40 protein-coding genes and 2 tRNA genes are annotated in these 50,124 nt (G+C 47.7%); 9 read left to right on the top strand and 33 right to left on the bottom strand.

Going from position 1 to position 50,124, the window contains the following annotated elements; all coding sequences use genetic code 11:
- From ACN0TT_RS04800 to recA, 6 genes are all read right to left on the bottom strand, one after another.
- Positions 1-77 (bottom strand) — tRNA-Arg (locus ACN0TT_RS04800).
- Between the two features lie 22 nt (positions 78-99).
- Positions 100-191: transfer RNA gene (locus ACN0TT_RS04795), tRNA-Ser, on the bottom strand.
- A gap of 205 nt (positions 192-396) precedes the next feature.
- The gene (gene csrA / locus ACN0TT_RS04790) at positions 397-594 is read right to left on the bottom strand and encodes a carbon storage regulator CsrA (protein WP_238894701.1); all 198 of its coding nucleotides are present in this window, start codon (positions 592-594) and stop codon (positions 397-399) included.
- A 399-nt stretch (positions 595-993) separates the two neighbouring features.
- The gene (gene alaS / locus ACN0TT_RS04785) at positions 994-3,615 is read right to left on the bottom strand and encodes an alanine--tRNA ligase (protein WP_417761009.1); all 2,622 of its coding nucleotides are present in this window, start codon (positions 3,613-3,615) and stop codon (positions 994-996) included.
- A 148-nt stretch (positions 3,616-3,763) separates the two neighbouring features.
- The gene (locus tag ACN0TT_RS04780) at positions 3,764-4,243 is read right to left on the bottom strand and encodes a regulatory protein RecX (protein WP_417761160.1); all 480 of its coding nucleotides are present in this window, start codon (positions 4,241-4,243) and stop codon (positions 3,764-3,766) included.
- Positions 4,240-5,307, bottom strand: a complete 1,068-nt coding sequence (gene recA / locus ACN0TT_RS04775; RefSeq protein ID WP_417761008.1) for a recombinase RecA — start codon at positions 5,305-5,307, stop codon at positions 4,240-4,242. The genes ACN0TT_RS04780 and recA overlap by 4 nt, the downstream gene beginning before the upstream one ends.
- A 288-nt stretch (positions 5,308-5,595) precedes the next feature.
- On the opposite strand from recA, the gene mutS reads away from it, so the two are divergent.
- Positions 5,596-8,190, top strand: coding sequence for a DNA mismatch repair protein MutS (gene mutS, locus ACN0TT_RS04770; protein ID WP_417761007.1), 2,595 nt, complete (start codon positions 5,596-5,598; stop codon positions 8,188-8,190).
- 63 nt (positions 8,191-8,253) lie between these two features.
- Here the strand turns inward: mutS and rpoS are convergent, their stop codons facing one another.
- From rpoS to rlmD, 13 genes are all read right to left on the bottom strand, one after another.
- Positions 8,254-9,204 (bottom strand): RNA polymerase sigma factor RpoS, encoded by a 951-nt coding sequence (gene rpoS / locus ACN0TT_RS04765; RefSeq protein WP_417761006.1) that lies wholly within the window; start codon positions 9,202-9,204, stop codon positions 8,254-8,256.
- A gap of 73 nt (positions 9,205-9,277) precedes the next feature.
- Complete coding sequence (locus ACN0TT_RS04760; protein ID WP_417761005.1) at positions 9,278-10,144, bottom strand: peptidoglycan DD-metalloendopeptidase family protein; 867 nt, start codon at positions 10,142-10,144, stop codon at positions 9,278-9,280.
- 94 nt (positions 10,145-10,238) lie between these two features.
- Positions 10,239-10,877 carry a protein-L-isoaspartate(D-aspartate) O-methyltransferase gene (locus tag ACN0TT_RS04755; protein WP_417761004.1) on the bottom strand — a complete coding sequence of 213 codons (639 nt, stop codon included), beginning with the start codon at positions 10,875-10,877 and terminating at the stop codon, positions 10,239-10,241.
- Positions 10,874-11,620 (bottom strand): 5'/3'-nucleotidase SurE, encoded by a 747-nt coding sequence (gene surE, locus ACN0TT_RS04750; RefSeq protein ID WP_417761003.1) that lies wholly within the window; start codon positions 11,618-11,620, stop codon positions 10,874-10,876. Before surE ends, ACN0TT_RS04755 begins: the two co-directional genes overlap by 4 nt.
- On the bottom strand, positions 11,617-12,690 hold the full coding sequence (gene truD / locus ACN0TT_RS04745) for a tRNA pseudouridine(13) synthase TruD (protein ID WP_417761002.1): 1,074 nt from the start codon (positions 12,688-12,690) through the stop codon (positions 11,617-11,619). The genes surE and truD overlap by 4 nt, the downstream gene beginning before the upstream one ends.
- Positions 12,691-13,173 carry a 2-C-methyl-D-erythritol 2,4-cyclodiphosphate synthase gene (gene ispF, locus ACN0TT_RS04740; protein ID WP_417761001.1) on the bottom strand — a complete coding sequence of 161 codons (483 nt, stop codon included), beginning with the start codon at positions 13,171-13,173 and terminating at the stop codon, positions 12,691-12,693. It lies immediately after the preceding gene.
- Positions 13,174-13,176: 3 nt separating this feature from the next.
- Positions 13,177-13,893 (bottom strand): 2-C-methyl-D-erythritol 4-phosphate cytidylyltransferase, encoded by a 717-nt coding sequence (ispD, locus tag ACN0TT_RS04735; protein ID WP_417761000.1) that lies wholly within the window; start codon positions 13,891-13,893, stop codon positions 13,177-13,179.
- 46 nt (positions 13,894-13,939) lie between these two features.
- The gene (gene ftsB / locus ACN0TT_RS04730; RefSeq protein ID WP_417760999.1) at positions 13,940-14,236 is read right to left on the bottom strand and encodes a cell division protein FtsB; all 297 of its coding nucleotides are present in this window, start codon (positions 14,234-14,236) and stop codon (positions 13,940-13,942) included.
- A 93-nt stretch (positions 14,237-14,329) separates the two neighbouring features.
- The gene (eno, locus tag ACN0TT_RS04725; RefSeq protein ID WP_417760998.1) at positions 14,330-15,625 is read right to left on the bottom strand and encodes a phosphopyruvate hydratase; all 1,296 of its coding nucleotides are present in this window, start codon (positions 15,623-15,625) and stop codon (positions 14,330-14,332) included.
- Between the two features lie 187 nt (positions 15,626-15,812).
- Positions 15,813-17,450 (bottom strand): CTP synthase, encoded by a 1,638-nt coding sequence (locus ACN0TT_RS04720; RefSeq protein WP_417760997.1) that lies wholly within the window; start codon positions 17,448-17,450, stop codon positions 15,813-15,815.
- A 138-nt stretch (positions 17,451-17,588) separates the two neighbouring features.
- Positions 17,589-18,392: a nucleoside triphosphate pyrophosphohydrolase gene (gene mazG, locus ACN0TT_RS04715; protein WP_417760996.1), complete on the bottom strand. Its 804-nt coding sequence runs from the start codon at positions 18,390-18,392 to the stop codon at positions 17,589-17,591.
- Between the two features lie 15 nt (positions 18,393-18,407).
- Positions 18,408-20,621 (bottom strand): GTP diphosphokinase, encoded by a 2,214-nt coding sequence (gene relA / locus ACN0TT_RS04710; RefSeq protein WP_417760995.1) that lies wholly within the window; start codon positions 20,619-20,621, stop codon positions 18,408-18,410.
- Positions 20,622-20,751: 130 nt separating this feature from the next.
- Positions 20,752-22,086 (bottom strand): 23S rRNA (uracil(1939)-C(5))-methyltransferase RlmD, encoded by a 1,335-nt coding sequence (gene rlmD, locus ACN0TT_RS04705; RefSeq protein ID WP_417760994.1) that lies wholly within the window; start codon positions 22,084-22,086, stop codon positions 20,752-20,754.
- A gap of 98 nt (positions 22,087-22,184) precedes the next feature.
- Here rlmD and barA point away from each other — a divergent pair, with 98 nt between their 5' ends.
- Both barA and ACN0TT_RS04695 read left to right on the top strand, forming a co-directional pair.
- Entirely contained in the window at positions 22,185-24,956 is a 2,772-nt protein-coding gene (gene barA, locus ACN0TT_RS04700) for a two-component sensor histidine kinase BarA (RefSeq protein ID WP_417760993.1), read from the top strand.
- A gap of 3 nt (positions 24,957-24,959) precedes the next feature.
- A complete protein-coding gene (locus tag ACN0TT_RS04695) occupies positions 24,960-25,574 on the top strand; it encodes a YjaG family protein (RefSeq protein WP_417760992.1) in 615 nt (204 codons plus the stop codon).
- A gap of 211 nt (positions 25,575-25,785) precedes the next feature.
- Here ACN0TT_RS04695 and recN read toward each other — a convergent pair whose 3' ends face one another.
- Complete coding sequence (gene recN, locus ACN0TT_RS04690; RefSeq protein WP_417760991.1) at positions 25,786-27,447, bottom strand: DNA repair protein RecN; 1,662 nt, start codon at positions 27,445-27,447, stop codon at positions 25,786-25,788.
- 180 nt (positions 27,448-27,627) lie between these two features.
- Here recN and ACN0TT_RS04685 point away from each other — a divergent pair, with 180 nt between their 5' ends.
- Positions 27,628-28,518 carry a LysR family transcriptional regulator gene (locus ACN0TT_RS04685; protein ID WP_417760990.1) on the top strand — a complete coding sequence of 297 codons (891 nt, stop codon included), beginning with the start codon at positions 27,628-27,630 and terminating at the stop codon, positions 28,516-28,518.
- A 70-nt stretch (positions 28,519-28,588) separates the two neighbouring features.
- On the opposite strand, the gene ACN0TT_RS04680 is transcribed toward ACN0TT_RS04685, so the two are convergent.
- From ACN0TT_RS04680 to ACN0TT_RS04665, 4 genes are all read right to left on the bottom strand, one after another.
- Complete coding sequence (locus tag ACN0TT_RS04680) at positions 28,589-29,560, bottom strand: PstS family phosphate ABC transporter substrate-binding protein (protein WP_417760989.1); 972 nt, start codon at positions 29,558-29,560, stop codon at positions 28,589-28,591.
- A 106-nt stretch (positions 29,561-29,666) separates the two neighbouring features.
- Entirely contained in the window at positions 29,667-30,956 is a 1,290-nt protein-coding gene (phoR, locus tag ACN0TT_RS04675; protein WP_417760988.1) for a phosphate regulon sensor histidine kinase PhoR, read from the bottom strand.
- Between the two features lie 76 nt (positions 30,957-31,032).
- A complete protein-coding gene (gene phoB, locus ACN0TT_RS04670; RefSeq protein ID WP_417760987.1) occupies positions 31,033-31,722 on the bottom strand; it encodes a phosphate regulon transcriptional regulator PhoB in 690 nt (229 codons plus the stop codon).
- A 174-nt stretch (positions 31,723-31,896) separates the two neighbouring features.
- Complete coding sequence (locus tag ACN0TT_RS04665) at positions 31,897-32,826, bottom strand: porin (protein WP_417760986.1); 930 nt, start codon at positions 32,824-32,826, stop codon at positions 31,897-31,899.
- Positions 32,827-33,120: 294 nt separating this feature from the next.
- On the opposite strand from ACN0TT_RS04665, the gene rdgC reads away from it, so the two are divergent.
- On the top strand, positions 33,121-34,035 hold the full coding sequence (gene rdgC / locus ACN0TT_RS04660; RefSeq protein WP_417760985.1) for a recombination-associated protein RdgC: 915 nt from the start codon (positions 33,121-33,123) through the stop codon (positions 34,033-34,035).
- Positions 34,036-34,250: 215 nt separating this feature from the next.
- Here the strand turns inward: rdgC and tyrR are convergent, their stop codons facing one another.
- Positions 34,251-35,795, bottom strand: a complete 1,545-nt coding sequence (tyrR, locus tag ACN0TT_RS04655; RefSeq protein ID WP_417760984.1) for a transcriptional regulator TyrR — start codon at positions 35,793-35,795, stop codon at positions 34,251-34,253.
- Between the two features lie 379 nt (positions 35,796-36,174).
- On the opposite strand from tyrR, the gene galU reads away from it, so the two are divergent.
- The 4 genes from galU to ACN0TT_RS04635 all read left to right on the top strand — a co-directional run bounded on the left by galU (position 36,175) and on the right by ACN0TT_RS04635 (position 41,532).
- Entirely contained in the window at positions 36,175-37,080 is a 906-nt protein-coding gene (gene galU / locus ACN0TT_RS04650; protein WP_417760983.1) for a UTP--glucose-1-phosphate uridylyltransferase GalU, read from the top strand.
- Positions 37,081-37,333: 253 nt separating this feature from the next.
- Positions 37,334-37,744, top strand: coding sequence for a bactofilin family protein (locus ACN0TT_RS04645; RefSeq protein WP_417760982.1), 411 nt, complete (start codon positions 37,334-37,336; stop codon positions 37,742-37,744).
- A 173-nt stretch (positions 37,745-37,917) separates the two neighbouring features.
- Entirely contained in the window at positions 37,918-38,913 is a 996-nt protein-coding gene (locus ACN0TT_RS04640) for a LysR family transcriptional regulator (RefSeq protein ID WP_417760981.1), read from the top strand.
- A 246-nt stretch (positions 38,914-39,159) separates the two neighbouring features.
- Positions 39,160-41,532, top strand: coding sequence for an OmcA/MtrC family decaheme c-type cytochrome (locus tag ACN0TT_RS04635; protein WP_417760980.1), 2,373 nt, complete (start codon positions 39,160-39,162; stop codon positions 41,530-41,532).
- A gap of 259 nt (positions 41,533-41,791) precedes the next feature.
- Here the strand turns inward: ACN0TT_RS04635 and ACN0TT_RS04630 are convergent, their stop codons facing one another.
- Genes ACN0TT_RS04630 through mdcA form a run of 8 tightly spaced genes read right to left on the bottom strand, consistent with a single transcriptional unit; the run spans position 41,792 to position 49,848 of the window.
- On the bottom strand, positions 41,792-42,733 hold the full coding sequence (locus ACN0TT_RS04630; protein ID WP_417760979.1) for a LysR substrate-binding domain-containing protein: 942 nt from the start codon (positions 42,731-42,733) through the stop codon (positions 41,792-41,794).
- 38 nt (positions 42,734-42,771) lie between these two features.
- The gene (locus ACN0TT_RS04625; protein ID WP_417760978.1) at positions 42,772-43,695 is read right to left on the bottom strand and encodes an ACP S-malonyltransferase; all 924 of its coding nucleotides are present in this window, start codon (positions 43,693-43,695) and stop codon (positions 42,772-42,774) included.
- A gap of 9 nt (positions 43,696-43,704) precedes the next feature.
- Positions 43,705-44,334, bottom strand: a complete 630-nt coding sequence (locus tag ACN0TT_RS04620; RefSeq protein WP_417760977.1) for a malonate decarboxylase holo-ACP synthase — start codon at positions 44,332-44,334, stop codon at positions 43,705-43,707.
- Between the two features lie 16 nt (positions 44,335-44,350).
- The gene (locus ACN0TT_RS04615) at positions 44,351-45,304 is read right to left on the bottom strand and encodes an AEC family transporter (protein WP_417760976.1); all 954 of its coding nucleotides are present in this window, start codon (positions 45,302-45,304) and stop codon (positions 44,351-44,353) included.
- A 58-nt stretch (positions 45,305-45,362) separates the two neighbouring features.
- Positions 45,363-46,160, bottom strand: coding sequence for a biotin-independent malonate decarboxylase subunit gamma (gene mdcE / locus ACN0TT_RS04610; RefSeq protein WP_417760975.1), 798 nt, complete (start codon positions 46,158-46,160; stop codon positions 45,363-45,365).
- Positions 46,153-47,307 carry a biotin-independent malonate decarboxylase subunit beta gene (locus ACN0TT_RS04605; protein ID WP_417760974.1) on the bottom strand — a complete coding sequence of 385 codons (1,155 nt, stop codon included), beginning with the start codon at positions 47,305-47,307 and terminating at the stop codon, positions 46,153-46,155. Before ACN0TT_RS04605 ends, mdcE begins: the two co-directional genes overlap by 8 nt.
- 16 nt (positions 47,308-47,323) lie before the next feature.
- Positions 47,324-48,187: a triphosphoribosyl-dephospho-CoA synthase gene (locus tag ACN0TT_RS04600; RefSeq protein ID WP_417760973.1), complete on the bottom strand. Its 864-nt coding sequence runs from the start codon at positions 48,185-48,187 to the stop codon at positions 47,324-47,326.
- A 5-nt stretch (positions 48,188-48,192) separates the two neighbouring features.
- Complete coding sequence (mdcA, locus tag ACN0TT_RS04595; protein ID WP_417760972.1) at positions 48,193-49,848, bottom strand: malonate decarboxylase subunit alpha; 1,656 nt, start codon at positions 49,846-49,848, stop codon at positions 48,193-48,195.
- Positions 49,849-50,124 lie beyond the last annotated feature (276 nt).

The raw sequence follows: 50,124 nt of genomic DNA, 5'->3' as shown, positions 1-50,124 counted from the left end.
TGGTGCGCATGGAAGGAGTCGAACCTCCGACCGCCTGGTTCGTAGCCAGGTACTCTATCCAGCTGAGCTACATGCGCTCACAATACAACACTAAGAAAATGGCGGAGAAGGAGGGATTCGAACCCTCGATGGGAGATAAAGCCCATACTCCCTTAGCAGGGGAGCGCCTTCGGCCACTCGGCCACCTCTCCGTCGTTTCTTGGCGCACATATTACTGTTTGAAGAAAATAAGTCAAACGCTTTTTAGGAAAGGCAAAACAGTTTGAGGCGTTTTTAATCATATACCTTTCAAGTGGTTGTAATAGCGCTCAAATCGCTTGAATTACAGACAAAATTAAAGCGCCAGTCTTGCGATCTGGCGCTTATACAACATCACTCACAACGATCTATTTGATCTTAATAGTTACCTTCGTCCGAAGAGTTCCCATTTTTTTCTGATTGAATGCGTTGATAAATCTCTTCACGGTGTACAGATACTTCTTTTGGCGCGTTAACCCCAATACGTACCTGATTTCCCTTAACTCCTAACACTGTTACAGTGACTTCATCACCGATCATTAAGGTTTCGCCAACTCGACGAGTCAAAATCAGCATTAGTCTGCTCCTCTATGTTTCCGTATTCTGTATACGGCATTTGTCCGTAACCGCTGTTATTATAAAGTGAGCTTAGTACAAATTAATAGTGGTGAGTACTAAATCCCCAGTTTTTCGCTACTTTTATTGTAAAAGGTTGTGGAAATCGCCGCAAAGCCCCTTTTCAAGCAGTTTCAACCATTTTCAACAACTTGCCCCTGCACGCTAACATAAAAAATTCCATTTCCCAAATACCGCCGTCACAAATACAGTGACCACTAATGTATTAATCGCTCACATAACAATTTAGCGGAATGTTCACCACCAACGGTAGTACGGATAACATGCCAACCAACCGTCTCCTATAAAAAGCAAAAAGTCGGCAGATGCCGACTTTTATTAGCACTTGTAGCCGTTTAACTACAGCTTAGCTGCCAACCACTCACTGACAGAAGCTAATGCTGCTGGCAGCTGTTCAGGTTGCGAGCCACCGGCTTGAGCCATGTCTGGCCGACCACCGCCCTTACCGCCCACTTGTGCGGCAACCATTGCCACGAGTTCACCCGCCTTCACTTTACCAACGAGGTCTTTAGTAACACCGGCAATCAGGTTGACTTTATCTTCGCCAGCAATCCCCAGTACCACAATACCAGAGCCGAGCTTTTGCTTGATTTCATCTTGCAAGCCACGTAAAGCGCCCGCATCAACACCTTCAAGCTGCTTAATTAACACTTTGACGCCAGCAATGTCCTTCGCTTCAGACACTAAGTCAGCGCTTGCTGCTGCGGCCAACTTGTCTTTCAGCTGACGGATTTCTTTTTCTAACTGACGAGCATGCTCTAACTGTGCTTTAAGCTTAGTCACCACGCTGTGACTATCACTCTTCAACAGTGATGCAGCGTCATGCAGTTCTTGTTGTTGCTCTGCAATATAACCCATTGCAGCGGCACCGGTTACCGCTTCAATACGACGGATGCCGGCAGCGATACCGCCTTCGGACACAATTTTGAATACGCCGATATCACCAGTGCGAGTGACGTGTGTACCACCACAAAGTTCAATGGAGAAGTCACCCATGGTGACTACGCGAACTGTGGTATCGTATTTTTCACCAAACAGCGCCATCGCGCCCTTCTCTTTGGCTTGCTCAATATCCATCTCAGCGACTTGCAACTGATGATTACGACGGATTTGGGTATTAACGATCTCTTCTACCTGCTGCAACTCTTCTGGTTTAACCGCCTCGAAATGTGAAAAGTCGAAACGCAGACGTTCAGGTTGTACCAAAGAGCCCTTCTGAGCCACGTGTGTACCCAGCACCTGACGCAGAGCGGCATGGAGCAAGTGAGTCACGGAGTGGTTCAATTCAGTACGGTGACGTAATTTCTTGTTCACTAACGCTTCAACAGTTTGGCCCGCTTTCAAGCTGCCAGACTTCAGTACACCTTTATGACCAATAGCCGCAGCGTATTTTTGTGTGTCGACTACGTCGAATACACTGTCCGCTTGCTGCAATTCACCTTTGTCACCCACTTGACCACCAGACTCTGCATAGAACGGCGTTTTATCAAGTATCACTACCGCCTCTTGTCCTGGCAGCAAACCTTCAACTTCAGCACCATCAACATAAATGGCAACCACTTTACCTTGACCAGTAGTGGCTTGATAACCACAGAACTCAGAATCCGCATCGGTTTTCAAACCAGCGTTATAGTCTGCACCAAACTGCCCCGCGGCTTGAGCACGTTTGCGCTGTTCTTCCATGGCAGCGTCAAAACCGGCTTCATCGACAGTGATATCACGTTCACGACAGACGTCAGCGGTTAAGTCCACAGGGAAGCCGTAGGTGTCATAAAGTTTGAAAGCCGTTTCACCATCAAGCACGTTGCCATCAAGCTCCGCCAAAGCGTTATCCAGAATGCCCAGCCCCCGTTCCAGCGTACGAGCAAACTGTTCTTCTTCTGCTTTCAGCGCCTTTTCAACGACTGCCTGTAGTTGCTGCAACTCTTTAGCGGCATCGCCCATCACTTCGATCAGTGTTGGCACCATTTTATAGAAGTAGGTATCAGTAGCACCAAGTTTGTAACCATGACGTACTGCGCGACGAATAATACGACGCAACACATAGCCACGGCCTTCGTTAGATGGCATAACACCGTCTGCGATAAGGAATGCGCATGAACGAATATGGTCAGCAATCACACGCAGCGACTTAGCTTCTAAATCGTCAACCCCGATGATTTCAGCAGCCTTGGCAATCAAAGTCTTAAATACATCGATTTCGTAGTTAGAGTGAACGCCCTGCATAATGGCAGAGATACGCTCAATACCCATGCCAGTATCAACCGATGGTTTAGGCAATGGCAGCATTTCACCGTCCGCTTGACGGTTGAATTGCATAAATACGATGTTCCAAATTTCGATAAAACGGTCGCCATCTTCCTCAGGCGTACCAGGACGGCCGCCCCAGATATGTTCGCCGTGATCGTAGAAAATTTCAGAACACGGGCCACATGGGCCAGTCTCACCCATCTGCCAGAAGTTATCCGACGCATATGGTGCGCCTTTATTGTCACCAATACGGATAATGTCTTCTGCTGGAACGCCAATCTGCTTATTCCAGATCTCAAACGCTTCGTCATCGTTTTGATAAATGGTGACGCACAACTTTTCTTTCGGCAGTTGCAGCACTTCGGTCAAAAAGCCCCAAGCGAATTTAATAGCATCTTCTTTGAAGTAATCGCCAAAGCTGAAGTTACCCAGCATTTCAAAGAAAGTGTGGTGACGAGCAGTGTAACCAACATTATCCAAGTCGTTATGTTTACCACCAGCGCGCACACAGCGTTGGGCGGTAGTTGCACGGCTATAACTACGTTTATCGTTGCCGAGGAATACATCTTTGAATTGGTTCATCCCTGCATTGGTAAACAGCAGAGTTGGGTCATTCCCCGGGACTAAAGAACTACTATCAACAATCTGATGACCATGCTTGCTGAAATATTCCAGGAAGGCGCTTCTAACGGCGGCAGTGGTTTTGTACATGAAATCGTCCTGAATTGCGTTGGCACTAAATAATAATAAGGCTCAAGTATATGGCTTAAGCGCTAACTTATGGATTGCCCCGCATTATAAGCGTGCAGCGTAAGAATACCAATGGGAATAAAAATAGTGCGGGATAGAGAGGAAAACGCTAGTCAGCTAACAAGAAGTCACTAAGGTGATTGCTAAGGGCGTAGTTGGCTTGTTCAAAGTTAAAGCCCTGCCCCAAAAGATGGCGCAACATTTTAGCCTGTTGCTTTTGTTTAGCTTGAAAATCTTTGGTAGGTACTACGTTAGAAAACTTTCGCTGTAACCGCTGCTCAGCCATAGCGAACCAATCCACGTCAGCGTTATTGAGGACTTGTGCAGCAAGTTGCTTACTAATGCCCTTCAACTGCAGCGCTTGTTCTACTTTTGCAGGGCCATGCAACTTAGCTGTTTGAGAGCGCAGAATGGCTTCAGCCAAGCGTTGGTCATCAAGATAACCTAATGCCAATGCCCAACTTACAGCTTCATCAACAGCTACGTCATCAAAGCCTTTTTGTAGCAGTTGCTGCGCCAGTGCGGCGCAGCTTTTGTCGCAGCGAGCCAAAATGTTCACTGCAGCAGATTTGGCGGTTGGCTCGCTCAGAAAACTTCTCCAGTTTCGAGATCCACATTGCCTTCGTTATTGCCTTTGTCATCACTAGCTGGCATGCCACCTTTGTGGAGCAGCATTTCACGCAGTGCGGTATCAATCTCTTTGGCAATTTCAGGATTTTCTTGCAAGAACTTGCCAGCGTTGGCGCGGCCTTGACCAATTTTATCGCCTTTATAGCTGTACCAAGCACCAGCTTTCTCTACCAACTTATGTGCTACACCTAAATCAACCAGTTCACCCACACGGTTAATACCTTTACCGTAAAGGATTTGGAATTCAGCCTGTTTAAATGGTGCTGCAACTTTGTTTTTCACAACCTTCACGCGGGTTTCATTACCCACCACTTCATCGCCTTCTTTAATTGAGCCAGTACGACGAATATCAAGACGGACAGACGCGTAGAATTTCAGTGCGTTACCGCCAGTAGTGGTTTCTGGATTACCAAACATCACACCAATTTTCATACGAATTTGGTTAATGAAGATCAACAGAGTATTAGATTGCTTAAGGTTACCCGCTAACTTACGCATAGCTTGGCTCATCATACGAGCTGCTAGACCCATGTGAGAATCGCCGATTTCACCTTCAATTTCAGCTTTTGGCGTCAACGCAGCAACGGAGTCGACGATGATGACATCAACAGCACCACTACGCGTCAACGCATCACAGATTTCCAGCGCTTGTTCACCAGTATCGGGTTGTGAACACAGCAGGTTATCAATATCTACCCCGAGTTTACGGGCGTAGATAGGGTCAAGCGCGTGCTCAGCATCGATAAAGGCACAGACTTTACCCTCACGCTGTGCTGCAGCAATAACTTCCAATGTCAGTGTCGTTTTACCTGAAGATTCAGGACCATAGATTTCAACGATACGGCCCATTGGCAAACCACCAGCGCCCAACGCAACATCCAACGAAAGCGAACCAGTTGAGATGGTAGCAACATCCATGCTACGGTCTTCACCCAGCTTCATAATAGAGCCTTTACCGAATTGCTTTTCAATTTGGCCCAACACGGCGTTTAACGCTTTCTCTTTATTTGCATCGATCTTCATATCTGTCCCTCTGTGCTCGAAACCTGCATGGAGTGCTACTGACTCCCGATTGCGATGTACTTAATTGCAGCTAGTATACTGTACAATCATACAGTATCAAGTGCTGGATCAGATTATTTCTTCTACGGTTAACTAAAGTGGTTGAAATTTAGCAGCAAAAAATTCGCCGCACGTCGTTAAAGCATGAGTTAGAACTGGTAATATGACGCCCAAATTAAAGGAAGCTGCCAAGGTTCATTCGCACTTACCTTAGTACTTACGTTGCGCCAGATAGTAGACAAGGAAACTATGAGTATTCACAACCAAACGCCGGATTTAGAGGATTTGGAAAAACATACGCCGATGATGCGCCAATACCTGCAGATGAAAGCAGAGCACAGCGATATGCTGCTGTTTTACCGTATGGGCGACTTCTACGAGCTGTTTTACAGTGATGCAAAACGAGCATCCGAGTTATTAGGCATTTCACTTACTGCACGCGGTAAAAGTGGCGGTGATCCAATCCCTATGGCGGGTATTCCGTATCATGCGGTCGACAACTATTTGGCTAAATTGGTACAGCAAGGCGAATCAGTAGCCATCTGCGAGCAGATTGGTGATCCTGCCTTAGCAAAAGGGCCGGTAGAACGCAAAGTGGTGCGGATTGTTACCCCAGGGACGCTGACCGATGAAGCGCTACTGCAAGAGCGACGAGATAACCTGCTAGCGGCAGTTTATGAAGGTAAAAAAGGCTTTGGTTTTGCTACCTTAGATGTGGCGTCTGGCCGCTTTATTATTGCAGAACTCGCTACTCTCGAAGCGCTTGAAGCCGAGTTACAACGTACTCGTCCGGCTGAACTGCTGTATAGCGAAGACTTCACACATAAGTACTTGGTCAATGATGTCAAAGGTGCTCGTCGCCGCCCAGAGTGGGAATTTGATTTAGACACCGCCCTGCGACAACTATTAGAACAGTTTGGCACTAAGGATTTGCGTGGTTTTGGTGTTGATAACGCCCGCTTATCACTGCAAGCTGCTGGCTGCCTGATCCAATATGTGAAGGACACCCAGCGCACCGCCCTGCCCCATATTAATAGCATCACCCAATTTAGCCCGAGTGATACCGTGGTGCTAGATGCAGCCACACGCCGCAACCTTGAACTCACCGTTAACTTAGGTGGCGGGTTAGAAAACACGCTTGCTTCAGTGCTGGATAAAACCGCTACAGCAATGGGCAGCCGTATGCTGCAACGCTGGATTCATCAACCTCTGCGCCACCAGCACCAAGTGACGTTACGTCATGAAGCGGTAACCGAGTTACTGACGAGTGGCCAATTTGAAGTGCTACACGAGCTGTTAAAATCTATCGGCGATGTGGAGCGTATTATCGCGCGGTTAGCTATTCGTAATGCCCGTCCTCGTGACTTAGCCCGCTTACGCGATGCGTTGGCAACCTTACCTAATGTACGTGACACGATTGCCGACAGCGCTAGCGAGCACCTCAACGATTTATATGCCGCGCTGAACGAATTTCCTAGCGAACTTGAGCTGCTGCAAAATGCCATTGTGGATAATCCGCCAGTGCTGATCCGCGATGGTGGCGTGATCCGTGAAGGCTACCACTCGGAGCTCGATGAGTGGCGCGGCCTCAGCCAAGGGGCGACCGACTATTTGCAACGTCTCGAAACGCGCGAAAAAGAGCAAACCGGTATTGCCACTCTAAAAGTCGGCTTTAATAAAGTACATGGCTACTTTATTGAAGTGTCTCGCGGCCAATCCGCCTTAGTACCCTTGAGTTATCAACGGCGCCAAACGCTGAAAAATACCGAACGTTATATCATTCCAGAGCTGAAAGAGTACGAAGAAAAAGTACTCTCTAGCCAAGGCAAAGCACTCGCGTTGGAAAAGCAGCTGTGGGAAGAGCTGTTTGATTTACTGTTGCCTAAGTTGCACGACTTACAGCGATTTGCCCTCGCTGCTGCCGAGCTTGATGTGTTAAGTAACTTTGCCGAGCGCGCCGAAACGCTCAACTATCAATGCCCGCAGCTGACCGACGCAGCAGGTATTGATATCAGTGAAGGCCGTCATCCGGTGGTAGAAACCGTGAGTCAAAATCCGTTTATTGCCAATCCGGTCTTATTAAGTCCTGAACGACGGATGCTGATCGTTACCGGGCCAAACATGGGCGGTAAATCCACCTACATGCGGCAAGTAGCGCTGATCACTCTGATGGCTTATGTCGGCAGCTATGTGCCAGCTTCATCGGCTATCATTGGTCCAATCGACCGCATCTTTACCCGTATTGGTGCATCAGATGATCTTGCCTCTGGCCGTTCAACCTTCATGGTGGAAATGACTGAAACCGCCAATATTCTGCATAACGCCACGCAAAATAGCTTAGTGTTAATGGACGAGATTGGTCGTGGCACATCCACCTATGATGGCTTGTCGCTGGCATGGTCCGCTGCTGAATATCTCGCGCAGAAGATTGGCGCACTGACGCTGTTTGCTACGCACTATTTTGAGCTAACACAGTTGGCCGAACTGCTACCGCAGGTAATCAACGTGCATCTGGATGCCATCGAGCATGATGACTCCATCGTATTTATGCATGCGGTTCAAGAAGGAGCGGCTAGCAAGAGTTATGGCTTGCAAGTTGCCGCACTCGCAGGCGTGCCGCAAACGGTTATCCGTGCAGCAAAAGCCAAACTGCAACAGCTAGAAAGCCGCGATGATGGCCAACCGGTGGTGACTCAGACGACGCCTGCGCCAATGCAAACTTCGCTGGCATTGGAAGCCTCCGAGTTAGAAACCATGCTACAGGCGATTGACCCCAATGAGTTAACGCCGAAAGCAGCACTGGAACTGCTATACCAATTAACGACGTTAGCCAAAAAATATTAAACCCGCCCAAAAAACGCAAAAAGCGCACCTGCAAGTGCGCTTTCTTATTGCTCTAAAAATCGCTTACATACGGAATAAAGCTTCTACTGATAACCCCTGTGAAGACAGCATTTCACGTAAGCGTTTTAATGCTTCCACTTGGATTTGTCTAACGCGTTCACGAGTTAAGCCGATTTCAGCACCTACATCTTCGAGCGTTGCAGGTTCATAACCGAGCAAGCCAAAACGACGTGCTAATACTTCGCGTTGTTTTGAGTTCAACTCATTGAGCCATTTCACAACGGATTTGGAGATATCTTCATCCTGAACTTGTGAGTCAGGTGTATTCATATCCTCATCGGTCAATACATCCAGCAGCGCTTTATCGTTGTCGCCACCAATAGGAGTGTCTACTGAAGTAATTTTTTCATTGAGTTTCAACATGCGGCTGACATCAGCACTTGGCACGTTCAACCGTTCGGCAATCTCTTCGGCGGTTGGTTCATGGTCAAGCTTTTGTGCTAATTCACGCGCGGTGCGCAGATATACGTTCAACTCTTTCACTACATGGATAGGCAAACGTATGGTACGCGTTTGATTCATAATTGCGCGTTCAATCGTTTGGCGTATCCACCAAGTGGCATAAGTGGAGAAACGGAAGCCACGTTCTGGATCGAATTTTTCGACCGCGCGGATCAGACCGAGGTTGCCTTCTTCAATCAAATCTAAGAGTGCTAAGCCACGATTGTTATACCGACGAGAGATCTTTACTACCAATCGCAAATTACTTTCAATCATACGATTGCGCGACTTCTCGCAGCCTTTAAGTGCTTTGCGAGAAAAGAAGACTTCTTCTTCTGCGGTAAGTAATGGGGAAAAACCGATTTCGCTCAGATAGAGCTGGGTGGCGTCGAGGTTTTTTTGAAGATCATCCTGAACAATGTCTGCCAGTGTATCGTTTTGCACTGTTTCAACGTCGTTTACAGAAAAATCTTGGAATTCTTTGTATGAAGCATTGGTATTATTGCGGCTCATGATGTGCTCTCCCGAAATAGAAAAAGACAACTACATTTGTAAATCCTCCAATGCCAAATTGGCTTCTAGACAATCAACGTCTAGGTAAATAAGTAAGCGGGTTTACCGATTTTCCAAGATATCTGATCTCAAAATGCAACATCACTTGGTTGGTACCGGAGCTGCCCATTAAGGCAACCGTTTGACCAGCTGAAACCTGCTGTTTTTCCTTAACTAAAATCTTATCCGTATGGGCGTAAGCACTTAAGTAATCATCGCTATGTTTGATAATGACGAGGTTCCCGTATCCCCGTAAAGCATTACCAGCATATACCACGCGACCATCAGCAGCGGCTTTGATTATATCGCCTCGATTTCCCGAGATTTTAATCCCTTTATCTCCTTGCTCTCCACTGGAAAACCGTCCTATTAATTTGCCATTCGCTGGCCATAGCCAACGCCCGACTTTTTCAGGCAGTACCGATACTTCTTTATGCACGATACTGTTAACATTTTGTTTACCAGTTGTGACAGCGTACGTACTATTATCTGCCGAAGCAAGCTTTTTTTGTGTATTTTGTGTTGATTTTTTATGAACCGGAGTATTTTTTGCAATCTGTTGTTTTGAAACAGGTTTATCACCTACTACTTTAGTTTTATGTGGGTGATTTACGCTAGTTGAGCGTGATACTGTTTGCTTTTTGGGGCTAATTGGTGCCAATCGCAACACCTGCCCAGGATAGATGGTATAGCCACTATCGAGCTTATTTAATTGCGCCAAATAACGAAAATCTTTATCGGCTCCCCAAGCAATCGAATATAAGGTATCGCCTGTTTTTACCTTATAAGTACTCGAATTAAGCGAGCCTTTTTCAAATCGCGGCCATTGTGCTTGCTGCAGCGTATAGACGGGAGCGGGACGGGAAGATTGAAAACTACAGCCAGTGAGAAAAAATAACACAAGTGAGCACCACAATAAGCGACAAAGCCGCTTATTAGTGAGATTGATGTTGTGCTTAGCTAAATACTCGCGCACCGAGCTCCCCATTCCATGGCTAGGCTAAATCCCCATTAATTAACGGCACAAACTTTACCGCTTCAATCACAGTGGAAACATACTGTCCGCCGTGACGCTGGATTTTTAGCAGTTGCTGATTGTCGTCGCCGACCGGAATGATTAATACACCTTGCTCCGCCAGTTGCTGCAACAACGCGACAGGCACCTCTGTTGCCGCAGCTGTCACAATGATAGCGTCAAATGGTGCGCGGTTAGCCCACCCTTGCCAACCATCACCATATTTAAAAGCGATATTGTGTAAATCAAGCCGCTTTAAGCGCTGACGGGCTTGGATCTGCAAGCTTTTAATGCGTTCCACAGTACACAATTGTGGCACCAACTGCGCTAAAATAGCGGCTTGGTAACCGGACCCCGTACCGATCTCTAGCACTTGTTTTGGTTGATGCTCCAGCAATAACTCGGTCATTCGCGCCACAATATAAGGCTGGGAAATCGTTTGCCCCGAGCCGATGGGCAAGGCGGTATTCTCATAAGCTTTATGAGTCAGTGCGCCATCAATAAATAGCTCCCTCGGTGTTTGGGCAATCACTTGCAACACCTCTGGGTTACGAATGCCCGATTGGGCTAAACGTTGCGACAGCTGCACCGCAGCAGAAGCAGAAGCCATACGACTCATAGTGTATCAATCCATTCCTTCAATTTAGCTAACTGCCGATAAGCAGTTAAATCAACGGTTAACGGGGTTATTGACACATAACCTTCAGCTACCGCATAAAAGTCGGTGTCTTCGGCACTATCCAGTTCAGCGCCGACAGGCCCAAGCCAAAAGATATCACGACCATGTGGGTCCTGCGTTTTTATCATATCTTCTGCTTTGTGACGTGTGCCCAAGCGTGTCACACGCACACCTTTAATCTGATCTAGCGGCAAATCAGGCACATTGATATTGAGGATCTGATCAGCATCTAGCGGATGGCGTATCAATCCCTCAATAATTTTCACGGTGTAAGCCGCCGCCGTGCCGTAATGCACTAATTGGCGCCCAGCCAAGGAAACCGCTATGGCGGGTAACCCAAGAAAACGCCCCTCCATTGCGGCAGCCACCGTGCCGGAATATAAGGTATCATCACCGAGGTTAGCACCGGCGTTAATACCTGAAACTACGATATCAGGCTCTTGCTCACACAGTTGGCGAATCGCTAAATGCACACAATCGGTAGGCGTACCATTTACCGCAATATAGTCGCTATCTAACTTATTAATTCGTAAAGGATTAGTCAAGGTTAAAGAGTTACTTGCACCAGAACAGTTACGATCTGGTGCAACCGTCAGCGTATTACCTAAGCGACTTAGCGCTTCCGTTAACACTTTAATACCGACTGCATTCACTCCGTCATCGTTACTGATCAGAATGTTCATGCGTTGTCACCTTCCTGCTGCTCGCGCTCAGCTAACCATTGCTGACGACGCACATCAGCCATATCTTGGTATTGCGCTAATTCCCGAAGTACGGACGTCGCAAAAGCGCCAGCTGGCAATATAAAATCTAAGGTGATGGCGTTATCACTCAACTGCTGCCAACTAAAATTATCTGCCAATAGCAACAACGGACGACGCTCTTGTTTTAAATCAAATTTTGCTAGGCCAGCCAAATCACTTTCGTATCCAGCCAAAGCGGCGAGCTCAACGACAGCGGCATCGGCAAGCGCAGGCAGTTCACCCTCGCCCCAAAGTGGCGCTGATATCTGAATATCACGACTCGCTAAACGCCCTAGCAACTCGTCATCCCACTGCTCGACAGTGAAAAAGCTGCGCGAACCGGCCAGCATGACGCAATCACCTGTCAAAGGCTGTAATTGATGTTGTGCGAGGCGGTAAGTCACTACTTGGTTGAACACCAAAGAACGCATGGCCGACAGAAACATCGCCTTTTGATTACCGCTTTTTACTTTCTTACCCGCGAACATGTCGCGCGCTTTTTGGATGTTGGCGCCATCATTACCAAAACGCTGCTCACCGAAATAGTTAGGCACACCTAGCTGTTTAACTTGATCTAACCGTTCAAGCAACGCATCCATACCGACGACATTACGCAAGGTTAGCTTAAATCGGTTACCGGATAACGCGCCGATTCGTAACTTCTTATTATGGCGAGTGACCTGCAATACCGTTAAACGCTCACCATTAAGGCTCTGCCAATCTGGCGTTTCTTTTCCGGGAATACGAACACAGAACCACTGTTCGGTTACGGCATTTTTATCTTTTTGACCAGCGTAACTCACATCACGTGGATGCACTTTGGCAAACTTTGACAAGCGCTCAGCCACTTCTACTGTGTTCAAGCCATCTTTCTGAATATAGAGTAGATGGTGCTCACCTTCGCCCATCATCGTAAATGGCAGAATTTCCTGCACAACAAAATCAGCATTTTCAGAGCGGATATCCGCAGTGGTGGTCGGGGCACCATGTAAATAGGTCAGCGTGTTCACTTAAATGTTTCCTTGCATCAGTACCACAGCTTCAACTGCGATACCTTCTTTACGACCAGTAAAGCCGAGTTTTTCTGTGGTAGTGGCTTTGACATTAATATCATCAATATCCACCTGTAAGTCTTGTGCGAGCACCGCTCGAATCGCTTGAATATGCGGTAGCATCTTAGGGGCTTGGGCAATCACGGTGACGTCTAAGTTGCCAACACTGTAGCCTTTCGCTTGCGCCAGAGATAGGCAGTGACGCAACAAGATGCGGCTATCGGCGCCCGCAAATTCAGCATCAGTATCGGGGAAATGCTTACCAATATCTCCCAGTGCTACCGCTCCCAAAATAGCGTCAGAGATAGCATGTAGCACAACGTCACCATCTGAATGAGCGATTAAACCGCATTCATAAGGCACTTCAACACCACCCAGTATGAGTGGCTTATCGCCACCAAATTTATGGACATCAAAACCATGGCCAATACGTAATTTCATGCGTTACTCCAATCCTTGATTCATGTGTTGGTGGTGCAAAAGATAAAGCTGCGCCAGTGGCAAATCATCGGGATGCGTCACTTTAATGTTATCGGCGCGGCCGCAGACTAATCCTGGGGTAATCCCTGCCCATTCCATCGCAGAGGCTTCGTCAGTCACGTTAACCCCAGCAGCAACCGCTTGCTCAAGCGTAGTTTTAAGTTGGTAGGCGGGGAAAAATTGCGGCGTTAGTGCATGCCATAACGCTTCCCGCGGAACGGTGGTGTCGATACAACCATCAGCATTGGCGCGCTTCATAGTATCACGCACTGGGACAGCTAAAATCGCCCCCTGAGGGAATTGCTGCTGGCTGGCAATCAATTTATCAATGTCTTGATGGGTAAGACAGGGTCTAGCGGCATCGTGCACTAATGCCCAAGCCTCAGCTTCATGCAACTGGGCTAAAGCGGCAATCACCGAATCTACTCGTTCGCCGCCGCCAATAACTTGGGTCAATTTAGGATGGTTGGCCTCGGGCAACTTGGCAAAGTATTCATCTTGCGGATGCAACGCCACGACCACACGGCTAATGGCAGGATGGCTCAATAATACGTTTAATGTGACCGATAGAATGCAGCTACCAGCCAATGGCAAATACTGTTTTGGACACTTTGCCTGCATACGGCTACCAATACCTGCTGCCGGCACAACGGCAATAATCTCTTGGGAGAAGTGATTCATATTGAATGGTTAACTCACGCGCTAAAAAACGCTGGCTTAAGCCAGCTTAATTCGCGGTCATGGAGCGTTGTTCTCCGCCCACGACTCGATAAAAGGTTTCGCCTTTTTTGATGAGTCCCAGCTCGTTGCGAGCCCGCTCTTCAATGGCTTCAGTCCCACTACGCAGATCAGTAATCTCTGCTTTCAACGCATTATTGCGTTGTTGTAATTGGCTATTACTAGCAGTCTGCTCGGCGATTTGGTGCTGTAATTGGAAGTACTCCGTTAGGCTGTTATCACCCATCCAGAGTCGGTGTTGTAGCACAGCTAATAAGACAATACCCAGCAGTAGCAAACGTTTCATGATGATAAATTCCACCGTCAGAGTGTTAGCAACCTGCGAATATTACAACAAAAAAGGCCGCCTGTTGGCGGCCTTTTACTAAATCAGCAAAAATTAAGCTTGGCCCTTAATGGCAGACAGACCGCCAAATGGTGCTTTTTCGCCCAATGCTTCTTCAATACGCAGCAGTTGGTTGTATTTTGCTACACGATCAGAGCGGCACAGAGAACCGGTTTTGATCTGACCAGCAGCAGTACCAACCGCCAAATCAGCGATGGTAGCATCTTCAGTTTCACCACTGCGGTGTGAAATCACCGCGGTGTAACCAGCTTCTTTTGCCATGCGGATAGCCGCCAGCGTTTCAGTCAGCGAACCGATTTGGTTAAATTTGATCAGGATTGAGTTAGCAATACCTTGCTCGATACCACGCGCTAAAATCTTAGTGTTGGTCACAAACAGGTCATCACCCACCAATTGGATTTTGTTACCCAAAATCTTAGTTTGATATGCCCAACCTTCCCAATCAGATTCGTCCAAACCATCTTCGATAGAAACGATTGGATATTGTTCTGTCAGTGACGCCAAGAAATCAGAGAAACCGTTTGAATCGAACTTCTTGCCTTCACTAGACAGATCATATTGACCGTCTTTATAAAATTCAGATGCAGCACAATCCAGCGCCAAAGTTACGTCGGTACCCAGTTTGTAACCTGCGGCTTCAACGGCTTCTTTAATCACTGCCAGCGCTTCAGCGTTGGATGACAAGTTAGGTGCAAAACCACCTTCATCACCTACTGCAGTGTTCAGACCTTTGCCTTTGAGCACTTTTTTCAGGGTGTGGAAAATTTCAGACCCCATGCGCAGTGCTTCGCGGAAATTTTTAGCGCCAACAGGTTGTACCATGAACTCTTGGATATCAACGTTGTTGTCAGCATGTTCACCACCGTTGAGGATGTTCATCATAGGTACAGGCATGCTGTATTGACCTGGTGTACCGTTCAACTCAGCAATGTGTTGATACAAAGGAATACCTTTAGAGGTTGCAGCGGCTTTAGCTGCTGCCAAAGATACCGCCAGAATCGCGTTAGCACCCAGCTTGTCTTTGTTTTCAGTACCATCAAGGTCAATCATCACTGCGTCGATGTCGGCTTGTGCGGTCGCATCTTTACCTAACAACGCATCACGGATAGGACCGTTTACATTAGCAACCGCGGTCAATACGCCTTTGCCCATGTAACGAGATTTATCGCCATCACGCAATTCCAGCGCTTCACGGCTACCAGTAGATGCCCCAGACGGTGCAGCAGCCATACCAACGATACCACCTTCCAGATGAACTTCGGCTTCTACAGTTGGGTTACCGCGCGAATCCATGATTTCGCGACCAATAATGTTGATAATCTTAGCCATAATATCCTCGATATGAGATTTAAGTTTGAAAGAAAAAAGCCATACCCATATACCGCTTTTATATGGGTATCGGCTTTTCGTCGCCTCAATCTACAAGTCTTATAATATGATAATATCTTTCCTGCTAATAATGACAGTCCTTTTGATAAAAAAGCCGGAGCTGCTTCGCAGTCCGGCTTTTTCTATCTTAACCTAATTTCTGTTTTTGGAAACTGTTAGCCGCGCTTACAAAACCTTCAAACAGTGGGTGTCCATCACGTGGGGTGGAGGTGAACTCCGGATGGAACTGACCCGCCACAAACCAAGGATGGTTTGGCAACTCGATCATCTCAACCAATTTACGGTCAGATGACAGGCCGCTGAACACTAAGCCGGCTTTCTCGAGACGCTCAACATAGGTGTTGTTCACTTCGTAGCGGTGACGGTGACGTTCGATGCAGCTTTCGCTGCCATATGCGGTGGCCGCTTTGGTGCCCGCTTTCAAGTGACACAGCTGTGCACCTAGACGCATAGTGCCGCCCAAGTCTGATTTCTCAGTACGGTGTTCCACTTGGCCGTCTTCGTCGATCCACTCAGTGATCAAACCTACCACTGGGTGTGGCGTTTCTTTATTGAACTCTGTTGAGTGGGCACCTTCAAGGCCGGCAACGTGACGGGCAAATTCAATCAATGCCACTTGCATACCTAAACAGATACCGAAATAAGGCAGATTGTTTTCACGGGCATACTGTGCCGCCATGATCTTGCCTTCAACACCGCGCTCACCAAAGCCGCCTGGCACCAAAATGCCATCCAAGCCTTCTAGTACTTCCACACCTTTAGCTTCAACGGTTTGAGAGTCGATATATTTAATATGTACTGATGTGCGAGTTTTGATGCCTGCATGTTTTAACGCTTCGTTCACTGACTTATAGGCATCTGGCAATTCAGTGTATTTACCCACCATACCAATGGTCACTTCACCATTTGGATTGGCTTCTTGGTAAATCACGTTTTCCCACTCAGAGAGATCAGCTTCTTCGCATTCAATGCCGAAACGTTTCACGACCAGCTCGTCCAAACCTTGTGAACGCAACAGTGCAGGGATCTTGTAGATAGAGTCTACGTCACGCAGTGAAATAACCGCTTTTTCTTCTACGTTACAGAACAGCGAAATCTTAGCACGTTCAGTGGCAGGAATTGCACGGTCACCTCGGCAGATCAATACGTCTGGCGCAATACCAATAGAACGCAGCTCTTTCACTGAGTGTTGGGTCGGCTTAGTTTTCACTTCTTGTGCTGGACCAATAAATGGCACTAGAGTCAAATGCATAAACAAGCTACGGTCACGACCCAGTTCTACCGCCAATTGACGGATTGACTCAAGGAATGGCAGTGATTCGATGTCACCCACAGTACCGCCGATTTCAACAATCGCCACATCACGACCTTCACCACCTTCAAGGACTTTCTCTTTGATGGCGTTGGTGATGTGCGGGATCACCTGAATGGTCGCGCCCAGATAGTCACCACGACGTTCTTTACGCAGCACTTCTTCGTAGATACGACCAGTAGTGAAGTTGTTACGACGGCCCATCTTGTTACGGATGAAACGTTCGTAGTGGCCGAGGTCAAGATCTGTCTCTGCGCCGTCCTCAGTGACAAACACTTCACCATGTTGAATTGGGCTCATGGTACCTGGATCAACGTTGATATACGGATCCAGCTTCATGATGGTCACGTTAAGACCACGAGCTTCGAGAATGGCAGCCAAAGACGCTGCTGCAATACCTTTACCAAGTGATGAAACAACACCACCTGTTACGAAAATATACCTAGTTGTCATGCTGAGCCTGAGAAAAAACGAGTGAGAATTCAGCGCTAGAAAAGAGCGCCAGGACGGGGCGACAGTATAACAAAGCCAATGCAATTTACCAAACGGCAAACTGCATAAAATGGGACAGAACTGATGCGTTTTAGTTAACTATTTAATTTCTGAACGTTTTACATCATCCCAAAATTGGTCAAGGCTCACCAAAGTGTGTTCGCTAAAGGCTTTGCCAGAATCGGCGACTCGCTGCTCCACACCACGAAACCGCCGCTCAAATTTGCGATTTGCCTGCTGCAATGCATCTTCAGGGTTAACGCCAAGGTGTCTTGCTAAATTAGCCACGGCAAACAGTAAATCCCCGACTTCTTCTGTCAGTGCCGCTGATGGCGACTGCTCCGGCTCCACTTCAGCTAACACCTCTTCGAGCTCTTCATGGACTTTATCAAGCACAGGAGCCAACTCATCCCAATCAAAGCCGACACGAGCCACCCGTTTTTGAATTTTTACCGCGCGCGCTAAAGCAGGTAGCGCTTTGGGAATATCTGCGAGAATCGAGGTTTGCTCGCGGGCTTCACGTTCTAACGCTTTTTGTTGTTCCCAATTATCTTTAAGCTGCTGCTCTGATAACGAGCTATCAACCAATTCACCAAACACATGCGGATGTCGACTCACTAATTTGTGGCAGATACGGTTGACCACTTCAGCAAAATCAAATTGTTGCTGCTCGCGGCCTAGCTCGGCATAAAACACCACTTGAAACAGCAAATCGCCCAGTTCTGATGGCAGCTCCTGCCAATCTTCATTCGCGATGGCTTCTGCCACTTCATAGGCTTCTTCAAGGGTAAATGGCACGATAGAGGCGAAGGTTTGCTGTTTATCCCACGGACAGCCGTGCTCAGGATGACGCAACTGCGTCATAATGCGCAGCAGGTCATCCAGTTGGTATTTGTGAGTCATTGAATCCATCTTAAATTACAGCCGGCGGGCCTCAACCACACCGTCAACTTGCGTCAGTTTAGAGATCACTCGTGACAAGCCTTCGACGTTATACATCTCCATTTCCAGCTCAATTGTGGCGGTTTGATTTTTAACATCCGAGGAGGTGTTCATCGCCAGTACGTTAGATTTCTCTGCTGCCAACACTGAGGTCAAATCACGCAACAATCCGGTACGGTCATTGGCCAGCACGCGTAAACGTACTTTGTAACCGCCCGAGTAATTTTCCCCCCAAACCACATCAACGACACGCTCAGGGTGAGCACGCATCAACTCTTTCACTTGTTCGCAGTCGGCACGATGTACCGAAATACCGCGGCCTTTAGTGATAAAACCAAAGATTTCATCACCTGGTACAGGCTGGCAACAACGTGCTAGATGGCTCATCAAGTTACCGACGCCGTTAACTTCAATACGGTCTTTATTGTTAGGCGATGGTTTTTGACTGCTCTTTTTCACTAGTTCATCGATGGCATCAGCGTCATCCGGTTCATCGTGACGCAGCTTACTTTGGACGTAGTTGACCACTTGGTTCAAACGTACATCGCCGCCACCAATCGCCGCTAGCAGATCGTCCATCGAGCCCATGTTGAACTTATCAGCCGCCACCGAGGCGTCTTTGAGGTTCAAGCCAATGCGCGCTAATTCAGCGTCCAACATTTCGCGTCCGGCCACCAAATTCTTATCGCGGTCTTGCTGTTTCAGCCAATGCTGAATCTTGCTGCGAGCGCGCGATGTTTTGATGTAACCCATATTAGGGTTAAGCCAGTCGCGTTTAGGGTTGGGCGTTTTGGAGGTGATGATTTCAATCCGCTCGCCCGTTTGTACCTGATAGGTAAACGGCACAATGCGGCCATCCACTTTGGCACCAATACAGCGGTGCCCCACTTGGGAGTGAATATAGTAGGCGAAATCAAGCACAGTGGAGCCCATAGGTAAGTCGACGACTTCACCACTTGGGGTAAACACATAAACTCGGTCTTCAAACACTTGGCTGCGGATCTCTTCCACCAAGTTACCGCTTTCTGCCACATCTTCCTGCCACTGCAGAATTTTACGCAGCCAGTTGATCTTTTCTTCGTAGCCAGACTGTTTGCCGCTGACATTACCTTCTTTATATTTCCAGTGAGCAGCAACGCCAAGCTCAGCGTCTTCATGCATCTGCTGGGTACGGATTTGAATTTCGACTGTCTTACCTTCTGGCCCCACCACTACCGTGTGGATCGATTGGTAACCATTGGGTTTAGGGTTGGCGATGTAATCATCAAACTCACGCGGAATGTGGTGCCACATGGTGTGCACCACACCTAATGCGCCGTAGCAATCTTGCAGGCGCTCAGTGACTACGCGTACAGCGCGCACATCGAACAACTCATCAAACTTCAGTTGCTTGCCGCGCATTTTGCGCCAAATAGAATAGATATGTTTCGGCCGACCATAGACTTTGGCTTTGATCTGCTCTTCGTCTAAACGCTGTTGCAGTTGCTTAACAAAGTTATCAATAAAGGTTTCGCGGTCTAGACGCTTGCCGTCCAATTGGTGGGCAATATCTTTGTAGGTAGCAGGATGCAGATAACGGAAAGCGATATCTTCTAATTCCCACTTCAGTTGCCCAATCCCCAGACGGTTTGCTAATGGGGCGTAAACATCGGAGATTTCACGCGCCAGCAATACACGGGTTTCTTCATCGGCATTTTTTACGGCACGTAGCAAAAACACTCGCTCAGCCAGTTTAATCACTACCGCGCGCACGTCTTCAACCATCGCCAACAACATTTTGCGGATTTTATCGATCTGCGGTTCAGCTTCGTCGCGACTTTCGTAATTGACCTTCAACGAGCCAATGGCTTCCATGGTCTTAGCGCTGTGGACCAAGGTCCCCAACGACTTGCCATAGTTTTCTTCGATGGACTCTTCATCAATCACGCCAGCATCAAGATAAACAAACAGCAACGCCGCCAACATGGTATCAATGTCCATATTCAGCGGTGATAAAATCTCTATCATCTCACGCGCTTTGGCTTGCAGATCATGTTGGGTTAATTCGCAATCGCCAAGGGGTAAGGTATCCATTCGCTGGAACAACGCCTTCAGTTGTTGCGCCTCATCTTTTTGAGTGATGTGACGGCAAACCCACTCATCCAGATTAAAATCTGCGTCCTGAAAGTGTGCTTCTCGAACAGATACCATGGTTTCTTCCCTTAAATGAGCCAATCGTGGCACAGTGCTATCTATCTTCGGTATTGGGCAGAAGATGTCAAATTTACAATGCGGTTTGCTAAACGTATCAATCGCATCTGCTGGTTATTTACACGTAAACTTATTTACGCACAAATAAGGCCATTGCTTCAATATGATGCGTTTGCGGGAACATATCGAGCACTGACAATTTCTCTAACTGATAGCCTTGTTTTAATAACTGCTGGCTATCTCGCGCTAAACTTAGCGGGTTACAAGATACGTAGACTACACACTTTGGTGATAGTTTCGATAAATATGCCAACGCTTCAAACGCGCCAGCACGCGACGGGTCCAACAACAGTTTATCTACTTTGCCAAACCAACTCGCTTTGTCCAACGGTTCGTTTAAATCGCTGCAATAAAATGCCGCATTGGCTAACTGAGCCGCTTGCGCATTTGCTTTCGCGAGCGCAACAAGGTTGGGGACGCCTTCCACACCAATAACTTTCGCACCGCTCGCAGCAACAGCAAGGCTGAAATTGCCCATGCCACAGAAAAGATCCAATACGGTGTCATCAGCCGTCGGCGATAACCACTCAACGGCACGGTTGACCATCGCATTATTCACCCCGCCGTTAACTTGAATAAAGTTCCCCGGATTAAAGTGCAGATCTAATGAGCCATATGCTAGCGGCAGCGCATAGTAAGGTTGTTTACCCTGCAGATATTCCCACTGCTCATCTGCATGCTCTAACACCATGGCGCAGTTAAGGCGTTGTGCCAATTCCACCAGCTTAGTTTTATCTTTATCGGACAAGGATTGAACGACACGAATCACCACCATAGGCTGCGGCTCAGTCGCAATCAACTCGACATGCCCAAGTGCAGCAACCCCTTGTAGTTTTGCTAGCGTGGCGGCAACGGGCTTAATCAGTTCACTTAAACTGGCATCCAGCACCTGACATTGCTCTATCGCAACCACTTTATGGCTCTCACGTCCGCGAAAACCTAAAGTGAAGCCTTTACTGGCTTTATCATACCAGCTGCTCAAGCGCGCTTTGCGACGATACTGCCACGGGCTGGACAATACATCATCAATTGCAGGCAAGGCGATCTCTGGCGCCAACTTGTGAAATAAATTGGCTAATGTTGCCCGTTTGTGGTCAGTTTGCTCGGCATGTGACAAGTGCTGAAAATTACAGCCACCACAACGCTGATAATGGGGACATTCCGGTTCGATTCGCAGGTCACTACGGCTTTCTAGTTGGAGTAATTTTGCCTTGGCGTACTGCTTTTTGTTCTCTGTAAGCGTAACTTTTACGCGCTCCGTCGGTAAAGCGCCGGGCACAAACACCACTTTACCTTGTAACTGACCAATCCCCTGCGCTAAGTGATCGAGTGACTGAATGGTCAAACTCACATTCTGCGGTTTACTCGAGGATCTATTTGGTTTCTCTCTAAAAAATTGCGCCATTCAGCTCTCATTCTCTATAATTTACTGGCAATCGCCCTGTTTAATCTGGCAGTCTATACGGCAGATTTTATCTTTCAGTCCCGGACCCGAATAATTTCATGACAAGCACCGGCAATTTGACCAAGTACAGCCTGCGATCTTGGGTGTTGATGCTGGCTTTGGCGCCGACGATTCTCGTTGGGGTGTTACTTGGCAGCTATTTTACCATAAATCGCTTTTATGAACTGGAAGATACCCTCAAAGATCAAGGCAGCAATATTCTTGAGCCACTGGCAATTGCCAGCGCCACCGATCTTGCCAACAACAATCGTGAAGCGGCTAAGCGTTTACTCGCCGCCGCGCAGCTCAATAAATCCACCTTAGTCAAATCTATCGCTATTTTTGACGCCGATAATCAGCTGTTTGTAACCTCGCATTACCATAAAGATTTTGAGTTGATGCGCTTAGCTGGCGAAATTGCCTCGCTCCATCAAACGCAATATGAACCGGTTGGTGATAGCTTGGTGGTACGCACCCCCATTTACGCGGTGACCAGTTTATTAGCGCTCGACGATGTGGTGGGCGAACCCCATGCCGGCAAGCCCATTGGCTACGCCGCGCTGCTGCTCAATAAAGAAAAGGCTTTGTTAGAGCAACACCGAGCGGCAATGGCGGCGGTGATTATTGTGCTGATAGGCGTGCAACTCAACCTATTGTTTACCTTCCGTTTGGTTAAAAACGTCACTCAGCCCATTACCGACATGGTGCGGGCGGTTGCCAAAATTCGTGAAGGTAAATTGGATACGCGGCTGCAAGAAAATCTCATTGGTGAACTTGATTTGCTCAAACGTGGTATCAACGCCATGGCAGGGTCGTTGTCGGAATACCATGACGAAATGCAGCAGAATATCGACCAAGCCACTTCCGATTTACGCGAGACGTTAGAACAGATTGAAATCCAGAACGTCGAACTCGACCTCGCGAAGAAACGCGCATTGGAAGCTAGCCGCATCAAATCAGAGTTTTTGGCCAATATGTCTCATGAACTGCGTACACCACTTAATGGAGTAATTGGTTTTGCGCGGCAGTTGATGAAAACCTCTTTGCAAGACAGTCAACGCGACTACATCGAGACCATTGAGAAAAGTGCCAGTAACCTATTGACTATCATCAATGACATTCTCGATTTCTCTAAACTCGAAGCCGGCCGTATGACTTTTGAAAGCATGCCGTTTTCACTGCGCGAGAGTATTGATGAAACCCTGAAAATACTCTCCCCTGCCGCGCAAGAGAGACAGCTTGAATTGGTGGTTGACGTTGCGCCAGATGTTCCCGATAACATCAACGGTGATAGTAAGCGTCTTAATCAAATTCTGACAAACCTTGTCGGTAACGCCATCAAATTTACCGATGAAGGTAGCGTGATGCTGCGCATGGTAGTCAATCAGCTACGTGATAATGAAGTAGAGTTACATTGCGAGGTAGAAGACACCGGCGTCGGTATTGAAGAATCACAGCAAGATGTGTTGTTCCAAGCATTCGGCCAAGCGGACTCCAGCATCTCGCGGCGCTTTGGCGGTACCGGGTTAGGTTTGGTCATTACTAAACGCTTGGTGGATCAACTTGGTGGGCAAATTGGTTTTACCTCGCGTACCAATCAAGGCTCCACCTTCTGGTTTACATTGACCTTAAAACTGAGCCAATTCCAACTGGATGTGAAACACCCCGTCGCGCGTCTCAAAGATAAAAGTGTATTGCTGTATGAGCCACGCCTGCTATCTCGCAACGTGTTACTTAAACGCTTGCGCCGTTGGGAAATGCTGCTGCATGTTGCAGAAGACATCAATCAACTGCAGGCGATCCTGACCAGCGGTAAGCACTATCACTACGTACTGATCAGTTGCCATGGTTTCGATTCACCGACGCACATTGACGCAGTGCTAAAACAGAGCAAACAGCACACTGAAGCACTAGTCGCCCTATTTGACTGTGCCAATCAGCAAGTGCTCAATAGCGTTATTCGTCCGATTGTCGATATCGTCATTCAAACGCCAGTCAGTGAAGTTCAGATGGCCAAACGCCTGTTGGAAACGCCAACCGAGGTGCCGTTTGAAGAACAAGCGGCTCCCACCAATAACGCACCAATGAACATGTCGGTATTGGCCGTTGATGATAACTTTGCCAACTTAAAGTTGATCGATACCGTACTGCGTGAATTAGTGACCAGTGTCAGCACGGCTAAAAATGGCGAACAGGCGATTGAATTATGCGCCCAGCAGTCTTTTGATCTGATCTTTATGGACATTCAAATGCCGGGCATTGATGGCATCAACGCTACCGCACAGATTCGTACCAGCGGCCCTAATATTAATACACCGATCATTGCCGTGACTGCGCACACCATTCAGGAAGAGCGCGACCGTATTCTCAGTAGTGGCATGGATGGCTATCTGCCAAAACCGATTGATGAAGCCGCCTTAAAGAGCATCCTCAACCGCTGGCATTTGGGTGATAGCAAGACGATTCAGCATCAACCACAAAGCAGTGTTAATTGGGCTATGTGCTTAGTGCAAGCCAATAATAATGAGTCGCTGGCACTGGAGATGTTGCAGATGCTACATGACTCAATTCCTGAAACCCACAGCCATATTGAACAAGCGCTGGAACAGCATGACCACGATGTCATGCTCAAAACAGTGCACAAGTTACATGGCGCATGTTGCTATTCTGGCGTTCCCGATTTGCAGAAACTGTGTCAAACCATCGAAACAGGATTAAAACACGGTCAAGCACTCGAAGAACTAGAGCCGGAAGTACTAGAGTTACTTGACGAGCTAACTAAGGTAGAATCCGCGGCCATTGAGATTATTGCCGCTCACCATACGGATTAAGTCATGACCAAACCCGGTTTTTTTAAACGCTTAAAGGCTTTGAGCCTGCAGCAAAAGAAGTTATTTGCGGTGGCTCTGTGTCAGCGTATGCAACCCAATTATCAACTGTTTGCTGAGGTATGCCAATTTGGTAATGCCACGGTGCTTGAAACCTTACAGCAACTGCTGTGGCAGTCGCTGTATGACAACAAGTTGAAACTCAATCTAGAAGCGCAGATCAACAAGCTAGAAGAAAACACCCCTGAGCCTGAAGACTTTGATGTATACGGTGTCTATCCGGCACTGGATGCGGTAGTGGCGTTATCGAGCTATTTAGGTGCGCTGCAAAGCAAGATTGAAGATGATATTACTAACATCTCTAAGCTCTCATCGGCCACAGTAGCCAACTATGTTGAAGCGTTAATCGGTGATGATTTTACCAATGAATCCGCACTAGATGATGCGGTATACGCTCATCCTATGATGCAGCAAGAGCGTGAATTACAAGCATCATTGTTAGAGATCATCGAGGAAAATCCAGAGCCAAGCGCCGAGTTTATCAAAGCGCTACGGAAAGAGATTGTGCAAGATGGTGTATCCAACATTGGCATCAGTTTAGCAGACAACGCCGAATCATAAGCCTTTGATACAGCAGTTATTACTAACATTTTTAGCGCCAGAAGTACCACTAACAATGCCGTAAATGACGCACCATTATAGATAGACGAAGGGCCACACAAGTGGCCCTTCGTCTTAGCAAAGCTAAAAGCTTTGTCTCTCCAAATTGTATCGTGCATCAGCAGCCGGTTCAGCGTAGCACACATGCAACGCGATCTCGTCTCCCCGGCTGCTATTCAGCTAATAATTCTCGCGCATTCGCCAGCGTGTTACTGGTGATCGTATCACCTCCCAACAAGCGAGCGAGTTCTTCAATACGTTGCTCTCGGCTAAGCGGTATCATCGAGGTTTCCGTCATTCCGCCTTTACTCTGCTTAGCAACAAACATCTGTTGATGCCCATTCCCTGCCACCTGTGGTAAGTGGGTCACGCACATCACCTGTGTCGTTGAGCCAAGCTGACGCAACATGCGACCAACAACCGCAGCGGTCGGCCCTGAAATACCCACGTCGACTTCATCAAAAATCAGCGTTGGGGTGGCCACTTTTTGCGAAGTAATCACTTGAATACCTAAACCGATACGAGACAGTTCACCGCCAGAGGCCACTTTGGACAAACTATCCAGTGGCTGTCCGGGGTTAGTACTCACTTTGAAATCGATGCTATCACAGCCGTGCAATGACATCGCTTGCTCGTTAAAACTTACCTCAATCGTAAACTTGGCCTTCGGCATATTCAGTTCACGAATCGACTCTGTCACCAGCTTATCAAGCGCTTTGGCGTGACGTTGGCGACTACTGCTAAGTTTCTGCGATGCCTGTTGATAAGCGTCTTGGTATTGCTGCACTTGCGCTTGTAACGCTTCAACCAACTCATCGTTAGAATCGAGAGAATTTAGTTCCTGTAACAAACCTTGGTGGTGTTGATACAGCTCATGCGGAGCAACATGATGCTTACGACTCAGCTGCATTACCATAGATAACCGCTCTTCCAACTGCGCAAAATACTCAGGGTCCATCTCCAAACTATCGGCGTAATGTTGCAGTTCGCTGCGGCTCTCCTGCACTTGAATTAATGCCTCGTTAAGCATGTTGTTGACGGAACTTAGCTTGTCATCATAGCTCACCAACTCTTCAGCAACGGAGATCACCCGATTGAGTAACGATTCGATATTGGCATCGTCATCTTCACTCAACATTAGCATGCTGGCTTGTAAGCTCTCCGCCAACGCCGTGCTGTTCGCTAAGCGTTTATGCTCGTTTTCCAGTTCGGAGAACTCCTGCTCACCCAAGTTAAAGTCGTTAAGTTCCTCCACTTGATAGCTGAGCAACTGCCGTCTAGCTTGGCGTTCTTGCGCGGTTTGTTGGAGTTCACGTAGCTGTTGCTCAGCGTGGCGTAGGTTGTGATAGCTTTTCGCCACAGCTTCCAACAACAGCTGGTGTCCAGCATAGCTATCCAACAACACTAATTGTTGATCAGCACGTAACAATGCATGGTGTGCATGTTGACCATGAATACCAATCAACAATGTTCCCAACAGTTTAAGTTGGGCAATAGGCACCGGGTTACCATTGATATATGCCCGAGAGCGGCCATCAGCCGCTACGGTACGACGCAGAATACACTCGTCTTCCAACTCAAGGTCGTTGTCTTCGAGCCAACGCTTTGCCAACGGTACGTCGCCTAAAGAAAATCGGGCACTCACCTCTGCCTTGTCGGCACCGGGCCGAACCGAGGCCGCATCTGCACGATTGCCTAAACATAACCCTAAGGCATCAATAGCGATGGATTTACCCGCCCCCGTTTCACCGGTGATGGTAGTCATACCCGCTCGAAATTCAAGCTCTAAAAAGCGGACAATAGCGTAATTGGTAACACTGAGTTGGCAAAGCATAACCACTCCTAAAACCACTGTATTGATGAACAGTATATACTGATTTTTTATACAGTAAATATGCTGTTTAAAAAATTGTCATGCTAACGTTGAGCGCCGATAGCACGACGGTAACATCGCCTAACGTGACCAAGTTATACTATGATAAGAGCGGATCTTTCTGCAAAAGCGAACCAAACTATGCAAAGCCATCAAGCGGCTGAATTTCAATTGATTTATCTTTTTATACATCTGGTTAATGTGGGCAGTTTTTCCGGCACAGCCAAAGAGCTTGATATGCCGATAGCGACCGTCAGCCGCAAGTTGGCCAAGCTTGAAACCCTGATGAACCAACAACTGCTGATGCGCAGCACGCGTAAGCTACGGCTCACCGAAGAAGGGCTAGCGTTATTTCAGAAATACCAAGCGCTGATCGCTCAATTTGATGCATTAAATGGCGCCCCAGAAACGCCAGAAGGCACGTTACGAGTGTCGGCGCCCATCTCAATCATTACTGCACTATTTATCGATACCATTAATGACTTTTGCGACAGTTACCCAGATATCCGCTTACATATCGTGCAAAGCAATGAAGATTTTGACCTGATTGAGGAAGGGATCGATGTGGCAATTGTCGGTGGCACCCAGCCAGATTCCTCATGGATTTCGCGCTCAATGGGCGTGCTGAATTATCGTTTGGTGGCGGCTCCAGGTTATCTACAACATGCATGCCCGATTGAGCACCCACAACAACTGGCTCAACATAAAATCATTAAGGCATGGCCCCTGTACAACTTCTCACTACGCCACCCTAATGGCGATAGCTTCTACTACGATGGGCCGGCCAAGCTGACGCTGACCGATTTAAATGGTGCCATTATCGCGGCAGAACGCAGTGGCGGGATTTTGTATGGACCAGAGCTGTTTGTACGCCAGCAATTAGCCAACGGGACACTACAAATTGTGTTGCCAGAATGGCAGTGTGAAAAACGCCGAATCTCACTGCTGCATCATCAGCGCAGCCAACAGCCATTGAAAGTGAAACTGTTTATCGATTTTATGCTTAGCCGCGCTGATGGGCTATTTAACTAGGGGTTGTTTATCTTTAGTGTTTCAACACAAAAAACCTCGCCGGGGCGAGGTTTCTTCTTACCGATGTAGCTTACAAACTGATCCCAGCGTTAGCTAAGTCTTTGGCAATAATAGTTGCTGGCAGCGAGACGTAACCGTCCTTTTCGACCACTGTTTGCCCTTGTTTAGACAGCATGAACTTAATGAACTCACGCTGCATTGGCGTCAGCGGTTGGTTGGGATGCTTATTCACGTAGACATAAAGATAACGCGCTAGTGGGTACTTACCACTGACGGCATTTTCCGGTGTCGCCGCAATGTAATCGGTACCGTTTTTAGCAATAGCGACTGCTTTCACTCCTGCTGTTTTATAACCGATACCTGAGTAACCAATGGCGTTGAGCGATTGTGATACTGACTGTACCACGGATGCACTGCCGGGCTGCTCGTTCACACTGGCTTTAAAGTCACCTTTACACAGCGCATGTTCTTTAAAGAAACCATAGGTACCAGAGACCGAATTACGGCCATATAGCTGAATATCTTTAACCGCCCAATCGCCCGTTAGACCAACATCGCCCCAACGCAGCATTTCCGTTGAGTTACATTTGTGGGTAGCGGAAAAAATCCCGTCTATCTGCGCCACATTCAGCCCTTTAATCGGGTTATCTTTGTGGACAAACAGGGCTAGCGCATCAATAGCCACCCGAATACGGGTCGGCTTGTAGCCATAGTGCTTTTCAAAAGCTTCCTCTTCATTGGGCTTCATCGCACGGCTCATTGGACCGAACTGAGAGGTTCCTTCGGTTAACGCCGGCGGTGCAGTGGATGAACCCGCCGCTTGGATCTGCACATTTACGTTGGGGTAGATCCGTTTAAACTCTTCCGCCCACAGCGTCATCATATTAGCCAACGTATCGGAACCCACTGATGAGAGATTACCCGACACACCGCTGGCTTTCTGATATTCCGCTAAGTTAGGGTCAACCTTAGCTTGCGCGCTATGTGCAAATAACACGGCGATAGCGAGGGTAATAACGCCCAACCAATAGTTAACTTTCATATTAGGCTCCGAGAACTGTTCGATGACCGCATAAAAGACGTTCAGTATGTAAAAATAGCATGTCGATGATATTTCAGTTTAATGACATCTAAATGACAGCGACTGATTAAACAATCAAATGCTGGGGAATAACAAAGCTAAAGGTGCTGCCTTTGCTTGGCGTACTGACAATGACCAACTCACTGTGATGGTGGTTTACTGCGTGTTTGACGATGGCAAGCCCTAACCCAGATCCACCGGTCTGCCGTGAACGGGCGTTGTCAACACGATAGAAACGCTCGGTTAAACGGGCAATATGTTGCGGCGCAATGCCAATGCCGCTGTCGGTGACACTAAACATCGCCCCTTTAGCTACCCGCTGCCACCGCACCACAATTTTACCGCCCGGCTCTGTGTAACGGATGGCGTTGGAGATCAAATTAGAGCAAGCGCTACGCAACTGCAGCTCATCGCCATGAATATTCAACGGCGACTCAAGCTCAAACTCGACTTGATATTCATCTCGTGCCAATGCCTGCGCCTCCGAGCGCAATATGGACAACAGCTTGCCCATATCGACCACTTTTTCCAGATTGATTTCGGCGGAGTCTTCAATGCGCGACAAAGCCAATAGTTGCTCCACCATGGATTGCATCCGGCTCGCTTGCTGCTGCATCAGGCTTAATGGTCGTTGATTCGGATCGTCTGGCTCTGCCATGCTCTGCATCACCTCTAGATAACCTTGCAACACAGTGAGTGGCGTTTTCAATTCATGGGAGACGTTGGCGACAAAGTCTTTGCGCATGCCTTCCAGTTGGCGTACTCGCGTAATATCACGGGCGATCAACAACATCTGTTGTTCACCATAGGCAATTAAACGGATTTCCAGCATGCGCTTTTCAGAAACGGGTGAAGGTAAGGCTAATGGATCTTCAAAGTGGCCGTTTTTAAGATAGGCAGAAAAATCGGGATGGCGAATCAAATTGTCGACACGCTGGCCATTATCTTGCGGCCACACCAGCCCCAACATCAGCTGCGCCAGTTTGTTACACCAAACAATATTCAGCGCAGCATCTAATACCACTGCGGCATCCGGCAGTGCTTCAGCACCTTGACGAAAACGTCCAAGTAGCCCAGCGAGTTGACTTACCCGCTTGCGGTTCTTGCCCTGTAAACGATAGATACCGTTAAACACCCCTTCCCAACTGCCGCTACCTTGTGGCGGCGTTAAGCGGCGATCTTTCCACAGCCAATGGTTAAGGCGTAACAGTTGTCGATAATGCCAAAGCAGCAATAAGCTAGCGCCGATACTAAACACCAACCACACATGACCGATGAGCAGCCCCAGTAGCAGACAACCTAGCAGGTAAAATGCTAAGCGAGAAAACAGGCGGTAGCCAGAATAGGAATCAAACATATGTGTTAAGAGGCCATTAGCGTCCAGCAGGCACAGCGCATAACCATAGAGAACATTATGCGCGGCAACTAATCAACTAGGTGCGAGTGGAAAAACGATATCCAGCACCGCGTACAGTTTGGATCAAGTTATCATGACCTGAAGGCTCTACCGCCTTACGCAAACGGCGAATATGCACATCGACAGTCCGGTCTTCGACATACACATTGGTGCCCCAAACGTTATCCAGCAATTGTTCGCGAGAATAAACACGCTCAGGATGCGTCATAAAGAAATGTAGTAAACGGAATTCAGTCGGCCCCATATCCAGCACGGTTTCACCCACAGTAACACGATGACTTACGGGATCTAAGGTTAAACCTTGTACTTCGATTACATCTTCTAAACGAGTCGGTGCGGCACGGCGAAGTACCGCCTTGATGCGAGCGACGAGCTCTTTGGGTGAAAACGGCTTAGTAATATAATCATCGGCCCCCACTTCAAGGCCTTTGACTTTGTCTTCCTCTTCACCGCGAGCGGTTAACATGATGATCGGGATCTGCCGCGTAAATTCATCTTGCTTAAGGGTTTTAGCAAATTGAATCCCGCTGCCGCCGGGGAACATCCAATCAAGCAAAATCAGATCGGGATAAGGCTCCGTTAACAACGCCGAGGCCGATTCAAAGTCTTCGGCGGTACTGGTAGCAAAGCCGTGTTGCTCCATCACAAAAGTGAGCATCTCGCGGATTGCAGCTTCGTCTTCAACAATCAAAATTCTTGCAGTCATGGTCGCTTCTTTAAGTAATATGACACGCGGTTATTATTGGACAATTTTATGACAGATTTATGAATAACCAGCAACTTATCGGTAATATTTGCGTCATTTTGTCATAGATTGCTGGACGAGTAACCCAAAAACAAAACGCCAGACAAGGCTGGCGTTTTTGACTCGATGAGCATTTTAGAACTTGTGTTCTAAACCAACACCGAAGTAACTGTCGTCATCAGAAACACCTTCCATAGAGCGGTTGGTGTAGAAAGCGAACAGTTTAGTTGGCTTCGCGAGTTTATAGTCAGCACCGACAGACCAAGAATCACCCGTATCTTCCATATCTTGGTACTGCGCTTTCAACGTGACAGCGTTGATGTCATAAGCCGCACTGACCAAGTAACCGTCGATACTGTCAGAGTCACCTTCTGACTTTTCTTGTGACTGGTACATTGCCCCCAGCTTAAGGTCAGCAACTTTACCTTGTACGGTAGCACGTACAGTGTCGTAACCTTTCACTTTAGAGTCATAAGCGATTGCGGCATAGATAGGCGTTTTCTTCAAGCCAGCATCACCATACATCAGCGCAGCAGATACACCGCTTTCGCCGTCTTGCGAATTCGCAGCTTCGGCAGCATAGGTTACACCAAACTTCACATCACCCAGTGCTGGCGACACGTAGTTAACTGTTTGCTCGATACGATTGTCACCTTTGAACAAGCTTTTCAAGTCACCGGACAAATCGTTGAACTGGTCAACTTTACCTTGTGAAACTTTCATCATGGTGTCTTGGCGACCAACAGAGATAGCACCGAAGTTACCTTTCAAACCAACAAACTGACTACGAGCTTTGAAGTTATTGCTACTGTCATCATTAGTCGCCACTTCATATTCAACTTGGTAGAAAGCACTCAGTGAATTACCTAAGTCATACTCACCTTTAGCGCCTAGGCGAGAAGCATTGCTTTGTACCGCAGTTTCAGATTCACCACCTTCGTCATTAGACTGTACGGTCACGTTCAGTTTGCCATACACAGTCAATGGTTCAGCTGCTTGCGCAGAGGCGATACAAGCAGAAGCGATAGCGGTAGCGAGTAGGGTTTTGCAAATTGCGTTCATCATTATTTCCTTTCGACGTTATATTCGCCTTGGTTATGGATTTGGAACGAGCGCAAGTTTGCAAGCCGCATGTTGCAGTTTTATTTCATCTCTAATTGCAAGCTGCTGTAACGGCTAGCATTATAGATACCACAGCCCGAAGAAGTGAGTATTCACGCGGCTTAGCGACTCAGTGGCTTTAATATGACAATTTGGTTAAATCTTTGAATCGTGAAAATTTGACGATAATCTGACCACGGTTTACCGCGCTAGAAAGATGGCTTACACTGCCGAATCCGTTACAAATGAGCAGTGAATATGTGGTTTAAAAATCTTACTCTTTATCGTTTCAACAAACCTTTTGTGATTGAAACCGAGCAATTGGAACAAGCACTGGAAGCTTTTCAATTTCACCCGTGCTCAAGTCAGGACATCAGTAAATTTGGCTTCAGTAAAGCCTTCGGCAAAATTGGTCAATCCTTAGTACATAGTGCTAACCAACGGCACCTAATTTGCGCCACCAAAGAAGAGAAAATCTTACCGTCTCAAGTCATCAAAGAAGCGTTAGAAGAAAAAGTGGCCCACCTCGAAGATGAGGAAAACCGCAAAATCACCAAAAAAGAAAAAGACGCCCTGAAGGATGAAATTACCACGACACTGCTACCACGCGCATTTAGCCGCCGCAGCCAGATCCACGCGGTCATTTTACCTGAGCAGCAATTACTGATTGTGGACAGCAGCAGTGCAACCAAAGCGGAAGAGTTGCTAGCACTACTGCGTAAAGCCATTGGGAGTTTGCCTGTTGTTCCTGTCAGTTTTGCCACGCCGATTGAGCTGCAACTGACTGACTGGCTCAAACAGGGCGAGCTGCCAGTGCCTTTCTACATGCAGGATGAAGCTGAGCTAAAATCTGCTGCGGATGAAGGCGGCATCGTACGCTTCAAACAGCAAGATTTGACAGAAGAGGAAGTACTGGCTCACCTCGAAGCGGGCAAACAAGTACATAAATTGGCCATTCAATTTGAACAGTCTATCAGCTTTGTCCTACAGTCAGATGCAGGTATTCGTCGCCTGAAATTCGCCGAAGAATTTCGCGCTCAAACCGATGATGTTGCTGGCGAAGATCCATTAGCGAAACTGGATGCTGACTTTGTGCTGATGACAGGTGAGATCATCGCCTTACTTAACACACTATTTATCAAGCTGGGTGGCGTTGAAGAGCAAAGTATCTAAAGAGGCAGTCAGGGGATTCTGCGGCAACTATCGAGTTTAAATTGCCGAGTGCCAAACAGATAACTAATGCCTAATGTAGACAATTTTTAACCGAGGTGTCAGTTGCCTGAGTACGCAGCTTTACCCCGGCTGCCCACAAGTTAGAACGCCCCTAATGACAACAAAAAAGCGCCAAACGGCGCTTTTTTGTTATCGGAAATACTAGCCAATGGCGATTACGACTTTGCCTTGTTGATACCGTACTCACGCAATTTATTGGCGATAGCGGTATGCGAGACGCCCAGCTTTTTCGCCAATTGGCGGGTGCTTGGGTAGGATGGATACAAGCGGCGCAATAGACTCGACTCAAACTTCTTCATTGCCTGATCTAACGAGCCATCAAAGTCGCCTTCAAAATAGCCCTGCCCCTCTTCATAAGATGGCAGTCTAAGCTGTTCAATGGTGAGTTCATTGGCCACACCATCCCACATCGACACCGCACGAAAAATGGCATTTTTTAGCTGACGCACATTACCTGGCCAAGCATAAGCCAGCAGGAAGTTACGGCATTTGGTTGAAATACGTTTTATTGGGCATGATAGCTGTTGGCTGTAGTGCTCTAAAAACATCTCTGCCAACGGCATAATATCGCTACGACGCTCACGCAGCGCGGGGAGATGGAAGCATAATACGTGAATGCGGTAGTACAAGTCTTCGCGGAACTTTCCCTCTTGGCAACGCTTCGCCAGATTTTCCTGTGTAGAGCAAATGATGCGGATATCGGGGCGAATATCGTCCTCACCGCCGACACGTCTAAAGCTGCCATCTTGCAGCAAACGCAGCAGTTTAATCTGCGCGGCGTTACTCATCTCTGCCACTTCATCAAGAAACACTGTGCCGCCTTTGGCCTCTTCAAAGAAGCCGTGTTTCATCAATTTACCGTTGGTCACATAACCAAACAGCTCCTCTTCGACAGCACTGTCGGGGATCGCTGCACAGTTGATCGCCACAAACGGCTTTTCGCGGCGCATACTGGCATCGTGACACGCCCGAGCCATCATCTCTTTGCCCGTTCCCGTCTCACCGGTAATCAGCAACGGCGCATCTAGCTGCGCCATGCGCTGAGCTTGCTTAACCACATCCTGCAGCTTATCGCTCACGGCCAGTACGTTTTCAAAGCCTTTATAACGGCGTTGCAGTGCATTAAATTGCTTGCCGACGCGATCAGGCGTTTTAAGCGTAATGACGGCACCCGCCAGTAAGGAATGCTGCTCATCTTCAGGTAACTCAATCGGCAACATTTCGGCGAGGTACTCATCATTACCGATATGGACGCGCGCGGTTTGACCATGTACCTGCGACTCACCCAGCCAACGACTGAAGTTAAAGCCTTGCACCCAATGATTAAGCGATTCATCCAACACTTCATGCTCCTGCATACCGAGCATAAAGAGTGCGGACTCATTGACGAAACGAATGGCACCTTTGGCATCCAGAGAGAAGACACCATCAGGCAATGTTTTGAGTAGAGTTTTTAAGGCGTAGCGCTCCTGTTCAGATGGCATAATCGCCACCGTACGAACGTCGTGCACACTTTCAACTTTACGGATCTGAGGCATTAGCTCTTTGAGAATATCAAAAGGCACCTCAGCGAACTGTAAATAAAGACGACCTTTGGTCATCGCATCAATAGAAACTAAGTTGATGCTATAACGCTCCAGCACCGTCAAAATATCCTTTGCCACACCGACTCGGTCTAGGCAAGTGACTTCCAACCGCATAAACGCATTCCCTAATTTTTATTCATTCTCGGGATCATTGACTAGACGACAAAAGCCATGCCAGCCGTATTTGCTATAAGGTAGAGGGAACGCGAATAAGTGGCAAGGCTTCTTTACAGCCAAGTGTTGTTTGTGTACAAAAAAAGACCGAATCGGAACAATTTAGTTGATAGGAAACAAACAGCTAGCAGCCACCAGCGGCTCACCTTAAAAAGTTAACATATTGTAAAACATCAACAAAACATGAACCAATGCTGTCACAAAGACAAAATTGTCAGCAAAAGCGATGAGTTAAGCAAAATTAAGTGGTATTAGTATCAACCGCACTTAAAATAGCGTTATCCAAAATTCAATTCACATAGCACTGAAAAGGATGTCTATGAAAAGCACAATTCGTAAAGCTGTTATCCCTGTTGCCGGCTTGGGTACTCGCATGTTACCGGCCACCAAAGCCATCCCGAAAGAAATGCTGCCCGTGGTTGACCGACCACTGATCCAATACGTGGTCAATGAAGCTATCGAGGCGGGAATCAAAGAAATTGTGTTAGTTACTCACGCCAGTAAAAACTCTATCGAAAACCATTTCGATACCAGTTTTGAGTTGGAAACCCAGCTTGAACGTCGTGTAAAACGCCAACTGCTCAATGAGGTTCAATCTATTTGTCCTGATGACGTTACCATTATCAGCGTGCGTCAGTCTGAAGCTAAAGGCCTAGGCCATGCGATCCTATGTGCCCAATCTGTGGTAGGCGATGCCCCATTCGCGGTAATCTTGCCGGACGTACTGATCGATAGTGCCAGCAGTAACTTAGCAAAAGACAACCTCGCTGCAATGGTCAAGCTCTATGATGAAACGCAACATGGTCAAATCATGGTCGAAGGTGTGCCAGAAGCGATGGTCAACCAATACGGTATTGCCGACGTTAATGGACATGACCTCCAACCAGGGGGTAGTGCCTCATTAGCACAACTGGTAGAAAAACCGAAAGTTAACGAAGCGCCATCAAACCTTGCGGTTGTAGGGCGCTATGTGTTGCCTGCGGCGATTTGGCCTCTGCTAGCGAAAACACCTTCCGGTGCCGGTGGTGAGATCCAGCTGACCGATGCTATTGCCATGCTGATGGAACGTGAACAAGTTGACGCCTATTACATGTTGGGCAAAAGCCATGACTGTGGTAACAAACTGGGCTACTTACAAGCGGTTATCGAACATGCCGTACGCCATAAAGAAGTCGGCACTGAATTTACTGACTACTTGAAAAGCTTCGTTGCTGCACTGAAATAATTCGTTATTGCAGCTCGTATACGCTAACGCCTGATGCACTGCATCGGGCGTTATTATTTCTATCTCGCGCCATCTCATTATTTTTCACGGCTAGCCGCCAAACATTTGTCACCGATTATTCATCACATTAATTTCTGCGTTCCCCCGCCTAGCCACTCAATTTACGTCACTGCGCCAATTATTAATGGTTTTCTTATTCGCCTCATCTCGGTAACATCCCCTAAGCTGAACATTAACAGGATGTAACTTCAGGATGTTTAAAAGTAGTAAAAAGAAGTCAGATATTACCTATATCGCCAAAGGCACCAGTATTACTGGCACGGTTTATTTTGATGGCGACACCTTGGTTGGCGGCGCACTGCAAGGCGAAATCCATGCAGAACGCAGTATATCAATCGAGCCTAACGGCGTTGTTGATGGACAACTAAGATGCGTGGAGTTGCGCGTATCGGGGAGTTTCAAAGGAAAATTAATGTGCGAAAAACTGATCATTACTGAACGTGGCCAAGTCGAAGGAGAAGTCTCCTGCAGCAACATGGAAATTTTCGAGGGCGGTCAGTTTATCGGGGTTCGCTTAAAAGAACAGATACATCTACTGGAAGATGTCCCCTCTCTCCTTAAAAATTCACCAAAAGCGGACAAGGAATTACTCGAAGCAGAATAACATTCGAGATTCCCACTGAGTATGAGGCGTGATGTGACTCGCAATTCCATCACTTTTTTCTGTTTTAGTGAGGTCTCCCCGTCAACATCACTGTCAAACGTCATAAGATTGTTTAGCATTATGTGAGATAAGAAACTTTAGTAACTTGCCTCGCTAAAAGGCCAATAATAATTATGACCAGCAGACTGCTAAAACAACTGTGTGAGTTAGATATTTTTACGTTGATGGTATTTAAAAATATCTATGAAACGGGACACGCTAATATTACTGCGCGCGAGCTATCTGTTTCGGCTCCCAAAATCAGTCGATGCCTTAGCTCGCTGCGGTTAGCATTTGACGACGAGTTGTTCTATCGTCGTCAACAAAAACTCAAGGCTACACCACTGGCAGAAACCCTCTATCAGCCGGTGTGTGACTTTATTCAGTCCGTCTATCAGATTGAGCTGCAAGCCAAGAAAAGTCGTGACTATCGCGCAGATGATGGGATTCATATCGCTGTGGGTTATGGACTAATGTCGGCCTTGTCGCATATATGTGGTCAGGTCGAAGTCCGTAATCAACTCGGACGAATCCGCTTATACAAATGGCAAGATGAATCCGCCGATCTCATTCATAGCGGTGAAATGGATCTTGGACTCACATTAGAATTACCCGATAACCAGGAGTTAATCACCACCAGTTTGGGTGACGTGGTAGAACTTGGCCTTATTTGCCGAGAGGACCACCCAATATGGAAAAACTGGCCCTTACTGACGTTATCAGAAATCGCACGTTATCCATTTGTCTATTTTGCGATAAAAGGTTTTAACGAGCGTATAGACCCACTGGAACTCTATTGCCAGCAAGAAAATATTGCCCTAAATGACATCGATTGTGTGTCAGATATCGAAGAATGGTATGCGCACTTACTCACTATGGGAAGTATTGCTTTCGCACCCGCGACAGAATTATGTCATATCGAACAAGTGACCGGCTTGCGGACGGAAATATTACCTAAAACAGAAATCGAGAAGTTGCACCGCACTATTTCGATGCCATCGTTTAATCTCATTGAAAAATCAGAAAATTATCGCCGCTACAATGAGAATCAGCGGCAGATAATTATTGATATCGTTACGCGTCTGCTCGCCTTTCACGGTGAGTCAGATTTACGCCAATTTGGTACTTAAGACGCGTTATCATTTACAGAAAAAGGAGCCAATATTGGCTTCTTTTTGTACTTCCACTGCATATTTTATCGTTTTTCCAGCCTTATTTCGTTTTCCGAAATTACCGATTGCACTTTTCGAAATTTTCATATCGATTTCTTAACCCACATTTCACAAATCGAACACTTACTAAAGTAATACCCCATTAGTTATAGGTATATTTACAGTACTGCAATAGCAGTCAATATAATTTAAATAAGGGACGCAATGATGAAAAATCATAATATGTCATTACTGGCGCTGATGCTGTCAGGCATGCTCGCTCTCACCGGTTGCGGTGATGACGGCCATGACGGCGCTGATGGCGCAGACGGCAGCAACGGCGCTGATGGTCAAGACGGCCAAAATGCTGGCGACGTTGTTTCAACCGTCTATAAAGCAGGCGACGTAACCTTCACAATCGACCCCGCTGAAAATACGCTAGCGGGTGGCGATGCATTAGCGCTGAAATTCTCTGTGGCTGGCAAAAACCAAGCAGGTGCTGCTACACCGCTGACTGGTTTGGAGATGATTGCAGTTTACTCAATCACAGCCGTAACTAACACAACTAGCGATGGTCCATCTGTGTACTGGGAAAACAACGGCGATGCCGCCGGTGCACACTCAATGTACTGTACTCTAGATGGTACATACACTTCACGCGGACAAACTGGTGAAGCTTGTACATTGGTTGAAGACCCTGCTAACCCAGGTACCTACACTGGCACATGGGAACATGAAGGCACTGCGCCAATCATGAATGCCGATGACGACTTGAATGCACCACATCGCGTGATGATTCGCGTTTATAATGTCACTGACGCAAACGGTAAATCAATCAGCGATAAAATTCTTGGTAGTATCGACTATATCCCTGCAACAGGTGAAACTGGCGTAACTACCGGTAAAGACACCGTAGCTGATGCCGCGTGTAAACAATGTCACGGTGAAAGTGAAGCGACTGGCAACATCGCCAATATTTCAGCTCACAGTAACTACCAAAGTGTAGAAAACTGTGTGTTCTGTCATAACCCTGCGACTCAACCTGATGAAGAGCAAGCGGCTGAAGGTTATGTATTTGACCTGCCTGCAATGATCCACCGCATCCACGGTGGTGCACACTTAGCAGAACTGGCTCCATACGGCTTCATTCAAACAGCCGAATGGGCTGAAATTGGCTACCCAGCACCATTGGATCAATGTACTGTTTGTCACAGCCAAGACGAAGGCAAAACCACTTGGAAAGATGAACCAACACGTGCAGCATGTGGTGGCTGTCACACCAATATCGACTTCGCTACTGGTGAAAACCATGCTGACTTCGAATTGGCACAAGCTGATGACTCACAATGCGCTAGCTGTCATGGTACTGGTGGCCTAGCTCCAGAAGCAGCTCACGCTGTAGGCGCTCGCGCCGTAGCCGCTGAAAATCTGACTGTAGATTTCACTAGTGCTCAAGTTAGTGCAGGTGTATTGACTATCACTGCAAACGTAACCCTAAACAAACAACCTATCACTGATATTGCTCAATTAAATATCTTGTCTGGTACTGGTATTTTGTTAGGTGGCGTAGATAGCACAGGTCAAATTACTCGTTGGGGTGCTCGCCCATCACTCAGCAGTGCATCAGGTTCAGTAACTAATGCTACAACTGGTGAAGTAACTTTGACTGTTGCGGCTACCGCTTCGAATGGTATTGCTTATGTAGGTACCGAAGCTAACTTCTGTGCTCAAAAAGACGGTACTCCTGTTGCCTGTTCTTCAGCCAATGCTCACTTCGACTCATCAGATCCTGTAGGTGTTACTTCTAAAGTTAAGTTCTTCGACTTAGCAACAGGTACTGAAGTCACTGCAGCAAATCGTATCGCTCGTATGGCAGACCCTGCACGTATCACAATTGCAGAAGCTAAATGTAACGCTTGCCACACTTCTCTTGACTATATCAAGGGTAGTCGTCACGGCGTATATACCTTCGACCAATGTATGGATTGTCACAACAATACCTACCAAGGTTCTTATCACCCATTCACTAACCTGTTAACTACAGTAACTAATGCTGACGAAACAGAAACTACCACTGTTTCTGATTCAGGCTCACGATTCTATAACCGTGACCTTGCAACTGTAGCGCACCGTTTCCATAGTGGTAACATGAATGATGGAACTGAACCTGAAGGTATCTTCTTGGACGGTAATAAGTCGCTTCACGGTTATCCAGCACCACAAGCTAATTGCGCAGTTTGCCACACTTCAGATGCTCTGTTTAAAGATGGCGCGCTGACCTCTGGCCGCACAAGTATTGCAATCAGCATTACTGCTGCACAAAAAACTACTGCAGCAGATTTGGCTGATACCACCAATTTCGAAACTAACGCGATTGCTGGTACCACCTACTATATCTCTCCAGTAGCCGAAGCTTGCCGTGCATGTCACACCAGCTCTGCCGCGGTAGCTCACTTTAAATCAAACGGCGCGGTTGTTGCTGATGACCTACATACCGTTAATGATTTGACTGTTGAGTCTTGTGCAACTTGCCACGCAGCTGGTCGCGCAAACGGTATCGACAAAGTGCATGATTGGACAGCTCCAGCAGCTGAATAATACAATTCTCAATGCCTAAATAACTAGGGCCCTTCGGGGCCCTTTTTTATATTGGCAGCGATAAAGGTAAGCCAACACTGTCTCCCGCTAGGGCACATCAAAAGGCTAAGCGGAAACACTCAATTGTTGGTACACAGACTAATCAATAGCTGGAATGGAAATACGGCCAATACAAAAATCGACAAAAAACCGTAGCGAACACAGTAAGCATATGCCCTCGTCTCCAATTTATCTGCATTCATAACTCACCGAAGAAATATTACAGATTTGCCGACGTCACCACGGTGTGGCTATACATGCGGCACTCCGCCACCAGCGCACGAATCGCTGGGTTATGTTCGCTAGCGCGATTCATTAACAAGTAGATACCGTGAGATTCTTTGAGTTCATCGGCTAATCGGTAAAATTTAAGCCCTATTTGATTGGCGACATGATTCAAACGAGAGGGAAGTAACGCGGCATAATTGCCCGATTTGAGCGCAAAGCTCAAACCAAAAATACTGGAAAACTCCGAATGGATATCCACTTTAGTGTCCAGTTTCGCTATCACTTTGTCGAACGCTTCTCGCAAGCCAAACCCTTGGGTGAGCGTCATATAGCATTGCTGTTTCAAGTAGCTCACATCAATCGGAATATGCTCCGTTGATGGCTGTTCACTGGTTTGTGCAATCGTAAAGCTTAACTCGTCATCAAAGAGTTTCATCGCCGTATAAAGGTGGCTAGTTTCCAACTGCTGATCACCATAAATCATGATCACATCAAGCTCAGAGCGTTTGAGTTTATCAATTAGCTCGCAATTTGATCCCGAATGAAACTCTAGCTGAACATCAGGTCGGCGTAGCTTATAAGCTGACAGTAGATGCGGTACTAAATCCACCGTCAACGAATTGATAGAACCCACGCGAATTTTCTTTGGAGTAATGCCAGCGGCAATTTGCGTATTGTCAATTGCTCGAGACAGATCGCTCAGCGCGCTGACACACTGCTGATACAAGATTTCAGCCGCTTGCAGCGGTACCAAACTGCGGCCTCGTTTCTCAAATAATACGCAACCTAGGTCTTCCTCTAAGGCATGAATCGAGCGATATACAGATAGAGTATTGATATCCATGGCTTCAGCCACATGGCTCATATTGTGCTGTTCCATGTAACTAATAAATATCTCTAGACGATTAATCGTTGTAGGGATGCGACGACTCATGAGCTCTCTTACCAGTACAATATTGGATTAAGCTTAAATTAACCGTACTTCTGCATCAACATGGCTAGGTTATCGATATTCTCAGACTCCATCGCCACTGCTATAGTCTCCGGCATGCTTGTCTTACATAACCCCGTCAACACGCTGCCGGGTTTCATTTCTATTGCTAAGGTCACCCCGCGCTCTTTGAGCATTGCGACGGTTTCCCACCAGTGAACTTGCCGTGCCATGTTATGGGTTAAGTCATCACAAATTTTGTCTGACTGGAACATAGCTCGGGCCGCATTGGCACTCACATAAGTGCATTGCGGACGTTTTAGCGCCATTGAATCAAATGCGCGAGCAAAGACTTCAGCCTGAGCTGCTAGCAACGCGCAGTGCGAGGGAACGTTAACCTTCAGTAAGCGCGCACTGGTGGCTTGACATTGTATGGCAAGTTCACACAGGTAACTCAGTGATTCATTCTTGCCAGAAATCACCACTTGCGATTCAGTGTTAATATTCGCTACATACAGACAGTGGCCCAGCGCATTGGCATCGCTAATAAATTTCTGTATCACAGGCAAACTCAGACCAATCACCGCGGCCATGCCATAGCCAGCAGGATAAGCAGATGCCATTAACTCACCGCGATGTGCGACCAGATCGAGCCCCTGCTCAAAGGTGATGATGCCTGCACAAATTGCTGCGGGAAAAGCACCAATGGATAACCCTAAAACATAGTCCGGCATAATGTTACGCTGCCGCAATATGCTAGCGTAGGCATAGCCACAGATAGTTAATGCCACTTGGGTATTACGATTATTTTTAAGTGCAAGTTCGCTATCTAACAGCAGGACATTTTCGCCAAAATGGTCACTCGCTTGAGCCAATAATTGGCGGCCAAGGTCAAACTGCTGCAGCGCAGTTAACATGCCCGCTTTTTGCGTTCCCTGCCCGGGAAAAGTAAATAAAGTCGCCACAACGATTCCTTAACTACAACTATCGGCCCATGGCGTCGCCGTAATGATTGGACCACGAGCCGTTTTGAGTAACACACTAGAAGATGAGCTAAGCCATTCATTTATGGCAAACGCCCCTGTTGGTGTTTCAATCTGAATATCGGGGCGCTGAGCAAGACGATTTAATTGTTCCATCAACGAGAAGCCAACTGACTTATCTATTGCCTGAGGACAACACAAACGCAGGTCGATATCACTCTGGTGGTTCGCCGTCGCTATGTTGGTAGCCAGCTCAAAACCTAAGCTTCCAGTGATGCCCCACGTCAGTCCCAATGTGTGCATGCACTCAGCGATGGTTGCCAACGTCTGCCAATGCGGTAAAGGGTTCTGTGTCATTCGGCCATACCACCCCTGCTGCTCCACTAGTTGCTCAGGAGTCATAGTGCGTCGCACAGCATCAATTGCGACTACATTTGCGTACCGTTGACTGCGGGTATAACCCCGCAGTCCAACCGCAATATGGTTAGCCGTGGTGACTGCCCGTCTAACCACCACCGGACGTTGCAATAAATCCGCTATCGAAAACCACTCAGGTACAGTGTCGGTATCGATGACCGCGTTCACCCAAAGTAGATCATGTGGTTTTACTTGCAACGTCATAGTTCACCTCGTGCAGTTACAGTAGGAAGTACATGAACAACGGCATGGTCAGTGCAAACAGGATGGTGGACAGCAGCAAGGTGCCTTCAGAATCTTCGTCCTGCACGCCAAAACCGTTACCAAACATCACCCCAAAGAACCCAGTTGCCAGTGCGACCAAGAATACCGAGGCGGCCAGTAATGTCGCAGGCAAGCCAAACGCTAATGCAATTACATAAGCGAAGACAGGTTGTACTAAATTCTTCAAAACGAAGCCGAAGATAACGGCGCCATTTACTCTCAACTTACGTGCAGACACGATTAGCCCAGTGAGGAACAACGCACCGCCACCAGCCGCGGCAGCAAGCGGTTTCAACGCATGGGTCAGTAACTCGGGCATTGTGGTACCAAAGCACGAGAAGACAGTCCCCAGGATTGGCCACATAACGATTGGATTTTTCAGTGCTTTAATCAGTAACGGCACGACCAGTGATCCCATGGATGCTTCTCTAAACTCGGGCTTGGTTTCTTTTTCCAACACCATCAGCGTTAGTGGAGACAAGAAGATTGAGCCACAGGCGATAGAGATAGCCACATTTAACGCAATTTCACTGGCAGAAGCACCAGAAATGGTTTCGCTCAGGATAGGTACACCTAGCGCGGCGTAGTTAGGCAGCGAAATGGTTAGCGCATAAATCGCCGCTTTAGCAGGATCTTTGCCAAATACTTTGCGGGCAACAAAATAGGTGAATCCCCATAATACCCACATGGCCAGCACCAACACAGCGATCAACGGCAGTTTGCTGATAAAACCTTGCACTGGCGTATGCCACGTTGCTGTAAACAAGGCGGTTGGCAAGGCAAAGCGCATCACAAAGACGTTCAACACCGCCACATTTTTATTATCCGCAACTTTGCGGATGCCACAGTAATACCCCAATCCGAGCACAACAAAAATTGGAGCGATAGCGTTTAGTACTGCATGAAACATAATATTCATACCTTAAAAGGCAGCATAACCCGCGAGTTATGCTGCGGTTTTATTATAATTACCAAGCTTTAGCCATTTGTTGACGTACTTGTAGTGAGGCTTTGCGCATCTCACTGTGCAGACGGCCAGAAAGGTCTCGTGCGTCGTCCTGAGCAATATCGATAAGCGCATCAGCCAGTATTTGGTTAATGGCGGCGATATCGTCATGGGTTGGTGATACCGCGTTGTGCACGCTCACCTTTTTCCATAACAGACCTAAGGTGCTGTAGTTTTGAATGTCATAGGCCATTGGCGGAATAGTGGCCGCAAGTTTTTCCAACTCTTCGACAGAGCGCAGCGTGATGCGTGCGGCCGAGGCTTTGCCCATGGCGTGCACCATACAGCCCTCATCATCCAACGCGATAAGACGGTTAGCTTGATAGCCATGAGCAAGAAACCCGCCCGACATCGCTTTACCCACAATCAGACCAATCACTGGATGCCCCGCCATTCTTGCGGTGGCATAGGCATTTGCCGCACCAGCAAGTGCTTGATGAATACCGTAAGCTTCTTCGCGACGGCCATAAGCTTGTGATGGCACATCAATAACAGCGACGATAGCCGTCTTAGCATCACAGGCTTTATCTTGTGCAACCACCTCACTGATGGCTTTAGCAACATTCCAACCTTCCAACAACCCCACTTCACCGTTACGCGCACGCGAGAAGGCATTGTTTTCATCGGTAACAACAGCGATATAACGTGTTTTTTGCTCGCCGATGGCGCTATCCACCACCTTAACAGATGGAATAAAACCTTCGGCGGCAGTGCCGTTAGCACTTAAGGCATGTAGCCAAGTCAGACCACGATTACTCATTGGATGCTCCTTTGGCGAAATAGTGACGCACAAGTTCAGGTGAGGCTTGTTGCTGCTTATCCATCTCTGCAAATACCGAGAGGAATTGTTCAACCTGTTCACAACGTACAGTTGCTGGCAATGGCTGATTGATAATGTTGGTTACTTCGCTGCGGATTTGCTCAGCATTATCGTCGACGAACACATCGGCAAAGCCAGTAGCAAAGCGAGCTTCGCCGCCGGTAAATGACCAGATGAATGGACGGTTACGAGAGTCGTATTCGGCAATACCCGCTTCTTGCTCAATCACTTGCGGGCCATTCAAGCCTAAGCGTGCTTCCCGTGTCAGAATCAGCTTGCTACACAGACCTGCCGCGATAGACATACCGCCAAAACAACCAACGGTACCAGCAATAACACAGATGACGGGCACATACTCACGCAAGGCAATAATCCCCGCATGGATATCTGCAATTGCTGCGAGGCCGAGATTGGCTTCTTGTAAACGCACCCCACCAGTTTCCAACAGCAATACCACTTGCGTTGGTTTGCCAGCTTTTGCATCTTGTAGAGCTAACTCAAGCGCGGCAGCCATCTTGGCACCGGATATCTCGCCAATAGCGCCACCTTGGAAGGTACCATCAATACCGATAACCACGCTGGGTTTACCATCGATTTCCCCTTTCACTACCACACAACCATCATCGGTCTGCGGCACAATGCCTTGAGGCAATAACCATGGGGAAAACGAATGGTACTCGTTGCCTAATACCTCCCGGAAACTCCCGTCATCGAGGATGAATTTCGCACGGTCACGCGCACCCATCTCAATGAAAGAGATAGTGCCGAGCGGATTAGCCACCGCTGCTGCGGGCTGGCTATTAATCTGTTCAAGCGCTTGAATGAGGCGCAGGCCAATAACCCCTGGCGTGGCACCGAAGTCATTGATGGTAATTCTCATTGCCGGAGTGGTATTGGCAAACTGACGATCAAATATCGCTTGCCACAGCGGTTGGCGGTTATCTACCGAGGTGATCAAATTAATGTCAATTTGAGCGTTTTCTGTCGGCTCAAACAGGATTTCTAAATCACCGGAGCCAACGTTACCAACGCGCACCATTCGGTTGATAACGTCTTGCGCTTTATAGGAAAAATGCAGTTGTTCCATATGTGGAACCTCCCAATTATTTGGATAGTTCTGAGTGTTCAACCCAGTCGACAAACAGCGTGGCCGCTAAAAGATCGGCAGCACCACCTGGTGAGGCATGTAACGCGATCATCTCTTGATCAAGTTGTTCCAGCTGCGCCATGCCCTCTTCGGTATGGCTGCCACCAAGTGCCAAAATTGCTTTGCTTCGATGCTGTAATAACGACTGCCCAGCTAATCCGGCGCGACTTAAAACGCAGGTATCAGTTAAGTGAGCGGTCAGCGCCAGCAAAGCATCAAGACGAGCGGCGGTTTCTGAATGTCCAAGTGAACGGCTAAGTCGCAAAGTAGGCAGAGCGTGCTGCATGATGGCTGGGAAGCCCAGTTGCGCCTGCTGTTTGGCGCCATTGATACCGTATTGATTACTCGCCAACTTGCCTTTGCTAAACGTGTTGGGAATATGGCGGTCTTCAATGCGGGCAATCTGTCCCGCAACAGCACACAAGTGCATCGCCGCAATTTCGGTGCTGTTGACTGCTGTAGCCGCGGTGCTGAGTAAGCCAAGCGCCCAAATCGCCCCTCGATGGGTATTTACACCATGCGTGGTATGCATCATTTGCCGTTCTGCATCTCGCCCAATGGCGCCGATGGTTTCACGTAACCAAATGGAGACAGGTTGTTGGCTACCAGCAAGCGCCATCTGAGTAAAATAAGGGGCCAGACACGTTGCAGACTGCACCATCAGTTCAACACTGAGGTCGGTGTGAGACCCGGTGTTGCGGTTATCCACTAGCCCAGGCTTTGGCGTAAGATTCACCTCGGCGATAAGTGCTTGCTTGGCGTACTCACCGATGGCGTCACACCAAGGATTGCTCGAAATAACTCTCTGACTACTTTGCATAGTGATCACCAGCTACGATATTTTGCTGGTGGCTGATACAAGCCGTCAGACCATTTCACTAAGTCAGCCACACTCTTAGCGGCAAGTAATGAGCGGTTTGCGTCACTACGCTTGATCCCCAAGTCTTCAGGGGTGGCAACCTTACCTGCAGCACGCAGAGCATTGACTCGTTCAGCAGTGACGCGTTTGCCGAATTCAGAGACCCCAGCAACGGCGGCAATCATCTCTTTACGTTCGGTCAAATCACGCGCCATATAGAGATAAGCGATACCTTCTTCGGTCAACAGATGGGTGACGTCATCGCCATAAATCATGATTGGAGCGATTGGCATACCGGCTTTTTTGGCCACATCAACAGCGTCAAGCTGATCAACAAATGTCGACTTAGCACCGTCTTGGTAGGTTTCAACCGCTTGAACAACTAGCTTTTTACCTTTAACAACATCACGTTGTTTTTCTTCATCGGTAATCATGTTGAGCCAAGCATCAGTAGCGTGACGGCGACCGCGAGGGTCATGCCCCATGTTTGGCGCACCACCAAAGCCCGCCAGACGACCATGAGTTACCGTAGACGAGTTACCTTCAGGGTCCATCTGCAGCGTTGAACCGATAAACATATCTGCCGCGTACTGCCCGGCTAACTGGCACATTGTCCGGTTGGAGCGCATTGAGCCATCAGGGCCGGTGAAGAACACATCGGAACGCGCTCGAGCATACTCTTCCATCCCTAGCTCGCCACCGAACGAATGCACGGTTTCTACCCAACCAGCTTCGATTGCAGGGATCAGCGTTGGATGCGGGTTTAAGGTCCAGTGTTTACAAATTTTGCCCTTGAGTCCCAACTGCTCACCGTAGGTAGGTAACAGCAATTCAATGGCAGCAGTATTGAAGCCAATACCGTGGTTAAGGGTTTGCACACCGTGTTTAGCGTAGATGCCTTTAATGGCCATCATAGCCATAAGGATGTGGGTATCTTTGATTAAACGAGGATCACGGGTAAACAGTGGCTCAATGTAGAAAGGCTTGTCGGCTTGAACGATAAAATCAACCCAATCGCCTGGAATATCAACGCGTTCAAGATCATCAGTGTTGTCAACAATTTCGTTCACCTGAGCAATAACCAAGCCGTCTTTAAAGGCTGGCGCTTCTACCAGCCCAGGTGTGTCTTCTGTTGATGCACCAGTGTACAAATTGCCTTTACGGTCAGCCTTGTAGCCAGCAACCAAGGCCACATTGGGGATCAAGTCGGCATATAAGCGAGCATATAACTCAATGTAAGTGTGGATTGCGCCGATTTCTAACAGCCCATCCTCCAGCATCTGTGCAACACGTACGCTTTGCGGACCGGCAAAAGCAAAATCTAGTTTGCTGGCAATGCCTTTTTCAAAAATATTCATATGCGATGGCAAGCTAACGCTTGGCATGATCATATGTAGGTTGTGAACACTCTCTGGATTGACTTGCTCTAAACAACGAGCAAGGAAATCTGCCTGTTTCTGGTTGTTACCTTCGAGAACGACCCGATCATTTGACTTGAGCAACAGTTCTAATGCAGCCACCATGTTATTGGTTGGCAGTACTTTGCCATCAGCCAAAGATGCTACCGCAGCAATACGCGCTAGCTTTTCTGCTCTCTTGGTAGTCCATTGTTTTGTAGACATTAAGACACCTTCTCTGTGAGATTAATACATGCTACTTATCAGTAACGCTGTGTAGGCATCTTACGGGGATGCTGAGTTTTAAAAATCAGCATGAATGACAGCTAAATATACAAAAAGTGATAATGTTTTTTGAAAGCGGTTGCGGGTTGCGGGTTGCGGGTTACGGGTTGCGGGTTGCGGGTTACGGGTTGCGGGTTACGGGTTACGGGTTGCGGGTTGCGGGTTGCGGGTTGCGGGTTGCGGGTTGCGGGTTGCGGGTTGCGGGTTGCGGGTTGC

The sequence above is a fragment of the Shewanella sp. genome, assembly GCF_048265805.1.
In the GTDB taxonomy this organism is placed as follows: Bacteria; Pseudomonadota; Gammaproteobacteria; order Enterobacterales; family Shewanellaceae; genus Shewanella.
The sequence above is the reverse complement of the archived record's forward strand: the minus strand, read 5'-3'. Positions and strand labels throughout refer to the sequence as shown.

What these genes read in the sequence shown, in the direction of transcription:
- mutS (WP_417761007.1), top strand. Translation starts at nt 5,596, where the DNA reads ATGAGTATTCACAACCAAACGCCGGATTTAGAGGATTTGGAAAAACAT.
- rlmD (WP_417760994.1), bottom strand. Translation starts at nt 22,086, where the DNA reads ATGGCGCAATTTTTTAGAGAGAAACCAAATAGATCCTCGAGTAAACCG.
- mazG (WP_417760996.1), bottom strand. Translation starts at nt 18,392, where the DNA reads ATGACTCACAAATACCAACTGGATGACCTGCTGCGCATTATGACGCAG.
- ACN0TT_RS04615 (WP_417760976.1), bottom strand. Translation starts at nt 45,304, where the DNA reads ATGTTTCATGCAGTACTAAACGCTATCGCTCCAATTTTTGTTGTGCTC.
- alaS (WP_417761009.1), bottom strand. Translation starts at nt 3,615, where the DNA reads ATGTACAAAACCACTGCCGCCGTTAGAAGCGCCTTCCTGGAATATTTC.
- recA (WP_417761008.1), bottom strand. Translation starts at nt 5,307, where the DNA reads ATGAAGATCGATGCAAATAAAGAGAAAGCGTTAAACGCCGTGTTGGGC.
- phoR (WP_417760988.1), bottom strand. Translation starts at nt 30,956, where the DNA reads ATGTTTGATTCCTATTCTGGCTACCGCCTGTTTTCTCGCTTAGCATTT.
- ACN0TT_RS04635 (WP_417760980.1), top strand. Translation starts at nt 39,160, where the DNA reads ATGATGAAAAATCATAATATGTCATTACTGGCGCTGATGCTGTCAGGC.
- ispD (WP_417761000.1), bottom strand. Translation starts at nt 13,893, where the DNA reads ATGAATCACTTCTCCCAAGAGATTATTGCCGTTGTGCCGGCAGCAGGT.
- ACN0TT_RS04695 (WP_417760992.1), top strand. Translation starts at nt 24,960, where the DNA reads ATGACCAAACCCGGTTTTTTTAAACGCTTAAAGGCTTTGAGCCTGCAG.
- rdgC (WP_417760985.1), top strand. Translation starts at nt 33,121, where the DNA reads ATGTGGTTTAAAAATCTTACTCTTTATCGTTTCAACAAACCTTTTGTG.
- relA (WP_417760995.1), bottom strand. Translation starts at nt 20,621, where the DNA reads ATGGTATCTGTTCGAGAAGCACACTTTCAGGACGCAGATTTTAATCTG.
- ACN0TT_RS04645 (WP_417760982.1), top strand. Translation starts at nt 37,334, where the DNA reads ATGTTTAAAAGTAGTAAAAAGAAGTCAGATATTACCTATATCGCCAAA.
- rpoS (WP_417761006.1), bottom strand. Translation starts at nt 9,204, where the DNA reads ATGAGCCGCAATAATACCAATGCTTCATACAAAGAATTCCAAGATTTT.
- ACN0TT_RS04600 (WP_417760973.1), bottom strand. Translation starts at nt 48,187, where the DNA reads ATGCAAAGTAGTCAGAGAGTTATTTCGAGCAATCCTTGGTGTGACGCC.
- ACN0TT_RS04620 (WP_417760977.1), bottom strand. Translation starts at nt 44,334, where the DNA reads ATGACGTTGCAAGTAAAACCACATGATCTACTTTGGGTGAACGCGGTC.
- mdcA (WP_417760972.1), bottom strand. Translation starts at nt 49,848, where the DNA reads ATGTCTACAAAACAATGGACTACCAAGAGAGCAGAAAAGCTAGCGCGT.
- ACN0TT_RS04720 (WP_417760997.1), bottom strand. Translation starts at nt 17,450, where the DNA reads ATGACAACTAGGTATATTTTCGTAACAGGTGGTGTTGTTTCATCACTT.
- barA (WP_417760993.1), top strand. Translation starts at nt 22,185, where the DNA reads ATGACAAGCACCGGCAATTTGACCAAGTACAGCCTGCGATCTTGGGTG.
- ACN0TT_RS04665 (WP_417760986.1), bottom strand. Translation starts at nt 32,826, where the DNA reads ATGATGAACGCAATTTGCAAAACCCTACTCGCTACCGCTATCGCTTCT.
- ispF (WP_417761001.1), bottom strand. Translation starts at nt 13,173, where the DNA reads ATGAAATTACGTATTGGCCATGGTTTTGATGTCCATAAATTTGGTGGC.
- recN (WP_417760991.1), bottom strand. Translation starts at nt 27,447, where the DNA reads ATGCTTTGCCAACTCAGTGTTACCAATTACGCTATTGTCCGCTTTTTA.
- eno (WP_417760998.1), bottom strand. Translation starts at nt 15,625, where the DNA reads ATGGCTAAGATTATCAACATTATTGGTCGCGAAATCATGGATTCGCGC.
- ACN0TT_RS04680 (WP_417760989.1), bottom strand. Translation starts at nt 29,560, where the DNA reads ATGAAAGTTAACTATTGGTTGGGCGTTATTACCCTCGCTATCGCCGTG.
- csrA (WP_238894701.1), bottom strand. Translation starts at nt 594, where the DNA reads ATGCTGATTTTGACTCGTCGAGTTGGCGAAACCTTAATGATCGGTGAT.
- surE (WP_417761003.1), bottom strand. Translation starts at nt 11,620, where the DNA reads ATGAACATTCTGATCAGTAACGATGACGGAGTGAATGCAGTCGGTATT.
- ACN0TT_RS04605 (WP_417760974.1), bottom strand. Translation starts at nt 47,307, where the DNA reads ATGGAACAACTGCATTTTTCCTATAAAGCGCAAGACGTTATCAACCGA.
- mdcE (WP_417760975.1), bottom strand. Translation starts at nt 46,160, where the DNA reads ATGAGTAATCGTGGTCTGACTTGGCTACATGCCTTAAGTGCTAACGGC.
- galU (WP_417760983.1), top strand. Translation starts at nt 36,175, where the DNA reads ATGAAAAGCACAATTCGTAAAGCTGTTATCCCTGTTGCCGGCTTGGGT.
- phoB (WP_417760987.1), bottom strand. Translation starts at nt 31,722, where the DNA reads ATGACTGCAAGAATTTTGATTGTTGAAGACGAAGCTGCAATCCGCGAG.
- ACN0TT_RS04630 (WP_417760979.1), bottom strand. Translation starts at nt 42,733, where the DNA reads ATGAGTCGTCGCATCCCTACAACGATTAATCGTCTAGAGATATTTATT.
- ACN0TT_RS04685 (WP_417760990.1), top strand. Translation starts at nt 27,628, where the DNA reads ATGCAAAGCCATCAAGCGGCTGAATTTCAATTGATTTATCTTTTTATA.
- ftsB (WP_417760999.1), bottom strand. Translation starts at nt 14,236, where the DNA reads ATGAAACGTTTGCTACTGCTGGGTATTGTCTTATTAGCTGTGCTACAA.
- ACN0TT_RS04755 (WP_417761004.1), bottom strand. Translation starts at nt 10,877, where the DNA reads ATGAGTCGTATGGCTTCTGCTTCTGCTGCGGTGCAGCTGTCGCAACGT.
- tyrR (WP_417760984.1), bottom strand. Translation starts at nt 35,795, where the DNA reads ATGCGGTTGGAAGTCACTTGCCTAGACCGAGTCGGTGTGGCAAAGGAT.
- ACN0TT_RS04640 (WP_417760981.1), top strand. Translation starts at nt 37,918, where the DNA reads ATGACCAGCAGACTGCTAAAACAACTGTGTGAGTTAGATATTTTTACG.